Annotated in this window: 41 protein-coding genes and 1 pseudogene; 15 read left to right on the top strand and 27 right to left on the bottom strand. The window is 33.6% G+C overall.

All coding sequences use genetic code 11. The features are described from left to right. On the bottom strand, window positions 1-236 hold a 236-nt coding region (locus tag BMW37_RS10610; RefSeq protein ID WP_143047636.1), incomplete at its 3' end, for a transposase. Window positions 237-973: 737 nt separating this feature from the next. On the opposite strand from BMW37_RS10610, the gene BMW37_RS10615 reads away from it, so the two are divergent. From BMW37_RS10615 to BMW37_RS10650, 8 genes are all read left to right on the top strand, one after another. After that, the gene (locus BMW37_RS10615; RefSeq protein WP_093320784.1) at window positions 974-2,833 is read left to right on the top strand and encodes an ATP-binding protein; all 1,860 of its coding nucleotides are present in this window, start codon (window positions 974-976) and stop codon (window positions 2,831-2,833) included. A 383-nt stretch (window positions 2,834-3,216) separates the two neighbouring features. Further along, window positions 3,217-4,992, top strand: coding sequence for an aspartate--tRNA ligase (gene aspS / locus BMW37_RS10620; RefSeq protein WP_093320786.1), 1,776 nt, complete (start codon window positions 3,217-3,219; stop codon window positions 4,990-4,992). A gap of 164 nt (window positions 4,993-5,156) precedes the next feature. Then, window positions 5,157-5,507 carry a hypothetical protein gene (locus tag BMW37_RS10625; protein ID WP_093320789.1) on the top strand — a complete coding sequence of 117 codons (351 nt, stop codon included), beginning with the start codon at window positions 5,157-5,159 and terminating at the stop codon, window positions 5,505-5,507. Window positions 5,508-5,800: 293 nt separating this feature from the next. Next, window positions 5,801-6,241: a dihydroneopterin triphosphate diphosphatase gene (gene nudB, locus BMW37_RS10630; RefSeq protein ID WP_093320791.1), complete on the top strand. Its 441-nt coding sequence runs from the start codon at window positions 5,801-5,803 to the stop codon at window positions 6,239-6,241. Window positions 6,242-6,397: 156 nt separating this feature from the next. Then, window positions 6,398-7,141, top strand: coding sequence for a YebC/PmpR family DNA-binding transcriptional regulator (locus tag BMW37_RS10635; protein WP_093320795.1), 744 nt, complete (start codon window positions 6,398-6,400; stop codon window positions 7,139-7,141). A 95-nt stretch (window positions 7,142-7,236) separates the two neighbouring features. Continuing rightward, window positions 7,237-7,758 (top strand): crossover junction endodeoxyribonuclease RuvC, encoded by a 522-nt coding sequence (gene ruvC, locus BMW37_RS10640; RefSeq protein WP_093320798.1) that lies wholly within the window; start codon window positions 7,237-7,239, stop codon window positions 7,756-7,758. Window positions 7,759-7,781: 23 nt separating this feature from the next. After that, window positions 7,782-8,159, top strand: a complete 378-nt coding sequence (locus BMW37_RS10645) for a YacL family protein (protein WP_177168648.1) — start codon at window positions 7,782-7,784, stop codon at window positions 8,157-8,159. Between the two features lie 3 nt (window positions 8,160-8,162). Then, window positions 8,163-9,011, top strand: coding sequence for a DUF726 domain-containing protein (locus BMW37_RS10650; protein WP_093320803.1), 849 nt, complete (start codon window positions 8,163-8,165; stop codon window positions 9,009-9,011). A 371-nt stretch (window positions 9,012-9,382) separates the two neighbouring features. On the opposite strand, the pseudogene BMW37_RS15600 reads toward BMW37_RS10650, so the two are convergent. The 18 genes and pseudogenes from BMW37_RS15600 to msrA all read right to left on the bottom strand — a co-directional run. Further along, a pseudogene (locus BMW37_RS15600) lies at window positions 9,383-9,469 on the bottom strand (isocitrate dehydrogenase); the annotation flags it as partial. Between the two features lie 90 nt (window positions 9,470-9,559). Next, the gene (locus BMW37_RS10655) at window positions 9,560-10,744 is read right to left on the bottom strand and encodes an aminotransferase-like domain-containing protein (RefSeq protein ID WP_093320805.1); all 1,185 of its coding nucleotides are present in this window, start codon (window positions 10,742-10,744) and stop codon (window positions 9,560-9,562) included. A gap of 556 nt (window positions 10,745-11,300) precedes the next feature. Continuing rightward, on the bottom strand, window positions 11,301-12,248 hold the full coding sequence (locus tag BMW37_RS10660) for a ribose-phosphate pyrophosphokinase (protein ID WP_093320807.1): 948 nt from the start codon (window positions 12,246-12,248) through the stop codon (window positions 11,301-11,303). Between the two features lie 282 nt (window positions 12,249-12,530). After that, entirely contained in the window at window positions 12,531-14,264 is a 1,734-nt protein-coding gene (gene dld, locus BMW37_RS10665; protein WP_093320810.1) for a D-lactate dehydrogenase, read from the bottom strand. 118 nt (window positions 14,265-14,382) lie between these two features. Next, window positions 14,383-15,009 (bottom strand): pseudouridine synthase, encoded by a 627-nt coding sequence (locus tag BMW37_RS10670; RefSeq protein WP_093320813.1) that lies wholly within the window; start codon window positions 15,007-15,009, stop codon window positions 14,383-14,385. Further along, complete coding sequence (gene mrdB, locus BMW37_RS10675) at window positions 15,002-16,114, bottom strand: peptidoglycan glycosyltransferase MrdB (protein WP_093320816.1); 1,113 nt, start codon at window positions 16,112-16,114, stop codon at window positions 15,002-15,004. The genes BMW37_RS10670 and mrdB overlap by 8 nt, the downstream gene beginning before the upstream one ends. Before the next feature lie 2 nt (window positions 16,115-16,116). Next, complete coding sequence (gene mrdA, locus BMW37_RS10680; protein WP_093320818.1) at window positions 16,117-18,027, bottom strand: penicillin-binding protein 2; 1,911 nt, start codon at window positions 18,025-18,027, stop codon at window positions 16,117-16,119. Between the two features lie 11 nt (window positions 18,028-18,038). Then, window positions 18,039-18,509 carry a 23S rRNA (pseudouridine(1915)-N(3))-methyltransferase RlmH gene (gene rlmH, locus BMW37_RS10685; protein ID WP_093320821.1) on the bottom strand — a complete coding sequence of 157 codons (471 nt, stop codon included), beginning with the start codon at window positions 18,507-18,509 and terminating at the stop codon, window positions 18,039-18,041. A 22-nt stretch (window positions 18,510-18,531) separates the two neighbouring features. Continuing rightward, entirely contained in the window at window positions 18,532-18,924 is a 393-nt protein-coding gene (gene rsfS, locus BMW37_RS10690; protein WP_093320822.1) for a ribosome silencing factor, read from the bottom strand. Window positions 18,925-19,109: 185 nt separating this feature from the next. Then, window positions 19,110-19,448 carry a nitrogen regulatory protein P-II gene (gene glnB / locus BMW37_RS10695; protein WP_093320823.1) on the bottom strand — a complete coding sequence of 113 codons (339 nt, stop codon included), beginning with the start codon at window positions 19,446-19,448 and terminating at the stop codon, window positions 19,110-19,112. A gap of 15 nt (window positions 19,449-19,463) precedes the next feature. Next, entirely contained in the window at window positions 19,464-21,263 is a 1,800-nt protein-coding gene (locus BMW37_RS10700; protein WP_093320826.1) for an NAD+ synthase, read from the bottom strand. Between the two features lie 102 nt (window positions 21,264-21,365). After that, on the bottom strand, window positions 21,366-22,709 hold the full coding sequence (gene glrR / locus BMW37_RS10705) for a two-component system response regulator GlrR (protein ID WP_093320829.1): 1,344 nt from the start codon (window positions 22,707-22,709) through the stop codon (window positions 21,366-21,368). A 52-nt stretch (window positions 22,710-22,761) separates the two neighbouring features. Beyond that, entirely contained in the window at window positions 22,762-23,625 is an 864-nt protein-coding gene (locus BMW37_RS10710; RefSeq protein WP_177168649.1) for a hypothetical protein, read from the bottom strand. A gap of 144 nt (window positions 23,626-23,769) precedes the next feature. After that, window positions 23,770-25,191, bottom strand: coding sequence for a sensor histidine kinase (locus tag BMW37_RS10715; RefSeq protein WP_093320834.1), 1,422 nt, complete (start codon window positions 25,189-25,191; stop codon window positions 23,770-23,772). A 1,148-nt stretch (window positions 25,192-26,339) separates the two neighbouring features. Next, window positions 26,340-27,251: a DMT family transporter gene (locus tag BMW37_RS10720; RefSeq protein WP_093320836.1), complete on the bottom strand. Its 912-nt coding sequence runs from the start codon at window positions 27,249-27,251 to the stop codon at window positions 26,340-26,342. A gap of 67 nt (window positions 27,252-27,318) precedes the next feature. Next, a complete protein-coding gene (gene gapA / locus BMW37_RS10725) occupies window positions 27,319-28,314 on the bottom strand; it encodes a glyceraldehyde-3-phosphate dehydrogenase (RefSeq protein ID WP_093320839.1) in 996 nt (331 codons plus the stop codon). 158 nt (window positions 28,315-28,472) lie between these two features. Continuing rightward, on the bottom strand, window positions 28,473-29,795 hold the full coding sequence (gene paeA, locus BMW37_RS10730) for a polyamine export protein PaeA (RefSeq protein ID WP_093320841.1): 1,323 nt from the start codon (window positions 29,793-29,795) through the stop codon (window positions 28,473-28,475). 88 nt (window positions 29,796-29,883) lie between these two features. Further along, the gene (gene msrA, locus BMW37_RS10735) at window positions 29,884-30,498 is read right to left on the bottom strand and encodes a peptide-methionine (S)-S-oxide reductase MsrA (RefSeq protein ID WP_093320843.1); all 615 of its coding nucleotides are present in this window, start codon (window positions 30,496-30,498) and stop codon (window positions 29,884-29,886) included. Between the two features lie 601 nt (window positions 30,499-31,099). Between msrA and BMW37_RS15770 the strand changes: the two genes are divergently transcribed. Next, window positions 31,100-32,665, top strand: coding sequence for a methyl-accepting chemotaxis protein (locus BMW37_RS15770; RefSeq protein WP_177168650.1), 1,566 nt, complete (start codon window positions 31,100-31,102; stop codon window positions 32,663-32,665). 154 nt (window positions 32,666-32,819) lie between these two features. Continuing rightward, the gene (locus tag BMW37_RS10745; protein ID WP_093320848.1) at window positions 32,820-34,130 is read left to right on the top strand and encodes an NAD(P)/FAD-dependent oxidoreductase; all 1,311 of its coding nucleotides are present in this window, start codon (window positions 32,820-32,822) and stop codon (window positions 34,128-34,130) included. A 42-nt stretch (window positions 34,131-34,172) separates the two neighbouring features. Here the strand turns inward: BMW37_RS10745 and BMW37_RS10750 are convergent, their stop codons facing one another. The 3 genes from BMW37_RS10750 to modF all read right to left on the bottom strand — a co-directional run bounded on the left by BMW37_RS10750 (window position 34,173) and on the right by modF (window position 37,960). Further along, a complete protein-coding gene (locus BMW37_RS10750; RefSeq protein ID WP_093320851.1) occupies window positions 34,173-35,096 on the bottom strand; it encodes an MBL fold metallo-hydrolase in 924 nt (307 codons plus the stop codon). Window positions 35,097-35,302: 206 nt separating this feature from the next. Beyond that, window positions 35,303-36,229, bottom strand: coding sequence for a L,D-transpeptidase family protein (locus BMW37_RS10755; protein ID WP_093320853.1), 927 nt, complete (start codon window positions 36,227-36,229; stop codon window positions 35,303-35,305). 285 nt (window positions 36,230-36,514) lie between these two features. Beyond that, a complete protein-coding gene (modF, locus tag BMW37_RS10760; protein WP_093320855.1) occupies window positions 36,515-37,960 on the bottom strand; it encodes a molybdate ABC transporter ATP-binding protein ModF in 1,446 nt (481 codons plus the stop codon). Between the two features lie 177 nt (window positions 37,961-38,137). Here modF and BMW37_RS10765 point away from each other — a divergent pair, with 177 nt between their 5' ends. After that, on the top strand, window positions 38,138-38,605 hold the full coding sequence (locus BMW37_RS10765) for a Fur family transcriptional regulator (RefSeq protein WP_093320857.1): 468 nt from the start codon (window positions 38,138-38,140) through the stop codon (window positions 38,603-38,605). On the opposite strand, the gene BMW37_RS10770 is transcribed toward BMW37_RS10765, so the two are convergent. The 5 genes from BMW37_RS10770 to BMW37_RS10790 all read right to left on the bottom strand — a co-directional run bounded on the left by BMW37_RS10770 (window position 38,602) and on the right by BMW37_RS10790 (window position 44,361). Beyond that, window positions 38,602-41,403: an intermembrane phospholipid transport protein YdbH family protein gene (locus tag BMW37_RS10770; protein ID WP_093320859.1), complete on the bottom strand. Its 2,802-nt coding sequence runs from the start codon at window positions 41,401-41,403 to the stop codon at window positions 38,602-38,604. The genes BMW37_RS10765 and BMW37_RS10770 overlap by 4 nt on opposite strands. A gap of 145 nt (window positions 41,404-41,548) precedes the next feature. Then, the gene (locus BMW37_RS10775) at window positions 41,549-42,589 is read right to left on the bottom strand and encodes an NADP(H)-dependent aldo-keto reductase (protein WP_093320862.1); all 1,041 of its coding nucleotides are present in this window, start codon (window positions 42,587-42,589) and stop codon (window positions 41,549-41,551) included. A gap of 29 nt (window positions 42,590-42,618) precedes the next feature. Next, window positions 42,619-42,831, bottom strand: coding sequence for a hypothetical protein (locus BMW37_RS10780; protein ID WP_093320864.1), 213 nt, complete (start codon window positions 42,829-42,831; stop codon window positions 42,619-42,621). A 266-nt stretch (window positions 42,832-43,097) separates the two neighbouring features. After that, window positions 43,098-43,964, bottom strand: a complete 867-nt coding sequence (locus BMW37_RS10785) for a DUF817 domain-containing protein (protein WP_093320868.1) — start codon at window positions 43,962-43,964, stop codon at window positions 43,098-43,100. A gap of 43 nt (window positions 43,965-44,007) precedes the next feature. Then, window positions 44,008-44,361, bottom strand: a complete 354-nt coding sequence (locus BMW37_RS10790) for a DUF2200 domain-containing protein (RefSeq protein ID WP_093320870.1) — start codon at window positions 44,359-44,361, stop codon at window positions 44,008-44,010. A 121-nt stretch (window positions 44,362-44,482) separates the two neighbouring features. Between BMW37_RS10790 and BMW37_RS10795 the strand changes: the two genes are divergently transcribed. The 4 genes from BMW37_RS10795 to BMW37_RS10810 form a co-directional block, all read left to right on the top strand. Further along, window positions 44,483-46,621 (top strand): hypothetical protein, encoded by a 2,139-nt coding sequence (locus BMW37_RS10795; protein ID WP_218139526.1) that lies wholly within the window; start codon window positions 44,483-44,485, stop codon window positions 46,619-46,621. An 89-nt stretch (window positions 46,622-46,710) separates the two neighbouring features. Then, on the top strand, window positions 46,711-47,415 hold the full coding sequence (locus BMW37_RS10800) for an RDD family protein (RefSeq protein WP_093320876.1): 705 nt from the start codon (window positions 46,711-46,713) through the stop codon (window positions 47,413-47,415). Between the two features lie 194 nt (window positions 47,416-47,609). Next, the gene (locus BMW37_RS10805) at window positions 47,610-48,368 is read left to right on the top strand and encodes a hypothetical protein (protein WP_093320878.1); all 759 of its coding nucleotides are present in this window, start codon (window positions 47,610-47,612) and stop codon (window positions 48,366-48,368) included. Window positions 48,369-48,525: 157 nt separating this feature from the next. Then, on the top strand, window positions 48,526-48,786 hold a 261-nt coding region (locus tag BMW37_RS10810; RefSeq protein ID WP_143047637.1), incomplete at its 3' end, for a transposase.

Consider the following 48,786-nt stretch of genomic DNA (forward strand, 5'->3'; position numbering starts at 1 on the left):
ATCTTAACATCACTAAGATTATGCCAAGACTGTAATAAAATAACTTTAAACATCATTATCGGCGCATAAGAAGCGGCACCTAATCGGTTAGGCTTTTGCTCTAAGAGCTTATTAAGTATGATTATTATTTGATCCCAGTCAATCAAAGCATTTATTTCATCAAACTCTTCAAATGCTTTGTGTTGCTTAACGTTAGTTTGTTTGAACTGCAGTCTAGGTTGAATATTTTTCCACATATAACGCTCCTAAGAATATGATTTAAAATATTATATCACATGCAGCTCAAAAAATAAACGAAATTTGAATGATTATTAACCAGATTTGCAAAGCTCTCATTATGTGAATTCGGCTTAAAAATATAGTAATCATCATACCTATTCCAACTATACTAAAAATGAATTTAAGTCTTTAATCGTTACTAGTGTGTAATCATTTGCGTATTGGGCTGAACATTGATTGTAGTATTCAATGATAACAGAAAATTTTAATCCTAATTTGCGTGATGCTTTTTTATGTTGAACAATCAAATATTTGAATGCTAATTTGATCTACCCTAGTAAATATGTAACTATATTTTTTTGTTTCTTTTAAAAGATAGTGTTAAATGAAAATATACATAGCCATATATTACGAAGATTTAAACTTTGTGGTAAATTAAGCTAATATTAGCTGTCTAAGTAAATTTAACGTCAAATAAACATAGTCTGTAAACTAAAAGCTTTGAGCTAGAAACGAAAATAATTTAATCTTGAAAGTGACTTTTTTTAACCTGATCCCGCTTGCTAGTTTAAATAGACAAAGCTCTTAACGTCGTGTTCATAAAAGATACTCTACGTTTTAGATGTGACCCCATTTAGTATTATTGAGTATACTTATATGAATGCAGCTTTTAAATCATAGTACAAAACTATTTTAGGACAACAATTTTTCTAGTATAGATTAAAAACATCAAAATAATGAAGGTTTATCTGAAATGCAAATAATTGATAATGAAGAATCCGGTATTGAAATTAATGAAGCGGGTGTTGATTTAGGTGGTTTAATGACCGTACTTAGCAAGCACTTATATTCTACTCCAGTGGTTGCTTTAAGAGAGCTTGTTCAAAATGGTCATGATTCAATTGTTAGGCGCAGAATTGAAGATTCAAATGCTTTTGAATCTTCAATTAAAATTACTGTTGACAGCAAAATGAAAACCTTGACTATTTCAGATTCAGGAGCCGGTTTAACATTAGAAGAAATACATCAATACTTAGCGACTGTTGGGGTAGGTTATACTCGTACCCTAAGAGCTCAAAATGAAGATAGTGATGGATTAATAGGAATGTTTGGATTAGGTTTTTTATCAGCATTTGTTCTTGCTTCAAAGGTACAAGTTCGAACATGCTCATATCAAACACCAAACTTAACTCACTTATATCAATCTAGAAATGCCCAAAACTATACCGCTCTATTATGTGAACATAGAGGTGAAGTAGGCACTGATGTTATATTGACTTTAAATGAAAATTATAAAGAACTCGCTAATGAACAAAGACTCAATCATTTATTATCTCATTACTGTGCATTGCTACATGAACCTATATTTATAGGTCACAATGAACTAGCAATAAACCATGAAGTTCCACCTTGGCGGATTACGGAAGAAATACATCCAATACAATTGCATAAACGACGTCTATCATTTGCAAAACAATTTGAATCTCATTTCGAGCCAATAACAACGATTCCTCTTTTTGAAAGAGCTAAAACTAATTCAAATGAAATATCCGTAGTAGAAAAAGATCTTAAAGGATTATTATGGATCCAAGATGGCGCATTTTATGGTACTTCAGATAATAGAAACTTAGCTGTTTTTGTTAGAGGAATGCTGCTTGATGATGATGCAAAAGATTTACTCCCTACATGGGCCGGCTTTATGGGTGGGGTAATTGAATCTCAAAAGTTAACTCCAACAGCCAGCCGTGAGACACTTCAAAAAGACAATTATTATTATGAAGTTAAGCATGCTATTTCTGAATCTCTAATCGAAGGGTTAGCTGAAATAGCAAAGAAACAACCTGAAGCTTGGCGAAGAATTCTTACTCGACATAATGAAGCACTATTAGCTGCTGCTTTATGCGATGATAGACTGTTTAATCTACTACAAGACAAGGTTAAAATTCCTTCCTCAGAAGGAGATATTCTAGTTAGTCGTTTAATAAACAAAGAACGAAAAATACACGTTATGCTGAGTGAGGAAGCTGGTTTCGAAGACATGATATTTAGGACTCTAAAAATACCTGTTGCCTATGGTCACCGTTACGCAGTGATTCCATTTTTAAGAAAGTGGGCACAGCTAAATAATTTAGTATTAATAGAGCTAGGTACTGAAAAAGGAAATCAGCATTTTTTTACGAAAGAAGAACTTGATGAAGTGACTACTAAAGTGCTTTCTGATGGCCTATGTGATAACGAACAACTTATCGTTGCAAAATTTCTTCCACAAGAGCTTCCATTAGTAGTTGTTCCAGATAGAGAAGCTATTTTGAAAAATAGGTTAGAAAGTGATGAGGCGGACAAACGCATCTCATCTGCAGCTCTAGATTTAGTGAGGCAGTTTACAAAAAAAATAGAAACTCGACCAGAAATCAGGGTTTTTATTAATAGCAGTAACCCTGCAATCGACTTCATTATTCATCAAGTTAAAATGGGTAAAGATGTTTCAAAATCTATTTTATTGCTTAAGTCGATGAAAATCATCATGACAGCTAGCGGCGATTCACAAGTTAATGTTAATTTAAGCCAAGCTCTCAGTGACATTAGTCAATTAGTTATTACAATGAATGATTAACCCTATAATGTACACTAAAATCCCTAATTAATTTATTTATTAAGCCTGCTTTTTCATTTAAGGTATTGAATATTATAAAATAGATTTATTAGGGAGTGAATGCAAAGAGTTTAATGATGAAGTTTTCTATTAAATTTAAGATTCAATAATCGCAGTTACTATTTTGATGGCTGAAAACGTAATTTACCGCGATAGTTGGATTGATTTAAAATTTACCATTCACTATAAGTGAGTTTTCTCTCGAAATATATTATAATAAAACGTTAAGATAGCTATAAAGCTAATCCATATTTTATAGTAATTTTGAGGATAATAATCAATTCTCTTTTTAGCTTCATTTGTTAAACTCATATATCAATTTATTCAGCAATCAGAGGTATTTCATGCGTACACACTATTGTGGTCAACTTAACTTATCAAATGTTGGTCAAACTGTTACTCTTGCAGGTTGGGTCCATCGTCGTAAAGATCTCGGTGGCTTAGTCTTTATTTACATGAGAGATAGAGAAGGGCTCGTTCAAGTTTTTTTTGACCCAGAAGAAAAATCCGCACATGAAGTTGCCTCTGAATTAAGAAACGAATTTTGTATCACTGTTGAAGGTATTGTAAGGGAACGCCCTAAAAATCAAATTAATACAGAGTTTAAAACAGGTGAAATCGAGATTCAAGCGACAAAACTAACCATTATAAATCGCTCTGAACCATTACCTTTAGATAGTAATCAAACTAATACTGAAGAACAAAGACTTAAATATCGGTATATTGACCTTCGTCGCCCTGAAATGGCTAATAAATTAATTACTAGAAGCAAAATTACTCGTTTTGTCAGACAATTTCTAGATAATAATGGTTTTTTAGATATTGAAACGCCTATGTTGACAAAAGCAACACCAGAAGGTGCTAGAGATTATCTGGTACCAAGTAGAGTTAATAAAGGCAAATTTTATGCGTTACCTCAATCACCGCAGCTGTTCAAACAATTATTAATGATGTCTGGGTATGACAAATACTATCAAATCGTTAAGTGTTTTCGAGATGAAGATTTACGTGCCGATAGACAACCTGAATTTACACAAATCGATATCGAAACTTCTTTTTTAGATGCGCAATCAGTTCGTAATATCGTAGAAAAAATGATTCGATCTTTATTCATTGAAATTATTGACGTTGATTTAGGTGATTTTCCAGTAATGACTTTTGCTGAAGCAATGAGATTATATGGTTCTGATAAACCTGACTTAAGGAACCCACTACAGTTTGTCGATGTGGCAGATTTACTTACTTCTGTTGAATTTAAGGTTTTCTCTGAACCTGCAAATGATCCTAAAGGACGTGTCATTGCGCTTAAAGTGCCTACAGGCGCAAGTTTCACCAGGAAACAAATTGACGAATATGGCGCATTTGTCAATATTTATGGTGCGAAAGGCTTAGCTTGGATGAAAATAAATGACCTAAATTCAGGTCTTGAGGGTGTTCAAAGTCCAGTGGCCAAATTTTTAACAGAAGACATTATTTTTGAAATCATTAAAAGAACTGAAGCGCAAACAGGCGATATTATTTTCTTTGGTGCAGATAATTATTCAGTGGCAACAGATGCAATGGGTGCGCTTAGACTTAAAGTCGGTCGTGATTTAGAAAGTGCTACACCAGGCTTTTTAACAAAGCAATGGGCTCCTTTATGGGTAATTGATTTCCCAATGTTTGAATTTAATTCAGAAGGTGGTTTAAGTGCAATGCATCATCCATTCACGTCACCAAAATCCTTAACACCTGAGCAACTAAAAGCTTCTCCAACGGATGCTGTTGCAAATGCTTACGATATGGTCATTAATGGCTATGAAGTTGGCGGAGGTTCTGTCCGTATTTATCAAAATGAGATGCAACAAACTGTTTTTTCAATTTTAGGAATTGATGAACAGGAACAAGCAGAAAAATTTGGTTTTCTACTAGATGCACTTAAATATGGAACACCACCACATGCAGGTCTTGCATTTGGTCTAGATAGATTAACAATGCTTTTAACTGGTACTGATAATATACGTGATGTAATTGCGTTCCCTAAAACGACTACAGCAGCTTGCCCATTAACAGATGCACCAAGCTATGCAAATGATAGTGCTTTAGACGAATTGGCTATTTCAATTAAACCAAATAAATAAGGTTTTTTGTGTTGTTTATGCTCAAATTACATCAAGTTATAAAAGTATGTATCATTAAAATTTGAATTATGTAAGCATGAAATAATGCTAAAATCAGTATCTTGATTTTATTTGAGCATAAATTAAACCTTTAAGCTATAATACGTTATTTAATTAGGACTTATATGTTAAATAAAGCACGCCCTAAGATTGCAATATTGTCTATTACAATCTTATTATCTGGTTGTGGTGAAATAACGCCGAAATGTGATGATGATGGAGTTAAACAAAGCGTCGCTGAATTAGTGCAAAAGAAAAGTGATGAGGGTATATGGTACAAATCAAAGCACTCAGGCCCACTTGAAGTGATTAATATAAGCACCCAATCACATGATGAAAAAATTGATATTTATACTTGTGCCGCTGATATTAAATATTCCATGCTAGGTGCATTTTTTAAATTCCCTGTAACTTACACTGTGCAAAAAACTGAAGATAAAAATGGAACATATCATATAAACTTACTATCTTTTTAATGAAGTGTTTTTAAGGTATTGAATCATTTTTTAAAATAAATCTGTAGGGAAATTTAAGGTAAGTCTTTTGTATAAACGATCTCGGAATATACTTAGTAGTTGGTAACAATCTTATCAAAAATATCAATCGCAGCAAATGTTAGTCGTTGCGTGCAATGACAAAAAAAATATATCTCTCTGATTTAAGATATTTATTTAGCTTTCATCAATTAATTGGATAAGTCTAATAACCTTTTCTAGATCCAAACAATTTATAATATTCAGAAGTAATAACATTGATTGCGGATCCATTTATGACAGACAAATACAAAAAGCCTGAATCAGTGCTAGTAGTGATTTTTATTGCTAAATCTAAAGAGGTGCTCATGCTTCAGCGTAAAGATGATCCAAGTTTTTGGCAGTCTGTTACAGGAAGTTTAGAAGGCAATGAGATTCCCTATCAAACTGCAATTCGAGAAGTGGCTGAAGAAATTGGTCTTGATATTATTAAGGAAAAATTAACTTTGATTGATTGTAAAAAATCGGTCATGTTCGAACTTTTTCCTAATATGCGTAAACGTTATGCACCAGGTATTACACATAATTTGGAACATTGGTTTATCCTACCGCTGATAACTAAGCCTGAGATTAAATTAACAGAACATCTTGCATTACGTTGGGTAAGTATAGAAGATGCAATCAAACTTACCAAGTCGGATAATAACGCACAAGCTATTATTGAGTTTGTACGATAAGCAGATTAAAATACACAAGTATATTGTTATTTATTACATTCAAAATTATTTATACGCCTAGTTGCTTTTGTGACAATGTCACATAAGAACAGGTTTCATTGCACAAACATTCATCTAAGTGTAATGAATGACTCAGAAAAAAAGGAGATATTTCACATGGCTGGACATAGCAAATGGGCAAATACTAAACATCGCAAAGCGGCGCAAGATGCAAAACGCGGAAAAATTTTCACTAAAATAATAAGGGAGCTTGTTACAGCAGCAAAATTAGGTGGAGGGGATGTTGCTTCAAATCCTCGCCTCAGAGCTGCTGTTGATAAAGCGCTTTCAAACAATATGACTCGAGATACTTTGAATCGTGCAATTGCAAGAGGTGTCGGTGGAGATGATGATTCAGATATGGAAACCATCATTTATGAAGGCTATGGTCCTGGTGGTACTGCTGTGATGGTTGAGTGCTTAAGTGATAATCGTAATCGCACAGTATCAGAAGTGCGCCATGCGTTCACTAAAACTGGGGGCAATCTCGGAACAGATGGATCAGTCTCTTATCTATTTACAAAAAAAGGAGTCATTTCATATGAACCTGGTGTAAATGAAGATGAAATTATGGAAGCTGCTATAGAAGCTGGAGCGGATGATGTTGAAGTATTTGATGATGGTGCAATTGATGTCTATACAACACCTGAGAACTTTGGTGAAGTCAAAGATGCACTAGACACAAAAGGGTTTGTTTGCGCAACTGCTGAAGTAGCATTAATTCCTTCAACTAAATCAGAATTAGATGCTGAAACAGCACCTAAACTACTCAAATTGATTGATATGTTGGAAGACTGTGATGACGTACAAGAAGTATATCATAATGGTGATATTTCTGACGAAATTGCTGCATTACTATAAATTACTTTAATATATCTCGGCTATAGAATCATACCTATGGCCATCTTTAAAAGTATCCATATTGAATTATCATTCTTAAATTATTAAAGGTATCCATGTCTATCATTCTCGGTATTGATCCTGGCTCGCGAATAACAGGTTATGGTGTTATTCAAGAAGTAGGTCGATCATTGCACTATATCGCAAGTGGATGCATTAAAACTGAAGTTGATGATATTCCTGGTCGTCTCAAAATCATTTATGCTGGCGTTACTCAAATAATTGAACAATTCAATCCAGATTTTTTTGCAATTGAAAAAATTTTCATGGCAAAAAATGCAGATTCAGCTTTTAAGCTTGGGCAGGCAAGAGGTGTTGCTATTGTTGCCGCTGTAAACTTAAATTTGCCTATTTTTGAATATGCAGCAAGACAAGTTAAACAAACAGTTGTAGGGACAGGTGCTGCCGATAAACACCAAGTACAACAAATGGTGACTCGTCTATTACAATTAGGTAGCACACCTCAAGCAGATGCTGCTGATGCTTTAGCTATAGCGATAACGCACTCACATCTATGGCGTAACATTGAGCGAATCAATAATGGCTTTTTAGATTTACGCAAAGGGCGTCTTCGCTAAAATTGAAATTTTAAGGAATGATGATGGAATATGTTTTTACTACTGCTGATAATCAAAATTATATCGTAGAGCTTCCAATGGAGTTCATGGCATTAAGTAAATGGCTTTCGTGTGAGTTAGGTAATGATAAACAAAAAATTGCAGCTTTAATAGATGAATTAAATCAATTATGTAAAAACCATAACAATAATAAAAAGTGGATAGGGCACGAATATACCCTTGTTTTACAGAATAAAGAGGTTCAGATCTATTCAAATTTGATTTTTAGCTCGTTATCTGAAGATGAAGCAGTTAGGTTAACAGAAGAAAACCTATCTCTTTATGATGAAGAATCTTTTTCAGAAGCTGGGCTTGAAGATATCATCAAACTCTTAACTGATTATTTAGAGTTTATGAGTTAATCAATGAAAAACTTAAAAGATAAATTTAAGGCAAATCCAACTACACAAATCGAGATTTCGAGTTGCAACGAAATTAAAAATGCACCAGTTAACGTTTACATACATGGTTATGCGGCATTTTACTTCAAAGTAGATGAGCAAAAATTTAAAGATCGTTTATCTACGATTGAAGGTAAGAATAATCTTTTTGTCAGATGGCCATCTGAACATTTTAGTAGTGCAGTTATTAATGGTGTTATGAAAGGGGTTAACTTAAATCAATTTAAAAAATTTACAAGTGCAAAGTCTACCCTGGTGAATATTTCAATTCCCTTGTTATTGATTGGTGTAGAAGCTGTTACGCAAATTAAAAAAGTTCAGAGAAAAACACATCTGCTTGATGTCGAATTGATTGAAAAATTAGAACAGTTTTTAACTCAAAATAACCTCCTTAATCAGAAGATTAATTTTATTGCCCACTCTTTTGGCGCAAGATTACTGATTAATGCGTTAGAGAATGAAGTCTGTCAGGCTTTTTTTAAAACTCATAATGTAGATAATATTGTATTGATGGGCGGGGCAATTTGTAGAGAAAAGGTTAATTGGGAAAAGGTATTAACGAATATAGAGGGTGAAATTCATAACTGTCATTCAAAACAAGATTTAGCTCTTTTGTTTAAACCTGATCTTGAAAAAACCATCGGTCGTTATCCTATTATTTTAAATAACCTACAAACCGATCGTATTAAGAACCATCATTTTGAAGGATTTGATCATAAATCATATTGGCGTAACCTTGATAAAGTATTAACAACGGTTAAGTTAGAGCCGGCTAATTTTACTTTTAATAACGATAGTACCCTAATGCCCTAGTGCGATTAGGTATTACTATTGAATACAATGAATATAGCGAATAATCTGAACCTGTCGGCAATACAAGGTTTCATTAGCCATTTTATGACGATGAAGATGAACTTGATGTCAAGTAACATTAAATAACTAGAATAGTTCAGAGTTTATTGATAGAAGTGATAATCAAATCGCGAATCTAAGCAAAAATTTATCATCTATAGGGATCTAAGAAGACTGTAAATTAATCAGTTGTGGCGAGATTTTGGAAAAGAAAATTTAGGCTGTAAAATAGGCGCCAATTGGCGCCTAAATTATGCCATCAAAAAATTAATTCATAAATTTATTAATTACATATTCGCTATCATAGCATCGCCAAATTCATTACAGCTTAATCACTTAGCGCCATCCATAAGACGTTGGAAGTCATAAGTCACCGTTTTAGCTGCAATTGCGCTCTTTACACCTTTTGTTATTAAATCAGTAACTTATAGGTATCTTATATAAAGAAGCCGCACCCTATACTATAATTGAATATCAGGCAATGTAATACATAGAACTAGAATCAGATGTTATTGTAGCTTTTCTATTGCTTTAGCAATTCTTATTGCTGCTTCATCAGCATTTTCATTCGTTAACATAGAATAAGATAAACGTAGGGATTTCTTATCAGGATGTTTAGCAAAAAATACTTCACCTGGCACGAAAATGACCTTTTCTTCTATACAAGCCGCTAATAAGTCAGTTGCATTGATATCAAGGTTAATATGACACCATAAAAACATTCCACCAGAGGGAGTATTATAGCTAAGTTTATCGCCGAGGTGTTTTTTAAGGGCATTGATGAGCAGGTCACGACGATGCTTATAGGTCGTTTGTAAAAGTGATAATCGTTCCATCAATCGACCTGATGCTAAATATTTTGCTGCAATATGCTGGTTAAACGTTGATGTATGCAGATCTAATGCTTGTTTAGCGACTACAATTGCACTTAAAAATTTATCAGGCGCAGCTAACCAACCTAAACGCAAGCCAGGGGCAAAAATTTTTGAGAAACTAGACATATAACAAATGTTATGGTTATTCCCATACATAGATTGTGCTATAGCGTATAACGATGGCACCATTTCGCCTTCAAAACGTAAATATCCATATGGGTCATCTTCGACGACGATAACATGATATTCGTGGACAAGTTTTACGATCTGTTCACGCGTTTGATAGTCTAGGGTATGTCCCGTTGGGTTGGCGAAGTTAGGGATAAGATAGAGCATTTTTACCTGCCCATCAGCAAGAACGGAGCGTAATGCCTCTAAATCAATAGCATTATTTTGATATGAAACTTCCTCAATCTCCGCATCGGTATAACTAAATAATTGCAGAGCAGCTAAATAGGTTGGGCGTTCAACGAGGACTTTATCCCCTTTTTCTAAAAATACACGACTAAGTAGGTCTATTGCTTGTTGTGAGCCATTTGTGATAAGTATATTATTTTCAGGGGTATGCAAATCAAAATGCAAGTTAAACTTTGTGATTTCTGTACGTAGTTCAGCTTCTCCTTCTGTCACGCTATATTGGAACATTTGGCGATGATCTATTGCTAAAATATCTTGGATAATCGTATCTATACCATCAACATCTAACATATCTGTTGCGGGGATGCCGCCAGCAAGAGAGATAAATTCAGGTTTTTTAGTATATTTAAGTAGTTCTCTTACGGGAGAAGATTTAATATTGGCTGATTTTTGAGATAACATATTTTATCCTAAATATTAATATGGTTAACTGGGGCCAAGAAGATTAATGCACTGGCTAGAGTTATTTTATATGGGGTAATGTATCCTTTAATGCATTAACATAAATTAACGGCATACAAGTTTACAAGAATTTAGCTTACATTGAATAATTGATGTTATGCGATACATTAATTAGAGTCAATACAGCCAAGAGAATAATTTAGGGGATTACAAAATGTCATGCACACAAATAAATTGTTTGCTCACGAATAAAACAAGAGCAAAAAATCCTTTTAATAAAGTTTATGTTTTTGAGTATATTTTGGGATTGGTAATTGTTTTAAAGTGCTTGAGCTAGAATAATGCGTAAAGCTAGTAGGGGCTTAGCTAAGCCATTGTTATTGTGATTGTCGATGCAACCAAGTTTGAAATATTCGTCATATTTTAACTTAGGTTAAATGAACCAGCAAAGCTTTATATAGGTTATTCCTGTTTGCTATTATAACGACAAGTTGGAGCCGATAATTTTAACTTCAGCTAACGTAAACAGTTATACGCTAGCTGAAAATAGGGGGACTTAGTACTCAAACATTGCAGAAATTGATTCTTCGTTACTGATACGACGTATTGCTTCAGCAAGCATTGCTGATATACTTAATGTTCTGACCTTACCAAGAGACTTAATTTCATGAGAAAGGGGGATGGTATCACAAACAATAACTTCATCAATAACTGAGTTTTGAAGGTTTTTGTAGGCATTACCAGAAAAAACAGGATGTGTCGCATAAGCAAATACGCGTTTAGCGCCTCTTTCTTTTAAAGCTTCAGCAGCTTTACATAGAGTGCCTGCAGTATCAATCATATCATCAACTAGTATACAATCTCTATCTTTTACATCACCAATTAAATTCATTACTTCAGAGACATTAGCTTGAGGACGGCGTTTATCAATAATAGCCATATCAGTATCATTTAATAGTTTAGCAATTGCACGAGCTCTCACTACACCACCAATATCAGGTGATACTACAACAGGATTGATTAAGGCTTGCTTTTTCATATCCTCTAATAATATAGGACTACCAAACACATTATCTACAGGCACGTCAAAAAAACCTTGAATTTGTTCTGCATGTAGGTCAACTGTTAATACCCTGTCAACACCAACACTTGATAAAAAATCAGCCACTACTTTAGCAGTGATTGGAACACGAGCTGAGCGAACACGTCTGTCTTGTCTAGCATAACCAAAATAAGGCATTACAGCGGTAATTCTACCTGCTGAGGCGCGTCGAAGCGCATCAATCATGACAACTAATTCCATTAGATTATCATTTGTAGGGGCACAGGTAGATTGGATGATAAAGATATCACCACCACGAACATTTTCATTAATCTGAACACTGACCTCGCCATCACTAAAACGCCCAACAGATGCGTTGCCAAGACCAGAATATAATCGTTTTGCAACTCGCTGAGCTAGGTCAGGGACAGCATTACCCGCAAAAATCTTCATATCAGACACATAAACCTCAGAATTAGGGAGATAAAAAAAAGTTCAAAATTTAGCATAAAAATTGCATTGTTTATGCTAAATTCAAAACATTTGCAAAAAGACAAATCAAAAAAACAATGATAAGCATGACATAGTTTAACTGTTTATTTGCATTAAATACAGAGTCAAATATAGATTCATATCGCTATTTGTACAAATTAATTTAATACAAATGAATATTAATGCAAATATAGGCATTTATAATGATACTTAGTCTAAAGATGATACATAATGCCTATAAAACAGCTTAATTTAGTGAGTTTTCTCACAATCACACCAATTTTTTAATTTTGTTGTTTTTCCTATACCAGGGTTAAAACTGTTAGTTGGATCGGATTTTTTATAAAAATTAACTAAATCTTGATTTGCGTAATAGAGATGGCCAACATTATGTTCAGCAGGGTACTGTGCTTTGCGCCCATCTAATAGTTTTAACATTGCTTCTTTAAGAGATGTCATATCTTCACCTTTTTTAACAATATAATCTTGATGAAAAACATAACACATAAAATGACCATAATAGAGCTTTGAAATTAATTTATTATCAATTTCAGGAGGTAGTTGTTCAAACCATGTCTTTTCATTTCTTGCTAATGCAATGTCTAATGCTAATACACCTTCGGAAATTTTGTGGTGTATTGCATGATATCGAATAGCAGCGCCTGCTGCTGCAAATCTATGCAAGAAAGCTTTTTTTCCTACATCTGCAGTACATTCGAAAAAATCACCATTTGACTTATCTGCAAAAAATTCCCCAAGATATGTTCTTGCTTCTATTACACCTTTGCCTGACATGCGTAGCATTAAGTGATGTTCATATTTATCACGATAGGCTTGCATTTTTTCAGGGAGCTGATTTTTAAATAATCGACTTGTGAGTTGAATGACTTTATCAGTTAAAAACTTTGGCACAATTTTACTAATGACCGGCATATTCAACCATGTATCAATTTGGCCTTTGAATGCAAAGAAAAGTGGCATTTTATCTGTACCAAATTTGTTAATCATCATGAAAGTATCTTTGCCGTAGCGCTCTGATATATCATACATATCTCTATGCATGTACTCCCCAGCAACAGGCAGCTCATCAAACTTACTCAGCATATGTCTACGTAGTTCTGTTAGCACGAGTTCATTATTCGTACCAATATAAAAGACTTGTTGCTCTGGCGCTTGTTCAAATGTGTCTAATCGTACTGCAAAAACAGCTAGCTTTCCTGCAGAGCCTGATGCTTCATAAAGTCTTCTTTTATCGGCATTAAACCTAGACGGTGTATCAGCATCAATATCTCTTACTCTCTTATCATACTCGTGATCTGATGCTAATTTATCAGTATGAGGTAAATTATCTTTATCAAATTGCCCTGTTTCTAGGCGAGTTAATATTTCTTCAGGATCACTCCCTAGTTCTATACCAAGATGATTGATAAGTTTAAGATCTCCATGTTCATCTAATTGCGCAAAGAGCGCAAGCTCAGTGTAAGCAGGTCCACGTTTAACTAAAGCACCACCAGAATTATTACAAATTCCCCCGATGACTGATGCACCTATGCAAGAAGATCCTATTACTGAATGAGGTTCACGTTTTAACGGTTTTAAAACATTTTCAAGTTGATATAGCGTTGTTCCAGGTAGGCTAATGACTTGCTTCCCATGATCAAGTAAGTGCAATTGATTAATTTTTAACGTACTAATGATAACAACATCTCTGTCATAGTCATCACCATTTGGAGTTGACCCCTCAGTTAAGCCTGTCTTTGCAGCTTGCATAATTATTATTTTATCATGCTTAACACACACTTTTAGCATACGCCAAAGTTCAACTAATGATTCAGGGATAAGTACTGCAATGGCTGTTCCACCACCGGAACGAAAACCAGTCGAGTAACGTTTTATAGATGAAGGTCGTGTTAAAATACATTTAGAAGGCACAACTAAAGTTAAATCATTAATAAATGTGGATAATTGTATTTGATTACTAGCCATAAATCACCTTTTAAACTGGTTTATATAGTAAGGGGAAGAAGAAAAGAGCAAAATGATATTGTTCAATTAAAAATAAATTATTCAGATTTTAGTTATCTAACAGAATAATTTTATTGGGTTATAATAATCTATATTCACCAGAATTTAAACCTAAAAGGGTGTATTCGCCTATTTGGTAGCGAATTAATCTTAATGTAGGAAGCCCTATGTGTGCAGTCATACGCCTAACTTGACGATTTCTACCTTCACAAATTCCAATTTTTAACCAGCTTGTAGGAATTAGTTTTCTCTCGCGTATAGGGGGGGTACGAGGCCATAACCATTGAGGTTCTGTAACTACCTCGATCAAAGCAGGCAGCGTCATACCATCTTTTAACTCTAATCCTGTTTCGAATTGTTTTAACTGAGCAGCAGTTGGAATTCCCTCAACCTGGACATAATAAAATTTATAAGTTTTATGAATTGGAGAAGTAATTGAGTGTTGTAAGCGTCCATTATTTGTTAAAATCAATAAGCCTTCACTATCTCTATCTAACCTGCCAGCAGGATAAACATCCTTAATTTGGATAAAGTCAGCTAAAGTTTGCCTATTTTCCCCATCTGTAAATTGAGTCAATACATCATAAGGTTTATTAAATAGCACAATTTTAGTTTCAGCCGCACTAATTGATGTCTTCAGGCAAGATTTAGTACGCACGTTATGATTGTATTTACCAACTTTTTTAGAGTGTAAAATCTTAGACATTTCTGGATAAAGTTTTCCTATGGGTATGTATTGACATAACAATACCAAATGCAGCCATTAAAACAACTAATGATGAGCCTCCGTAACTAATGAGCGGAAGTGGTACGCCAACAACGGGTAAAATGCCACTTACCATTCCAATGTTGACAAATAAATAGATAAAAAATATCAATGTCAATCCACCAGAAAGTACTCTTCCAAACATTGTTTGGGCCTGCGCTGCTATCATCAACCCTCTAAAAATTAGCAATAAATACATGAATAAAAGAATGCATACACCTATATATCCAAACTCCTCTGATATAACAGCAAAAATAAAATCCGTATGCCTTTCAGGTACAAATTCAAGTTGGGATTGTGTGCCAGCTCCAAGCCCTTTACCATTAATCCCACCTGAGCCAATTGCAATCTTCGATTGCATAATGTGATATCCCGCGCCTCTTGGATCTTGCTCTGGATTAAATAAGGTTAGAACGCGAGTTTTTTGATAATCGTGCATAAAAAACTCCCACATAACCGGAACGGATACAGCCACAAGAATAATTGCAATAAGGATAAATATCCAACTTAAGCCACCTAAAAAGATCACAAATAAACCAGATATTGCTACTAATATCGCTGTGCCTAAATCTGGTTCTAATGCAATTAACAAAGTAGGGATAAATATTATCAGCATTGCACCAATTGTATAGAGTAAATTCGGAGGGAAGGTATTTCGATTGATAAAACTTGCTACCATCAAAGGAATCGCAATTTTAGCAATCTCTGAAGGTTGAAATCTAACGAATCCTAGATTTAACCATCTTTGCGCTCCTTTACTAGACTCGCCATAAAGATCAACAATAATTAATAAAATAACTGAAATAACGTAGAGATATATGGCCCAATTTTCATATATTCTAGGTGGGATCTGAGCAAAAAATATCATCACTCCCAATGCTATTGCGCACTGAATAAGACGCCTTTCCATCATTTCAATATTTTGGCCACTTGCACTCCAAAGAGTAATGAGTCCATAGCCTAATATTAATAAAATCATGAACAAAAGAGGAATGTCGATATGTATTTTTTGCCAAATACTTCGTTTGTCTTTTTTATAACCCATTATTATTCTGTCGTTCCTGTTGTTGATTCTAAATCAGCTATAGATTTCGGGATTTCAGCTATTCCTAGCATATGAAAATCCATAATACTTCTCATAATATCGCCATTAAGCGTCCCTTTGCCCGCATTTTCTAAGACGATGACAACAGAGATAGTTGGATTTTCAAATGGTGCAAATCCAATCATTAAGCGATGGTCTCTTAACTTTTTACTTTTATTATTACCAAGATCAACTTCGTAAGAGTGGACTTGTGCTGTACCCGTTTTTAGTCCTACTTCATACTCAGCATCTTGGAAAAATTTATTAGCAGTTCCATTTTTTGAATGCGCAACCCCATACATGGAACGTTTTGCAAGTTTCCAATAGTCAGCACTCACATCAAGTAGTTCAGGTTGTTCGGTTTGAACATAATCATGTTTAACACCATTTTGTTGGCTACGCATCAACAAATGGGGCGTTTTTACATAACCTTCATTGATAAACGTATTTAACACTTTTGCCATTTGAATTGGGGTTGCGTTCCAGTAACCTTGGCCAATCCCAACAGGTATTGTATCACCAGGTATCCAATCAGCCTTACGATTAGTTTTTTTCCATTCTCTGCTTGGCAAAATTCCACTGTATTCGTCTATATCAATTCCCGTTTTTCTACCATAACCGAATTTAGACATCCAGCTGTGTAATTTATCAATTCCCATATCGTAACTAATTTGATAGAAAAACGTATCTGATGATTGAACAATTGCTTTATCAATGTTTAAATTGCCATGTCCCCAGCGCTTCCAGTCACGGAATTTTTTTTCTGAATTAGGTAATTGCCACCAGCCAGGATCCGATATAGTTGTAGTAGGTGAAATGACTCCTTCAGCAAGCGCACTAACAGCAATAAAAGGTTTAACTGTAGAAGCAGGTGGGTATAACCCTGTTGTTGCACGGTTATTAAGCGGACCATTTTTAGCTTTTATCTTGTCATAATTTTTATGGGATATTCCATCAACAAATAAGTTTGGATCAAAAGTAGGGCTTGAAAATAATGCAAGAATTTCACCTGTTCTTGGATCACTTACAATAATAGCGCCATGGGTATGTTCGAGCAATTTCTGAATATGCTGTTGTAATTTTAAATCAATAGTTAAGTATATATCTTCACCTGCTTGAGCTGGAGTTTCACTTAACTGACGAATGACCTTACCTCGATTATTCGTCTCAACTTCTTCATAGCCAGTTGTGCCATGTAGAATATCTTCATACACTTTTTCTATGCCAGATTTGCCGATTTGTGCAGTAGCCGCATAATTAGCTAATTTACCGTTCTCTTTTAAGGTATCGACATCTTTAGGTGACAATTTCGCAACATAACCAATAGTATGAGCAAACGTATCTCCGTAAGGATAGAACCTGCGTTGATAATTTTTAACAATTACAGTAGGGCTTCGAGATTCAGTTGAGTAAAATTTATAGCGTTCGTTTGAAAATTTAGCAATTTGTTCTTCTGTTAAGGTTGTTTTAAGTGGGATAAACGCATATTGCCTAGCAGATTTAAGTTCATTACGAAATTTTTCAATTTCTTCATCAGTTAAATCTACAAGCGTACGCAGCATATCAAGCGTCTCATCTAAGTTTTTGATGTTATGAGGCTGAATTTCTAATTGCCAAATTGAACGATGAATAGCAAGCGGAATACCATTACGATCATAAATTAAGCCTCTAACTGGGGCAATTGGCAGTAACTTGATTCGATTTGAATCTGATTCAGTTTGATAATGTTCAAATCTATAAATCTGCAAATAGTATAGGTTGCCAAGTAACACCCCAATCAAAATAAAAACAAATAAAATAGCAACTACTGTACGCCTTAGAAATAAGGAATACTCCGCAGTATGGTTACGAAATTCAGTATTTGACTTATTCATCTGCTTGCTCCTTATTCTCTATGATAAGGGTGGTTATTATTTAAGCTCCAAGCTCTATAAAGGCTTTCAGCAACAATAACTCTTACAAGTGGATGGGGAAGCGTTAATGGGGATAAAGACCAAGATTGTTCTGCTGATTTTTTACATTTTTGTGATAGCCCTTCAGGACCACCAATTAATAAACTGACATTACGTCCATCATTCTGCCAATTTGATAGTTGTAGGGCTAGGGCGTTTGTATCCCATTTTGCCCCGGGTATATCAAGTGAAACAATTCGATTGCCTTTTGCAACTGCCGAAAGCATTTTGTCTCCTTCAATTTCTAAAATTTTTGGAATATCGGCATTTTTGGTACGCTTACCTGCCGGTATTTCAATTAATTCTAAAGATACCTCATTTAAAAAACGTTTCTGATAGGTTTCAAATCCATTTTCAACCCATTCTGGCATTTTTGTACCGACTGCAATTAACTGAATTTTCACTTATGCGTTCCTGAAATACAAATTAAGACCAGAGTTTTTCGAGCGCGTATGTATCACGGCTCTCTTTTTGCATTAAGTGTAAAATAGCATCGCCAAAATCAATAATCATCCAATCAGACGCATCTTTACCTGAACAACTAAAAGTTTCAATTCTATTCTCTTTTGCTTTTTGTAATACTTGATCAGCCATTGAGGCAATATGCCTTGAAGATGTCCCAGTAACAATAATCATAGCATTAGTTATGCTTGATTTACCTTTAACGTCTAATATTGTGATATCTTGTCCTTTTACTTCTTCAACTTGGTCGACTATCCAGGTAGTTAAGGTATCTGTATCGACTAAATTTTGAGCATTTAACAAAAGAGAAGAAGGGTTTGATTGATTTGAATTTTCAAATGTTGATAAAGTTGTCATGATAATTTATTGTTTACTCTCTAAAATAATGAGTTAAAAAACGCTCTCATAGTTAATCTAGCATAGATTTGAGCGTTTTATAAGTAGCTTTTGTTGCATAAATAAATATGCTTGTTCATGATAGCATAAAATAGCCTTTAGTTACTTTCATTAAAGCATTATATTATAAATAATCGCATCTAGTATTAGATAGCATCAGCATCTTCTTCACCTGTTCTTATGCGAATAACTCTCTCTACCTCATAGATAAATATTTTCCCATCCCCAATTTTACCAGTTTGCGCAGTGTTCATGATTGCCTCAATAGCTCTATCGACAATATCTTCTGTTAAAATGACTTCAATTTTAACTTTAGGCAAAAAATCTATCATGTATTCTGCACCGCGATACAATTCCGTATGGCCTTTCTGACGGCCAAAGCCTTTAACCTCAGTAACAGTCATCCCATTTATACCGATTTCAGTAAGCGCTTCACGCACATCATCTAATTTAAAAGGCTTAATAATAGCTTCAATTTTTTTCATAACTGACTCCTTGAATTATATGTTAGATTTGAAGAATGGATTGAAACCATTAGTGACAGGGTAACGTCTTTCTCTTGAAAAACTTCTATCTGTAACTTTAGGGCCAATTGGTGATTGAGATCTTTTATACTGATTAAAATTAACCAATCTAACAACGCGATTAATATCATCGAGGCTAAATCCCATTGCTAGTAATTCTGTAATTGTCGCGTCTTCTTCTACATATGCTTTTAGAAGTGGATCTAAAATATCATAAGGAGGTAGATTATCCTGATCGGTTTGATCTGGCGCTAACTCTGCCGACGGCGCTCTTGTAATGACTCTTTCAGGGATAACATATTCAATCTGGTTGCGGTAGGCACTTAGTGCATAAACCCAAGTTTTAGGCACATCCTTTAACACATTAAATCCACCAGCCATATCACCGTAAAGAGTCGAATACCCAACAGATACTTCACTTTTATTGCTTGTTGTTAAAACGAGCCTCTTTTGTTTATTTGAAATTGCCATCAGAATGACCCCTCTGCAACGAGCTTGAAGATTTTCCTCTGTCGTGTCTTTTGGTAAATGATCAAAAAGAGGAGATAATCCATTCATGAATGCTTCAAACATGGGTTCAATTGAGATCACATCAAATTGAACCCCTAACAATTCTGCTTCCTCCTTTGCATCTAAAATACTTATTTCAGAAGTATATCTAAAAGGAAGCATTACGGCTTGACAATTTTGAGCTCCTAACGCATCGACCGCAATAGCGAGCGTTAAAGCTGAGTCAATTCCACCTGACAACCCAAGGGTAATCCCCTTAAACCCATTTTTAAGGACATAATCTCTTGTTGCAAGGACTAAAGCTTGATATAAATCATCCAGTTCAGTCATAGATAAATGAGTTCCTGTGACATAGTTAGGCCATTGCTCTTCAGGTATGAACTTGTTATTTGTCTCATTTAATAAATCAGATATCGGAATAACAAGGTTATCTTCAGCAAAAGCAGCTAAAATTGTCACTAACTCACCCTTAGAATTTAATGCAAAGGATTGCCCATCAAATATCAAATCATCTTGGCCACCAATCTGATTAACATAGATTAGAGGAGTATTTAGTCGTTTTACGTGTTGCTGCATAAGCTGCTGTCTTTTAGCAGGTTTATTTAAAGCAAATGGTGAGCCATGTAAGGATAAAATAATTTCGGCTCCATGAGCTACAGTTTCATCTATTAATTCCGTTAGCCATAAGTCTTCACAGATTAATATTCCAAGTTTAATCCCTCTAAAATCAATTACGCAAGTCTCATGACCGGCATTAAAATAGCGTTTCTCATCGAATACAGCATAATTAGGTAATGCACGCTTAAAGTAGGTAGCGATTATTTTGCCCTGATCAATCAAAGATGCACAGTTGCGCATTAGAGGTTGCATCTTGCTATGAATAGCTAATTCATGATTAGTATCTTCAATTAGCATAGGATAACCAATAAGAATGGCTATATTCAATTCAAGAGAAATATTTTGAATCTCTTTTAAAGCATATTGAATTTGATCATGTAAATCTCGTCTAAATAAAACATCTTCAGGAGAGTATCCTGTAATTGTAAGTTCAGAAAATACAACTAAATCGCTTCCCAGATTCTTATGTATCCTAATTGTTTTTAATATCAAGTCTAAATTTTTTTCAATATGACCAACATGAAGATTTAACTGTGCAAGCCCTAAATTGATCTTAGTGTCTGAGTGGTGAGATGGCTTAAGTTGAACATTATCTTTGTGAGAAGTTACATGTGACAATTCAGATACGGGTGCTTGATTTGAATTCATTTAATCGTCCTTTTAATATTAGTTCAGCGTCCAAAAGATCTAGTTTATATGATATAAGGTAGAGTAGATTTAGATTATCATTTTTATCAAATGAGTTCGAGCTTACTCTTTAAAATCATTAGCTTCAAGATCGTGGCGTGCTAATAACTTATAAAACTCTGTTCTATTACGTCCTGCAAGTCTAGCGGCATGAGTAACATTCCCTTTAGTTATATGCAGAACCTTCCTTAAATAATTTAATTCAAATTGATTTCGTGCCTCAGTAAAAGTTGTTAAAACACTACTATCTTCTTGTAAGGCTTGTTCAACCAATGTTTCACTAATGACGGGAGCAGATGTGAGTGCTACACATTGTTCAATTACATTCACGAGTTGCCTGACATTACCAGGCCAACTTGCACCTGCAAGCCTTCTAAGTGCATCATTTGAAAGAGATTTGACAAATGGCTTATGTTTTTGTGCACTAATCTGCAAAAGATGATTAGCAAGCAAAGGAATATCTTCAGAACGTTCATTCAAACTTGGGATCTTTAGATTAACAACATTCAGCCTGTAATAAAGATCCTCTCTAAACTCATTTTTTGACATTGCTTTTTGTAGATCACGATGAGTTGCTGAAATGATTCTGACATCAATTGGAATATCATTATTACTGCCTAGCGGCCTTACTTTGCGTTCTTGTAAAACCCTTAATAATTTCACTTGCAAAGCAAAGGGCATGTCACCGATTTCATCTAAAAAAAGCGTCCCACCATTAGCTGTTTGAAATAATCCATCGCGCTGAGAAACTGCGCCTGTAAAGGCTCCCTTAGCATGTCCAAATAATTCTGACTCAAGTAATTGTTCTGGTAATGCACCACAATTAATAGCGACAAAAGGTTTTTCAGATCTCAAACTTGCTTTATGCAAAGCTTTAGCTAAGACTTCTTTACCTGTGCCACTTGCACCATTAATCAGCACAGTAACATCTGAGGAGGCAACCATTTTAGCTTGTTCCAATAATCGCAGCATAACAGGGCTTCTTGTCACAATATCAGAAGCCCAATTGGCATCAAAGGAAGTTGCACTGCTCAGCGAAAGCGCATCTTGTATTGCTTTGTAAAGTGCATCTTTATCTACAGGCTTGGTTAAAAATCCAAAAACACCTTGTTGAGTCGCACTTACTGCTTCTGGAATAGAACCATGAGCAGTTAAAATGATAACTGGAAGACCAGTATGTTGTTTTTGAATTTCATTAAAGAGTGCTAAGCCATCCATTTCATCCATTTTTAAATCACTAATAACAAGATCAATGGCTTCTTTTTGCAGTAATTTTAGTGCTTCAGGACCACTTTTAGCTGTTGTGACTAAAAACCCTTCACTGGTAAGACGTATTCCTAATAGTTTCAATAAACTTGGATCATCATCAACAAGCAGTAGATGGGCTTTAAAAGGTGTTCGACTCATATATTATACTCATAAATAATTAATACAGATAAAATTACATCCACGCACAAGATTAGGATTTACTTTGTAGAAACTTAACCAATTCAAAAAAATCACTTTGATTTTGAACATAAGCAGAATTTTTGGCTAAAGGCAAATACCAATTTAATTGGTCATTACTAGGAGATAATTTTAGCGGATTATAAGGGCCTAATGGCAATGATTCAGTTTGCGTTAATTTCATTGGAGTTATGAAATCAATCTTCAAAGACTTATTATTTGTATCTAAGTAAAGCATCTCATTTGTAGCACTATCAATCTGTGCTTGTAATCCGTTAAGTTCGTCTTCTCCTAAATTCTCTGTAGGAGGCTCTATTTGATTTTGAAGCTGTCTTCTGAGTGAAAGTTGCATTTCAACATCCGCCAAGTGTTCAAGTTTTAGATTTGTAGCAGCTAGTTGTTTTGCTAGTAAAGCGTTGTCAAGTTCCAATTTAGTAACTTTATCAGTTAAAGCAATAAAATCAGCATCTTGACTTTCAGCAAGCTCAAGCAGTGATAATTCTTTTGTTTGTAGCTGGTGTATGATATCAGTTAGTGGACGAATATTATTAGGGATATTTACATCATGAGTTTGAAGTAAACTAATCATTTTTTTTCGTTCATTAATCGAGGGATTAGCATTTGATATAGATATAATCCAGGAAAAAGCATCAGGCCACACCCCTAAATCATAGGAGTTAGCTCGCCCCCTATTTGCAGTGCTTGAATATTCTGAAGCACATCCTAGCATTTTTATCCAATAACTTGCATTTGTTATACGCAGTCTATCTTGCTCTTGAAAAATAGCATCACATGTATCTGATTGGTAGTCTTTTATTTTAAAGTTGTAGATACTCGAGTCAGGTGTAGGCTCAGCAATCGCAACAGATATACCCATGCAAAAAAAAGTGCTTACATTGACTATAATTTTTAACAACAGTTTGTTCGTTAGATTCAACATGTAATTTTTATACCTAAATTTCAATTCATTAGATTATGAGTTATAGAGGAGTTAACTTAACCAAATATTTACTATGTTTTGCTATGCATGAGAAGGTAAAGAAATAACAAAACATACATCTGCGTATTCAACGTCGACTAATGACAGCTCTCCTTGCATTCGTCTAAGTGCATTTTGGGCAATGCTCAAACCTAATCCGCTTCCCTTAATTGGTCCACTTCGTTGCTTAGTACCTTGATAAAAGGGTTCAAAAATCATTTCACGTTCACGTTCAGGAATAGGGGTACCTAAATTTGCAACTTCTAGTATAACATTTTGTTCTTTCAAATAGCTTTTAAAATAAATCACACCATTATCCCTTCCATAATGTACCGCATTTGAGAATAGATTATCTAAAACACGGCCTAATAAGATAGGATCAGCATGACAGTTTGAAATTTCTAGTGATGTCGAGATAGTCACATTTTTCTGGTTAAGTAATAATCCATGCGATGAAACAGCTTTATCAATTAAAGGAGCAAACGCAACTTCCTGTAAGTTAATTTCATCAATCAACGCTTGACGATTATACTCAAGTAGTTGTTCAATTAGCAGTTGTAGTTCTCGGCCACTCTCATCTAAAATTGCCACGACTTCTTTTTGTTCTGTTGTTAAATTACCAGCCACTTGATCAGCTAACAACTCAGTGCCTTCTCGTATGCTTGCTAAAGGTGTTTTAAGTTCATGTGACACATGTCTTAGAAACTCATGGCGTTGAGATTCTAACCAGTTAAGTCGTTCACTTAACCAAACAATCCTATGGGCCAATACCTGCATTTCTTTTGGCCCATTAAATTGCTTAGCAGGTAATTTTCGACCTTCTGCAATGACATTAATCATCATTCTAATCTTAGCAACTGGTCTTATTATCATTTGGGTAAATAATAATACTAAAATAAAACTAACAAAACATAATATCAATGCTTGTCTACCAACACTGCTACCTCTTTGTGCGATTGCTATTTGAAGATCTTGCCCTCTTGCAAAAATAGCTTCTCTAGTCGCTTGTGACAGTTCTATATTAGTATTTGATAAATCTTCAAGCAAATGGCGGTAATCTTCGGTCGGCAACCCATTAGCACACGTCAAGTTATTTAAACGCTTCAATATTTGGCTAAGTATAGTATAAAAACGCAGATCATTGACAACTGGCTTATGGGCTTCAAGCATTTGCGAAAATTGTTTTTTTTGTTCTAAATGTAAGTTGGCAAAAGTACTATCATTAAGAATACAGTACTGCCTTGCACTACGTTCTAACTCAAGTGCCACATTTGCCATAACTTCACTACGTCTAGCGTAGATGGCTGTATTACGGTTTATTTCAGCTGATTTTTGGCTCAGTTCATTAAAACCGTCATAAGCTTGGTAAGATAACCATAACAAAGGCAAAAGTACAAGCATAAAAGCAAACATAACAATTTGGCGTAACGAATAAAAAACAACTGTTTTTGTAGGCTGATTCATGTTGTATTACTCAATAAAATGCGAGGAGGGTAGCATTAGCAGATGCTATATATTTATTAACATTATAACCGATTTTTAGGAAGAATGACTGATTATTTAACTGAATTGTATTGGGACTATTAAGGGGATAAAAAAAGGTAACGAGTTTTACGTCGTTACCTAAAAGGAGAAAAAACAAATGAGCGTACTACCTAAAAGTGAAAATAAAACAGCTTGTCAATTTTCACAAAAGCAAAAGAAATATCCATATTCCTTAAGTAAAAATTAGATAAAATGGATTAATTATCCATTTTATAAAACAATGCACACTAAGTTGTCAAAAGGTGATGAGTTAAAATTCATCTTAATATGACAAGTGCATTTAAAACATGTTCAAAATAAAAGTTAAAACTTTTCAGTAGAACATTTGGAGGTGCCTCACTCAACGTTACGTCTTTAAGTGGATAAGCCTATTAAGGTTGATATCCGATGTTTGACGATAGGCACCATATTGTGGGCTTCATTCTAAGTGTAAATTCTGATAATCAGAATGATACGAGTGTGAATGAGCTACTAATAGATAAGCAATTTGCGTGCCAACTTTTTATGGGTGTTTTGGTTTATTTAGTGGGTTAAATTCAATTAAAAATAAAATCATTAAATAACATAACCTTGGAGTTAAAATTAATAGAGTAAAATGGTAATGCATTTGAAATTGATTTTTAGTTTATGAAAAATTGTTTAAACTAATCGTGTTTTTACAGCTAAATAAACTTTAAGTGCAGTTTTAAGTACGATATTGTCGCAAATTAAAGACGCCTATAGATAGCATGAGCAATTTCCTTTAAAAACATACTCATAAATGTCTCTTTTTAGAGACACTGAGTGATTGGATTGTTGCAAAAAAACAACACGCTATGTTTTTACATTCAATAACAATAAGTTAATTGATTGGCTTAACTTGGGTGTATTTAATCGCTGAATCACCTAAAAATAGCAGTTGAACATATCCTAGCTATTCTAAGTATCAAAAGAAAATCGTTTAATACAAGCTCATTCTTCTAAACAAGAGCCAGCAATAAGAACACACCGAAGCGACTAACAGCAGTATGGCCTCCCTTCATTTAGAGAAGGAGGAGGTAAGTGAATACATGCTATGATAACTAACATTAGTTCTTTGATAGCGGTTTATCACTAAATGTGATATAGATAGAGGCGAGTAATATAAGTGATGCACCTATGAAAAATAACCAACTGATTCCCCATCCGAAAATTAAAAAACCAAGTAATAAATTGATGGGTAGTTTAACATAATCAAAAGGTTGAATATAGGACGCATCAGCGAAGCTATAGGCTTTAGCAAGACTCCATTGACCAACAGCAGTCAACAGCCCCAAAACACCGAGCCAAAATAAAGCATTCAGATTCGGTATCATAAAATGTAAATCGTTAAATGTAGTCAGGTTATCCGTTATTGCAAGCATTAGATTAAAAGGCAAGATTAATACATACAGATAAAGGACAATCGTAAAAGCACCATCTGTATCCGTGATGTCTTTTAGCATAATTGTATGGCATGCGAAAAAAAATGCTGCTAATAATGGGAAAAGCATAACATAGCTAAACTCTTCAGCCCATGGATTTAGAATAATAAGAGCACCCAAAAAACCAGTTAATAGTGCGAGAAACCTTTTAGAAGAAATTCGTTCTTTAAGAAAAATAACCGCACCTAAAATCACAAAAAAAGGTGATAACATCAACAATGATAGGCCTTGGCCAATTGGAATCGGAACAGTAAGTGCTCTTACCCAAAAATGAACACCAACTACGGCAAGCATCACTCTCCAAAAATGACGCCAAAAAAAATGTGTATGGAAGTGTTTTAATATATTGGATTTTACAACCCAAGGAAGCATAGCAATTAGCGCAAAAAAGTATTGGTAGAATGCAATCCAGCCTGAATTCAAGCTAAAAGTCATAGAAATATATGGTGTAATTGCATTTACAGCTGCAAAAACACAGCCTGCTAAAATTATAAATAATACGCCTTGGTATCGTACAGAAATTAGGTTAGTTTTCATAAAAGATATTTTATATAAAATAAAGGCGACCGAAGTCGCCTTGTTAAATCTTATCAGCTTAAGATTATTATTTAGAGATATGAGAAATTAAATCAAGAACTTTATTAGAGTAACCAACTTCATTATCATACCAAGAAACTAGCTTAACGAAATTGTCGTTAAGTGAAATACCAGCTTTAGCATCGAATACAGAAGTTAAGATTTCGCCATTAAAGTCAGTTGATACAACTTCATCTTCTGTGTAACCTAAAACACCTTTCATTTCACCTTCAGCAGCTTTTTTCATTACATCACAAATTTGTTTGTAAGTAGCTGCTTTTTCGATGCGAACTGTTAAATCAACTACAGAAACATTAGGAGTAGGGACTCGGAATGCCATTCCTGTAAGTTTGCCATTTAACTCAGGAATAACTTTACCTACCGCTTTAGCAGCACCTGTAGAAGAAGGAATGATGTTTTGAGCCGCACCACGACCACCGCGCCAATCTTTCGAAGATGGACCATCAACTGTTTTTTGTGTAGCAGTTGTAGCATGGACGGTTGTCATTAAACCTTCAACAATGCCAAAGTTATCATTAATCACTTTAGCTAATGGCGCAAGGCAGTTTGTTGTACATGATGCATTTGAAACAATATCTTGTCCAGCATATTGCTTATGATTCACACCCATAACAAACATAGGTGTATCATCTTTAGAAGGACCTGTCATCACAACTTTTTTAGCACCAGCAGCAATATGTTTACGAGCAGTATCATCAGTTAAGAAAAGACCTGTTGCTTCAGCAACGACATCTACACCTACTTCATTCCATTTTAAATTTGCAGGATCTCTTTCAGCTGTGACGCGAATTTTTTTACCATTAACGATCAATTGACCATCAACAACTTCAACAGTACCATCAAAACGACCATGAGTAGAATCATATTTTAACATGTAAGCCATATAATCAGCATCTAAAAGGTCATTTATTGCTACAATTTCAATATCTTTTCTTTCTTGTGCAGCACGAAATACGATACGTCCAATACGACCAAAACCATTTATACCAATCTTAATTGTCATAAAACACCTCTATTGTTAATGTAAAGTTAAAATATAAACATCAAATTAAAAAAAACTTGCAATAAATTACCAAAAGTGTGACGTACGTCAAGCAAAAAAAATATCTTAATTGAGAATTATCACGCTTTTAAGTCTATACGCTCATTCCATAACCAATTTTAAAGGTTTGTTGACACTTCGGAAGAGGGATTGTCAGTTTCTATTAATTTTTTAGTTACGAGCAACTGGTCAATTTTATGATTATCAATATCGACTACTTCAAATTTAAACTCATCAAATATCACAGTATCTGTTCTTTTAGGAATCTTGCGCAATTTATACATCATAAATCCGCCAATTGTTTCATAATTATCAGTATCAGGAAATTCATCTATACCCAATACTCTCTGCACTTCCTCTATAGGAGTCACTCCATCAATCAACCAAGAATTATCGCCACGTTCAATAATTTGCTCTTCATCTCCTTGAGAAACTAATCCACCCATTAATGTTGTCAATACATCATTTAAAGTGATAATTCCCATGACAATAGCATATTCATTCAAAACAACAGCAAAGTCTTCCTTTGAAGCTTTAAAGCTCTCTAAAGCTTCTGATAAAGTGATAGTATCTGGAAACATTAATACATTTGTAATGGTCATACCACTGTCAAGCGAGATACTTTGATTGCTCAAAACACGATTAAGTAGATCTTTAGAATCCACATATCCAATAATATGATCAATATCATTATCACAGACTAAAAATTTTGAATGCGGGTGAGCTGCTATTTTACTCTTAACCATATCATCCGATTCAGATTTTTCAAAATAAACAACATTTTCACGTGGTGTCATTGCTGACGGTACTGTCCTTTGGTCTAGGTCAAAAACATTCTCTATGAATTGATGCTCTTCTTTTTTTAACACTCCGGCCATAACACCAGCCTCAACAAGAGCGTAAATGTCTTCAGAAGTCACATCATCATTCCTCTCTGTAGGGACTTTAAAGATATGGAATATAAGAGTAGCAAGTGAGTCAAAAAACCAAACGATTGGAGAAAAAATCATAATACAAAAACGCATTGGTTTAATAATTCTAATCGATATAAGCTCAGGGGCTGTCATACCCAGCCTTTTAGGCGTTAAATCAGCAAAAAGAACAAAAAAGCTCGTAACAAGAATAAAAGAAGTTAAAAAACCTAATGTTTCTGAAATTGATTCAGATAAGAAAAATTTAAACAAATCGGCGAAGTAAATAGAGAAAGCTGATTCACCTACAATACCACCTAAAATAGCAACGGCATTTAATCCTATTTGAACAACAGTGAAAAATTTACCAGGGCGTTCTTGGAACTGAATAACAAGTTCTGCTCGTTTATCCCCACTATCAATAAGCATTTTAAGCTTTGTCTTTCTTGATGCTGCAAGTGATATTTCGGAAACTGAAAAAAATGCACTAATCAGAATAAGTAAAAAAATAATAAAAATTGATTCTAACATAAAATTTCCATCTAACCTTTTGGTAATATTTTGTATTTTATTAGTTTATAATAGACTGGTAACTATTTATCATTAAAGATGATAAAATTTACAGCAAACAGATTCCTGTTCCACCTAGTCCGCAGTACCCATTTGGATTTTTAAAAAGATATTGCTGATGATAAGGTTCTGCAAAATAGAAGGGCTGTTGAGGTAGTATTTCAGTCGTAATTGTTTTACCATAATTTGCCATCGCTAAGGCCTCACTGTATGCTTTGTATGAAGTTTCAGCTTGCTGCATTTGCTCTTCATCTTTGCAAATAATCAAAGAACGATACTGAGAGCCGATATCATTACCTTGTTGCATGCCTTGTGTAGGATCATGATTTTCCCAAAAGTTTTTGAGCAATGACGCAAATGTAATTTTTGAGTCATCAAAATAAATCCTGACAACTTCAGCATGACCAGTTTGACCAGTACATACTTCTTCATAAGTAGGATAATCAAATGTCCCAGCGCTATAGCCAACCATGGTTACATAGACACCAGGTAGTTTCCAAAATAATCGTTCTACCCCCCAAAAACAGCCCATTCCAAAGGTCGTAAAATTGAATCTTCTATCAATTTCATGAAAATTAACACGTGAAATAGCATTGAAAATAGGTAGCTCATACGGGTAGTTAGTACGTGCATTGGAGTTGATATACTTATCAATAGTCGCCATTTTAAAATAATTCTCTCATTAGATTTCAATTTATCTAAATTATTTAAACATATGTATTAAAAGTATTCTCAGAAGTGTGTTTTAAACTAAATCAAGAAAAGCATAAAACTTGACAACAAACACTTTAGTAAACTTTGGTTACCTATTATACACATTTTTCATGTGTTAAATTCGTTTTTGCAGATAAAAATAAAACATTTTCAGAAGCAATACTTACAAATGCAATATTTTATTAAAATATGTTACAGTATACATCTAACCCAATAAGATGCATACCAAACTAAAATGATAAATTAATTAATTATTATCAATGCTTTAAATCACACTAAAGCATTAATATCTCAATACATGCTAATTTTTTTTTGCATTTAATTACTAGAATGAATTAACTAACTAGATATTTTTTGCTATATTAAAGATAGAATACTATTATTTTTTACAAAATAACATAATAAATCATGTTCATATAGCTACTGTATGAACCCTACATATGAAAAGTAGCATAAGAAAAATTTTTAATATTTATTGCTGTACCAGGGAAATTGGTAAAACTAAACAGGATTTTATATGAATCCTCAATCATAAAGGAATGGAGCAACCCATGTTTAAAAAAATCAACATCACGACGAGTATGTCATTACTGATTGTCATTTTTGTTGTTGTACATCTTATATCTTCATTTGTCGCCGTTATTCGTTCTGAAAAAAGCGATGACAATTTTAGCACTACAGTGGTATTAAATAATCAAATTGATGAACTTGCTTTGGCTAGGCGTAATGTCATTCAGTCACGTGTTGAGGCATATCGCGCTGCTTCATCCGCAATAGAAGAAAATACTGAACGTTTTAATCAGGATTTAGAAAAAGCAGTCAAATTACTCAATATAGCTGAACAAGATATAAGCCGCTTCGTTGAAATCAAAAATCCAATACCTGCAAATCAAGTAGCAATAGATAAAGTTAAGTCCACATTTGATGTTTTATATGCTGATCTTAGAAACCAACAAGAAGCATTAAACAAAGATGGTTTTAAAGCCTATAGAGCTATAGATGCCTCATTATCGCAAGAAAAATTTGCAGCAGCGTCAGATGAGTTTCTAACAATAATTGCAGGACAATTAAATGATTTTGATGAAACATCTGTAGTAGATCATAACCGCGCAGTGACACAATTTGTTATAGAATTAATATTACTTGCTGCATTATTGATATTCTCATTATGGTGGACTAGAACCATTGTAAAAAAACCAATGGAAGATCTGTTAGAACAATTCAATCATATTGCAAATGGCGATTTAACCCAACGCCCTTACTTTTCAGGTAATAACGAAATTAGCAAACTTTATGAATATTTTACTAAAATGCAACAATATCTGATCAATACTGTTATTGTAGTCAGAGACTCGTCTCATGTTATGGTTAAAGGTGTTGAAAACATGGCCATGAGAAACGACGAGCTTTCTGCTAGAACTGAAGAGCAAGCATCATCACTGCAAGAAACCGCTGCAAGTATGGAGGAGTTAACCGCAACTGTAAAACTCAATGCAGATAATGCACGTTCTGCATCTGAACTTGCTCAAGCTTCCACTAAAACAGCCATAAAAGGTGGTGAAATTACAGAAACAGTTGTAATTACCATGAAGGATATAACTGAAAGCTCACAAAAAATTGGTGCAATTACATCAGTTATCGACGGTATCGCTTTTCAAACAAATATTCTTGCATTAAATGCAGCCGTTGAAGCGGCAAGGGCTGGAGAGCAAGGACGCGGATTTGCTGTTGTAGCAGGAGAGGTAAGAAACCTTGCACAGCGTAGTGCTCAAGCAGCAAGAGAAATAAAACAATTAATTGATGAATCGATTACTCGTGTTAATTTAGGCTCAGAGCTAGTCGAAAACGCAGGAAATACAATTCAAGAAATCGTACAATCAGTTGCAAAAGTTAATGATATTATGGGTGAAATATCTTCAGCATCGGATGAACAAAGCAGGGGAATACAATTAGTTTCTCAAGCTGTTAACCAAATGGATCAAGTAACCCAAGAAAATGGATCTCTAGTTCATGAATTAGCAAGTTCTGCAAAAGAACTAGAATATCAGGCAGCCCATTTGTCTGATGCGGTATCACTTTTTAAAATTAATCAAGACGCAGTTCATACGCCTATTTAATTTTTAAATTACCTTTCTTGTTGAGTTTATTGCTCAATAAGAAAGGGTTGCTCTTCATGTTTTTCCTTTAAGATATCATTTTCTTTTGATTCCCTAGTAACTTATAATAATGATAAAATATAGCAATCTAAAGAGAAAAATACATGGAGTTTAAATGGCAAACTTAGTCAAAAAAGATAAACAACTAAATAAATATTCCTACTATGAAGCTAATTTAGTACGTAATGCCATACACACACCTTTAACTGAAAATATTCAATCTGATATATGTATCATTGGAGCTGGTTTTGCAGGTTTAAGCGCTGCAATTGAACTTAAGCAAATGGGGTATGATGTTGTTGTTCTTGAAAGCATACAATGTGGGTTTGGCGCTTCAGGAAGAAATGGAGGTCAAGTTATTGTTGGTTATGCTGCAGATGATCAGCTCATTAAAAAATTTGGTATTGAACAAGCTAAACAATTCTGGGATATAAGTGTCGAAGGAGTGGCATTACTCAAACAAAGAATACAAAAATATAATATTGAATGCGATTTTGAACCTGGATTTTTAGCTGTCTCAACTAATAAGAAAAAAGCAAAAGAACTGTTTGAGTCAGCCGAACTTAAACTATCAAAATTTAATTACCCACACCAAAAAATAATCCCAAAACAAGCGATATCAAATTATATTAATAGTGATATCTATCATAATGCTGTTTATGACGATTTTTCTGGGCATCTAAACCCTCTCAAATACGCACTTGGCCTTGCTGATATTGCTAAATCATTAGGTGTTAGAATTTATGAAAACACGCCAGCTGTTTCAATTCAAGGGGATAGCACTCTTATTATCAAGACTCCTTTAGCTAACTGCCAAAGTAAATATTGTTTAATTGCTGGGAATGTTTATACCAATGAATATGGAAAATTACTTCCTAAAAAAATTGAAAAACAGATCATGCCTGTTGGTACCTATATAACAGTCACTGAGCCATTAGATAAAGCTTTTGCCGATTCGTTGATACCTAGTAAAGCAGCAGTTTGTGATACAGACATACAATTAGATTATTTCAGATTCACCCCTGATAATAGACTACTATTCGGTGGGGATGTAGCCCTTGGTTCCAATGTACCAGAGAACTATATTGAACGAGTAAAAAGTCGTATGACAAGAGTGTTTCCATCAGTTAAAGATATTAAAATTGATTATACTTGGGGAGGACACGTTGATGTAACCATGAATCAATTACCTGATTTTGGTAAAATTCAAAATAATATCTTTTACTTACAAGGTTTTTCGGGGCATGGGGTAGCCTTAACAGGTATCGCTGGAAAGCTAGTTGCTCACGCAATTGATGGAGAAGCTAAAGGTTTTGACTTATACGGAAAAATTAAGCATAATCGCTTTATCGGCCCTGAGTTTCTAAGAACACCTACCTTATTAATTGGATTATGGTACCATACATTACTTGATAAAATTTTATAGCTAGTCATATATCCCCCGCATATTAAAGCGGGGGAATAATTATTAATTTAATACATTCCATTTAAAGCTATTATCAGCTTCTTTAGTAATTTTACCAACGCCTGGATAAGGAAGATGCGAACCTGCAACACTCCATTTATTCAAAGCCGCGTCCTCCATAATTTTTAAACGTGTCTGTTTTGCTAAATCAGCATTAGAGTCAAATTTTAGTGTAATATTTGGGTAAGCAAATTGCATAGCATTATTATGCATGACATCACCCCAAAATAGCCATTCATTCCCTGCGCTTGGCGTCCATAAATAAGCAATATGACCTACAGTATGACCATATGCAGCGATTGTTTTAAACTGTTCCAGGATGGTATCTCCAGCTTTAAAACGAGCAATTAAGTTTGGATTTGTTTTGTTATATGCATCTAAAATAGATTTTGCACTTTCACCGTTATCTTTCTGAGTCCAGTATTGATACTCTTCTTCACTAATATGAATCACAGCATTAGGATAGGTTGGTATTGTAAAATTATTCTCTGCATCAACCTTCATTAGACCACATATATGATCAGGATGTGCATGAGTAAGTAATACATCAGTAACACTTTCTGGGGTGATTCCTAAGTCAGATAAAGTTTTCACTGTTTTTCCTGCATTATCCGCCATGCAACTACCTGCACCAGCATCAATTAATATCACTTTATCAGACGCTTGAATTAAAAATGTGTTAATTGAAGTAGACAAAAGAGGATCATTTTTATTCGTAACTGCTTTTATTTCAGTCACAACGTTCTCAGGGGTATTTTCAAAAAAAGAGAGTTTAAGATCAGTTTTACCATCTTCAATCGATATCATTTTATTTGTATTATCTACAAACTGGTATGTAGACACGTTTTCTTCTGCATTAGCAGTAAAGGAAGATATAATTATTGATGATGCTAAAAGGGTACCAAGTAATTTACGTTGTTTAATCATTTTTGATTCCTCTTGAAAAAATGTTGTTTGAATTTTTGCATAATATTAATGACGACGCAAGGGCTTTGATCTTTATGTATACTTAAAATAAAGACATTAGAAAAAGTATTGAGTACAGAATGGTAAGATTTTTTTAAACGGGTATAATTTAAGAAAGGGAAAAATACCCACTAGATGAAGTTAATCAAATAGTGGGGTAAACTATGTTACTGTCTACCAACAAAAGTAGGCAATCCAGAGCGTCTAACAACTTGTTGATCAAACATAGCTGCATCCGTATTTGGGTGAGTTGCAAAACTTCTTACTGCTGGAGAAAACGGTATTGGCATAGTTTTAGAATCTTGACCTTCATGTTGAGTTAATGGTTCATGCACTTCAACATAGCGACGACCATCCGGTTCAACCGTCACTTTTATAGCATCATCTAAAATTTGAACCCTTGTCCCTTTATCTACACTTTGGAAAAGTGTTTTAATATCATTAGGACGAAGACGTATACAACCTGAGCTTACCCTCAAACCAATTCCAAAATCAGCATTAGTGCCATGGATTAGGTATGTACCTGAGCCATAAGCTAATCGTAGAGCAAATTCTCCCATTGGGTTATCGGGTCCAGCAGGCCATACAGCAGGAAGAGTAATCCCTTGTGCAGCGTATCTTTTCCTGATATTAGGTGTAGGAGTCCAAGTCGGATTAGGTATTTTCTGGCTAATAGTTGTAGTCATTAAGGGTGTATTAATGCCTTGTTGACCAACACCAATTGGGTACACAATAACTGTATTTTTACCTTTTGGATAATGGTAAAGTCTCATTTCTGCTAAATTAACAACGATTCCTTCACGCTTTGTATCTGGCAAAATGATTTGATGTGGAATGATGATTTGTGATCCAGGACGAGGAAGGTAGGCATCAATGTCTGGATTTGCCTGTAGCATAGCATAAAAACCAACTTTAAATTTATCGGCAATGGTTTCTAAATCCATTTTACTGTCTGCTGGTACTGTATAGATAATATTTTCACCAATTAAACGACTTCCTGCGGGTGGCAAAGGATATTCTGTTGCATGTGCACTAGTTGCAAAGCCTAATGCACTGATAATAAAAAGTAAAAAAACACTTAAAATACGATTCATACTTTATAGGTCCTAATTCCTGATTAATTGAATTATAAAAATTATATTGAAGACATAATGGCTATTAAATGCTGCAAATTTAGGTTAATAAGGCGGCGCATATTATCATTAACACCAATAAACGCAATAAAAAAATATGCACCTTTCTTAATTTCAAGAAAACATTACCATTATCATTTATTTAAATATTAACTACTAGTTAATATTTACTATTATTATATAAACTTACAAAAATGCTACTTTTATATTTTAAACTTGTTATACAAATTCATGCAACAAGTACTTTTATTCAAAAGTGACGTTTTTTCCTTTTTTCATAATCATACGGTTTGTAATTACTGTGGGGGCATCTATTGCGTGATGAGATACAAAAATTAACTGGGAGTGGCTTGATGAAATTAATTTGCTTATCCATACTTTCACCCATTCACGATTCAAAGCATCTAAGCCTTGAAATGGTTCATCTAAAATAAGTAAAGAAGGGTGCTTAACAAATGCTCTTACAATTAAAATAAGTCTTTGCTCTCCCCACGAAAGACTATGAAAAGGGGAGTTAATTTTATCTGTTGACCAATTTAACAATTGAATCCATTGTGAGCAGAGTGACAGAACCTCTTCACTTGGCTGCGTGTAGAGACCAATAGAATCATAAAAACCAGACAGAATAACATTCCTAGCACTAATTCGAACACGATAAGCTTGATGTAAACTACTGCTAACATAGCCAATATGTTTTTTGATATCCCAGATCGTTTCTCCACTTCCTATTTTAATGCCAAATAAAGTCAAATCGTTTGAATAACCTTGTGGATGATCACCTGATATCATACTCAATAAAGTTGATTTTCCAGCTCCATTTTCACCAATGATATGCCAATGTTGATTTGGGTGAACTACCCAGTCTAAATCTTGAAAAATAATCGTGTCATCAAAAATAACTTTACCTGATTTTAGTATTATTTTAGGCTGATTTAATACAAATTTAGGTGATTCTACAGGGGGCTTTGGGATTTCCTTATTCATTAAAGTTTCAAGAGAAGCAAGCTGGTTAATTTCAATCTTATTAGCCAATTCATCTAATTCCCCCCATGAAATAAGCTCTAATTGTGCAACTATTCCTAACTTTCCTGCAGCTTTAGGTAAATCGGAAAAACGATTTAGAACAAGTATAATCGTCATACCCGTTTGATTTAATGACTCAAGTGTTTGCATCAAAAATTCTCTAGATTGAATATCTAGTCCATCAAATGGCTCATCTAATATTAATAAATCAGGTCTATTAAGTAATTTTTGACATAAAAATACTTTTCTCATTTCTCCTGTAGACAGAAGGCTAAATGATCGGTTTAAAAGGTAATCAATTTGAAATATAGACACTAATCGATTAAAATGTTCCATATCAGTATTTTTATGCTCATCTAAAATGATATTTTTCGCAGTTTTTCCTATTTCATTGTCTAATACAAAATCAGTGTTATTACGATCCCATTCCTTATTGATAATTTTTTGAATTTGCTCAAAAGAAATCATTTCAATACGATGAAAATCATTATTAATTGAACCTGTTAAAATATCAAGAGCACCCGCTAATGCAGCGGCGATAGCTGATTTCCCACTACCATTTTGACCAACAATGACACAATAATCGCCTGAGCAAACAGTCAAAGCATCAATTTTAAAATGCTTACTCGTATTTAATCTATATGTTGCATCTGAGATAGTTAATTTCATTGATAGAATCCTTATTATTGTGTAGCATAGGAATATTTAGGCAATAATTTTACCACGAGATTATTATGGTGAAATTTTCATGATGTTATGCTTTCAGACTCTATCTGAAAGTGAAATTTAATGATATTGAATGCGAAAGCTCAGTATATCAACCATAATAAGGTATCCTTGATTTAAATGGATAAATTAGAATATATTCTAAAACATGCCAAGCAACATTGTGCTAAAAATGGTGTGAAACTGACATTAAAACGTGAAAATATTTTACGTGTTCTATTGGTTGCCGGTACACCTCTATCCGCTTACGAAATTATAGAATTTTGTCGAACAAATCACGATATGCGTATTTCCCCCATCTCAATTTACAGAATGCTGAATGTACTAGAATCACAAAATTTAATCCATAGGCTTAAGAGTGCAAATAAATACATTGCATGTATTCATATTGCATGCCAACATTCACACAATGCACCTCAGTTTTTAATTTGTAACCAATGTGGAAAAGTAAAAGAATTAGATGTGCCTATCGATATTGTGAATGCATTAAAAACTAGTGTGTTAAGCGCAGGTTTCATAACCGATACTGTTCAGCTTGAGTTAGATTGCTTATGCATTGAATGTAAATCCAACTTAGCTCTTGGCTAATCTTTCAGTTTTAGATCGTCTTGAAATTTTGTCACAACTGATTCTATCCAATCGTGTAAGTCATCTTTAAAGCTTAAGCTACGCCATAAAGCAAGTACATTTTCTTTATGTGAATAATTTAAATTAATTAATTTATCTTCACTTAGTGCACTATTTTTTGCTTTTACTCTACTTGTTAGCATTAATTCACCTAAATTAGTGAGTGTTAATTGCATCTTTATTTCTGCAATTTGTAGCGCACTTAACCAATCAACTGCCGCACCTGCAGCAATATTAGTTTTCTTAATATCATTAATTAGATTTGTATCTAAATTAACATCAATGTCTTCTTCATTGTATACATAACCATTTTTAATTAACCAATCTGGATCATTAAATAACAGTTCAAATTCACCACCAAATCTGCCTTTCATTGTAAATTGAGTAGGATTAATAAGCTTCCAAAATTGTTCACTATTAATATGCTTAGCCTTTAAATAAGCGGGTTCAGTTTGTGGGAATTTAATCGCATCTATAGATAAATTCCCACCTAATAAATCAGTGTTGATATTGCTTACTGTCAAAGGGTAAGCAGTATCAAATGGATAGTAACCTTGAAGATCTACTTGCATATTTTGATAGAGGATAACATTTTCCAACGTAGGTATGCGAAGAGTAACAGGGGCATTTTTACCAAATTGCCACCTATGATCAGCAAAGTGATAAGGCATTATGAAATCAAGGCCTGAAATATGACTATTTTCATACCTCATATCAACATCATTAAAAACAAGATGCCCGCCCATGACAAATCCTTGGTTTTCAGCGGCAGAGAAACTTGCTTGGGCATAAAATGTTCCAGTTTTAATATCTAAATCTGTCTTATCAGAAAAAAGATTACGAAAAGAACGTACATCTTGTAGAGGCCACCACCCCTGGCCACGTAAGCGTTGACCATCCCATCGTCCATTGATAGTAATATGCTTAAATCTTTCAGACTGGAGATTTCCTTTAAATTGAAACTCATTAACACTATTACCTGATAGGCTTACATCGAAAATTGGATTATCAATCTTACCACCATTATCAAATTTGATTGAATTAGCATCTAGCGCAAGCTTTCCTTTTAAATACCCTTTTTTATCAAGTGAATGATGATTAGGAATTAGTATGATTGGTTCATTTAAAGTGATACGAGGTTCATCAACTTTAACTCTTCCATACTGTATTTGATTTAATCCAGTTGAAAGATTTTCCACATAAAGCGTACCATTGAGAATTTTCCCTTTCGATTCCATATCCCATTTTGCATTTAATAACGGCATGTTGCCGTTTCCCCAACTCAACCAAAACCATTTTCCAGTATCTGGTAATAAATTAATAGCTTTACCATCCATGTGCAATTCAACTTGTCCCCATAAAGCTTCTCTAGTTTTTAGAATTGCTTGCAACCTACCATTAATTCCATTAGGTGTAATAGAAATACCAGCAAGAGGAAATCTTGCTTCTTCTATATATACATCATTGATTAATTGACCCCATGCTCTGACTAATGCACTAGGTTTCAATTTAACTTCTGGCTCTTGGTTATTTATATGAAAATATCCAGGAACTGACATGTTTAAGGCAAGGTTATCAATGTTCATTCCACCCGTTAATTGAAAAGGCATATAGTTCAACACTTGATTTAATTCAGTTGGAGGGATAGTTAAAACTAGATTACTTTTCCCTCTTTTTGCTTCAGTTTGCATGTTAATTCTTGCATTAAAAGAAGTCTCCTTTAGAGACTCATTTGCTTGGTCAATTGATAAAAATAAGTTACCGTGTAACTTTTGTGCAAGATAAGGCCATGCCCACTTCCCCTGGGCAATTGATATTTTTGTATCAGAAAATGTAAGAGGTAAGGAAAGCAACACCCCTTCATTGGGTTGCTGTAATGTCGCTAATAATTTATTTTGTTTAAGTGAGATTCTAGCTATATTATTTTTTTCAGGTAATAAATCACTATTAATAATAGCTTCAAACAAGGCAAATTCTGGCATGCTAACAATAATATCATTGAAAATAATATTACCTTTACTTGTGATATTTACTTGATTTTCTGAATCATTAGTTATGTTTGCCTTGAATGTATCAATCGTCAGAGCATAGCGTTTAGCCGATATTCGCTTAGATTGATTAACTGGGTAGAGGCCTAATCGAGGTAAAAAATGATGCTTAGATGTGATTCCTAATAAAGAATTTGATATTTCCGCAAAGTGTCCTTCTAACTGCATATTAGGATTAGTTAATCTAATAAAATGTTGATTTTTTTTAAATATCCAGTTTAAATTTAACTGATGCGTAGCAGTAACTGCGATAGGTAAACCATCATTCACGATCCTAACATTATGTGCATGAATATTAAATGGGGGTAAGTAACTATTTAATGATGACCAAGTAAAAAAAGAAGGTTCTGTTTCCTCAATCAAATTAATACATGAAATATCAAAGATGAACTCATCAACATTAGTTGGTAAATTTTCTCTAGTAAACGTCAAGTTAACGCCTTTAAAAGAGAGTAAAGGGCAATAGCTACCGTCTTTTCGCTTAATGTGAAAATAAAACTTATCCGATTTTAGCTGATAATTCTTAAATGAAAAACCTTGTATTGAACTTTCGTCTTTAGTAGTTTTAGCCTCATTTGAAAAAGAAAATACCCATTGTTCAGGTAAACTCATATTGATGACAATAGGTAACCAAATTGCTAAACTTTTGACTATTAATATCGTGCTTGAAATAAAAAAAAGGCTTAATACAATCCAATGTCTTTTTGTCATCTATTTTTCTGTTCTATATTTTCTTAAACTACTTATTTTACTTAGCATATAATTTTCCTACTTAATTTAAACATCCTTAAATTAAGTAGAAATTGCTGTATTACTTTGAAAATCAGCCCGATATTAGGTAACTATTTATATGTTTTTAAGGCGCTGGGTAAGGGTAGAGTGTATGAATATCCTCGATATCAGCTAGCACTTCAGGTGACAATGTCACATTTATGCTATCAATATTTGATTTTAACTGACTAAGTGTTGTTGCTCCAATGATTGTATTTGACACAAATGGCTGCTGGTTTACAAAAGCTAGAGCCATTTGCGCCGGATCTATTCCATGCTTGTTAGCTAAATTTACATAGGCTTCTGTCGCTTTTACACTTTGGGCATTACTATATCTAACAAAACGAGTAAATAAAGTATTTCTCGCATCCTTTGGTTGCGCATTGTTAAGATATTTACCAGTTAATACTCCAAACCCTAAGCAAGAATAAGCTAAAAGATTGACCCCCTCGTGCTGACTGATCTCAGCAAGCGAATGTTCGAAGGTTCTATTAAGTAAACTATAAGGATTCTGAATGCTAACAATTCTGGGTAAATTGTGCTTATTAGCAAGCTCTAAATATTTCATTACACCCCAAGCAGTCTCGTTAGAAACGCCAATGTAACGAATTTTACCAGCTTTAACTTGTTCAGAAAGCGCCTCAAGTGTTTCAAGTAATGAAACTGTTGGGATCACACTCGTGTACTGATAATTCAGTTTGCCAAAAAAATTCGCTTCTCTCTGTGGCCAGTGTAGTTGGTAAAGATCAATATAATCTGTTTTTAATCTTTGTAGACTTTCATCTAATGCGACACGAATATTTTTTCTATCTAACGCTTGATCTTGTCTTATCGCTTGATCTGCAGATCGAGTTGGCCCTAAAACTTTCGTGGCAAGTATTATTTTTTCACGATTTTTTCGTTTTTCAATCCATGAACCAATATAAGATTCTGTCACACCATGCTTTTCTTTTGAAGGAGGAACTGGGTACATTTCAGCTGTATCAATGAAATTGATCCCGGAATCTATGGCAAAATCTAATTGTTCATGGGCATCGATTTCGCTATTTTGAACGCCAAAAGTCATCGTTCCAAGACCTAATTGACTAATTTCTAATGCAGTATGTGGCAGTGTATAGTATTTCATTAAGTCACCTTTTTAGATTGATAAATCTACTATTGAGATTCAAGTTTTTTTTGCTTTTCAAATGCTTCAAGTTTCTCAATTTGTGTAGGGGGAAGTATTGCTTTTATGCTTTCAACAGTTGTAGGGTTGGTAACAGCGCCATCATATATAATTAATCCAACCAATATTGTTGCGCAAATCGCACTGATTGCACCAAGAAAGATGAAAGGAAAAAGTATTTTTTTTAATTTTGAAGGTTCCAATTTGACCTCATTTACGTTTATCAATAAAAGTCAATGAAAATAGTACTGTATATTAAGATCACTGAATCAGCAATTAGCTAAAGTAAAGTATCTCAAGACGTTTTATACTATTATTCAATATATACATATCAATGATAGCATAATTCATCATCATACGGATATGCATGTAATAGGCTTACAATGAAAAAATAATGTATAATTATGTCTAAATTATAAAGTTAATTCTTTGATGTGAAATATATTCACAAAGAAATCCTCTAAACTACTTAGCGTCGTTGAATTTCAAAAATTTTAATATCTTTAACGATGAGGGTTAAGCAATAACTTAAAATAATTAATAAATACCATGATCCTAATTTACCAAGAGAAACCCATTTCCACCCATCAATTTGATTAGGGTAAGCCCAAGCTTGACTATATGTGCCAATATTTTCAGCAATATAGATGAAAAATGCAGTTAAGAAACCAGCTAATAGCATAGGCATGCGTCTATATTTGATCCATATTTTGTAATAAATCCAAGACCTCCCAATTAGTAATACGCTTGCAGCAAATAGTAGGTATCGGACATCATAAAAATAGTGATTTGTAAAAAAATTCACATAGATTGCTAATGATAATAGTGCGTAAGCCCATTTAGGTGGATGATAAGAAAATTGAAAATCCATGACCTTCCAAGCTCTAAATATGTAACTACCGACAGCTGCATACATAAAACCAGTGAATAAAGGAACGCCTCCTATTTTTAAAAAAGCTGGATGGGGGTATATCCAAGAACCATGATAAGTTTTATATATTTCCATCACAGTACCAACGATATGAAAGATAAATATTATTTTAGCTTCATCCCAAGTTTCTAATTTGGACCAAATAAGCATTATCTGAATAATAAGTGCGCAAACAGTTAAGAAGTCATATCGATGAAGACTACTCTCTACAGGATAAAAATAGTGCGTAGCTATCAAAAGTGCACACATAATGCCACCAAATAAGCAAATCCATGCTTGTAAAATACCAAACCTCAAGAACTCATATCCAGCTCGTATAATTCGGGGTTTATTCAGTATTCGTTGTGTATGGGTGTTTTCGAATCGAATTAGTCTAGTTTGGAAGTTTTTTAAAATAGTATACATATCAGATGATTAAATTATTCAGTGTGAAAAGTTACAATATAGATCATAATCTTGTTTTAATCCTTTCAAGTGTTTTACCCTTAGCAAGATCATCTACAATTTTGTCTAAATAACGAATTTCTTTCATTAAAGGGTCGCTTATTGATTCAATTTTAATCCCACAAATACTCCCTTTAATTTTGTGGCGCTCAGGGTTTAAAGCAGGCGCTATATGGAAAAAATCTCTAAATGATACCTGTTTCTTGAGTATTTCATCCAAACTTGCACCATCAAACCCAGTTAACCAATAAATTAGATCATGAAGTTCATCTATCGTACGACCTTTTTTTGTAATCTTTTTGATGTATAATGAATAGATATTTGCAAAATTCATTGTAAAAATTTTATGCTCAATCATCACCATATCCTTTAGTCATGAATAATATTTATCATGGATGTGTGTGTTATTAGGCCTTATATCATACAAAGGATACAATAATAAAGTGGAGAAAGCTATTTATATCAAATTGAAACACTGTTTGAGCCAATTAGCTTTTTTCATAATTATATTTTTTACTTTGAGTGCTAAGGGCGAGCAATTAGTTTACGAATCAAATTATGATTTTAATATTTTTAGGGAGAGTTTACCTTTTGTAGACTTAGAAAATGACACTAGAATAAATTTGCTTTTATTAATTAGCATAGATAAAAATCTTGATGTTATAAATTCAACCCAGAATATTCATTTAACAAAACGTTTAGATAATAATTTCATTCTAAAACCGAAGCTGTTAACTGAAAATAAAGCCCACGCTTTATTTAATGATTATGACTTGCACTTAAGTGCTTATCATCAAATTTCTGAACGTATTGAATTTTATGATGAGCTAGTACGCCAAATTTTTCAAGATTCTGATATTACTCCTAGTGAAAAAATCTTAATTTCCTATCTCGTTCCAATATTTTATTTAAATAAATGCACTAATTTTCAAAATACTTTAGCGCAAACTAGTCATTCTAAAGTAATGACTGAATATAGCAATTTATTAATAGCAATCAATTACTTTAGATGCTCTAATTACACACCAGCATATGAAAAATTTAAATTTATTGAAACCGGCAACCAGCTTGTAGATGAATATTCCAGTTATATGAGTGCTAGATCGGCTAATAAATCATTAGAAATGAGCTTGTTTAACCAAAAAAACATAAGATCAAAACTATCTTATTATCCATTAGCAGATAAATTACTGGGCATACAAAGTCATTTTTTAAATCTGATCAGATCACAATTTATTTTATTAGATTCAATTGAGCATTATTCAAATACCTATCCAGAAGGTCAATTTCAAATGCACATTTTGAACTATAAATTATCTTATAATAGATTGTTACGCAATAATTTTCTTTCCTCTTTATCAAATTTAAATGTCCAATATCAAAAAGTTGAAACCTATGAAAATGCTTTAGATTGGGTTGGAAGAGTAAACGCTGATTACTTAGCATTTAATCAATATCACATTTTAGAAACACTTCCTGAATTAAATGCTGCAAATACACTTAGGATGATCAGAGATTATAAAAAACATGTGAAGAATAGTACTTTTGAGCGTGAATTAATCGTAACAAGAGTTATGCAAACTGTTGATATATTAAAACAACAAGATAAAACTGATCTTGCCAATTTAGTTGATATCACTGCTTTTTGGGCTCTTGAAGGGAATGCTTACAAGGTAATTGATGCAATTGATAAACTTGACTTATCAATTGATGAAAAATCAGATTTTATTAACTTTTCACTTTGGGTATTAAAAGCAGATGCATATGAAAAAATTAATCTTTTTCAAGAGAGTCAATTGCTATGGGAACGTCTTTTAAAAAATGAATTAACACCAGCTCAATCGTTTTATGCCCAAGTACGATTAGTCGATAGCGTATTGGCTCAGAAAAAAAATAGAATAGAAGACCTAAATTTTATCTTAAAAACTGCAAGTGTAACTATTCCAGAAATAAGGCAAACTTTGTTACGTGCTTTAGATAATCAAACCTTGATGACGTACGCTTTTTTGACAGGTATCGTAAATCAAGATAAAGCTGAGCTTGAACGAATATATATAGCATTAATCGATAATAACCTTGCACAAAGAAACTGGGAGTTTTTACGCGCAAATCAAGCACTATTAAGTCAATCTGCCCATTGGTCAACACCTTTAGAAGAAAGGTTACACCTATTAAATAGGTGGCTTATTCTTCAAATTGAAGATAATACCAATCCCAATCCACTATACTTTTATACAGGCTGTGGAACATTAGGAGGCATGATTGACAAACTCATTTTAAGTCAAGGTCAAAATCCAAAAGCTTTATTTTGTTCATTAGGATATTTAATGACATCTGACTCATTGCAGTCTAAGGTATTGGTTAAGAAAAAATCATTTCGTTACGTTAATAATCTTTCATTCACCCCTATCAATTCACTGCTTTTAGAGATATTTAATAATGTAAATAGCAGTGAAAGTGAAAAAAAACTCGCTTTATCAACATTAATATACTGTAATTCAGATGGATATAAGCGATATGAATATAAAGGCCGATGTGAAAGTCATGCAATCGATAAAAAAACTCGGCAAAGTTGGATTGATTTTTATGAACAATATTTTGGTGAGCGTATTTACTAAAAGCAATATTATCATTAATTAACCCTCTATATTTAAATGCTTATAACCGAATTTAAGGATTTATATACAAAGTGAAGAGTACAAACATAATGCAAACTACATCATCAAACCTAATAAAAAAAATTAACACATGGGATATTTTAACAATTGAAAAACAAAAGCATGCTGGATTTTGGCTAAGATTTTTAGCATTTATAATTGATTTTTCAATTGTTGTTTTACCGTTATATCCCTTGTTTAAATTAATAACAGGATATGTAATTGAGCCTATTGAAAATCATATTGCTGTAAAAATACTTGTTCTTACAATTATATTCTCATTTATAATAATTATTATTAGCTTCTTCTATCAATTGATATGCGAACTAAGTAAATTATCTTCAACGATTGGTTATCGTATTGTTCGTATTCAAACTATTGATAAATTTGGTAGAAAACCTACACCAGGCCAATTTTTTCTAAGAACATCAGCTAAATTTTTAACATTTTTTGGTTTCATACCATTTTTACTTATAATTTGTGCTTTCACCAAAAATAAACAAAATATCCAAGACCTTGCTTTAGGTTCTTTTGTGGTAAAACGTAAATTCATTCACGAAATTTATAAGAATAATATAGAACTATTAATACTGCATGATGTTAAAGCATGCTCCTTGATTATGAATAAAGAACAAAGAGCTGATTTTGTTCTAAAACTTGAAGCCGCTAAAATTGCTAATGTTAATAATACTAGTAATAATGATGGGCAATCACATACCGCCGTTTTGTCAACGACTCCTCATATTGTGATTTAAATTCAAAGGGTAAATTGTTTTGTAGGTGTTACGGTTTATTAATTGAATATTCAGTTTTTTTAGTTTTGATGCTGAAATGTAAGTCCCCATTAAAATTGCAAAAATTTTAGATACATGCAGCTTTGATGAAGATAAAGTAATAATATTTTATTAATAACAACAATTTAGTTTATTAAACCTAATTAGGTGTGAATATGAAAAAATTGACAATGATAAGTCTATGTTTAATGACCAGTTTATTACTTCAAGGATGTCGATTTTTTGATATAAAAGAGAATGTCATTAATGATGCACTCATAAAAAAAACTGGTGCATTTGAATCTACAGAGCTAATCACGACGCAAGATAAAATAGTCGGATTTGCTTTTGATCCTACAGATGAAAACTTACTTATTATAACTGAGAAGTATCTGTTGGTTTCACCAATGTCAGATGAGCTTAAGTTTATCTTAAAAACTGATTATATTCGCGATAATATACTACCAAATGAGTCTAGTTATACCCCAAAAACCTACGCTTCAGTTTTGTATGAACATGCTTCAATCAAGGGAGTCGCAATGAATCCACCTCAGCTCGCAGAAATGGAGATGATCATGTGTTTTCAAAATATACTCGCAACAGACGAACAAGTAAAAATTGAAAATGAAATTGAACAATTTCAGAGCTTTAAGGTCAGCTATGTAGGTACCAGAACCAAACCCTGCTTTCTTTTATTCTTGACAAAAAAAGGTGGACATGCACTGCCTATTAACGAAGCGCCTAATGTACCCAATTATACAGAGCTTAAAAAACCGATCTATTATACTTTTACAATCCGCATGCTTAAAGATCCAGATGAACTTGCTAGACAAAATGCAATAGCAAGGGGACTATCACCAATTACAACTGTCTTAGATAGAACTTATGAGTTTGCTCAATTTATCGCATTGCCAATTACTAACTTGGCGAAATAATACAATTTAATTGAGAAACAATATGTATTTAAAACAATTTATCTATAATTGATTATCTAGCTCTTATTCAAAACTAAGCAGAAACCTAATTTTGTACTGGTATAGTTTTCTTGTAGGCAATTATAGCCTACAATGACAATCAAACTGGAGACATTACATGACAGATAAAAACAGAAAAGTGCGCCAATCTTTTACCCCAAAACAAAAGAATGAATTCGCTAAACTCATCGTTGAAGATAATCATTCAATTAAACACGTTATGGAAATTTCTGGTGCATCTCACTCAGCTGTTACGCGCTGGAAAAGTCAGTATTTAAATGAGACAGCCGGTAATTTAGCTGAGGGTAAAGTTCCCCTGAATGAAGACAAAAGAGAAATTTATGAGCTCAAACGCCAGTTAGCTGAAGCCCGCGAGGAT

Origin of the sequence: Thorsellia anophelis DSM 18579, from assembly GCF_900111395.1 — a bacterium.
Taxonomy (GTDB): Bacteria; Pseudomonadota; Gammaproteobacteria; order Enterobacterales; family Thorselliaceae; genus Thorsellia; species Thorsellia anophelis.

Coding starts and splice junctions, on each gene's coding strand:
- paeA (WP_093320841.1), bottom strand. CDS start 29,795: ATGTTAGAATCAATTTTTATTATTTTTTTACTTATTCTGATTAGTGCA.
- msrA (WP_093320843.1), bottom strand. CDS start 30,498: ATGGCGACTATTGATAAGTATATCAACTCCAATGCACGTACTAACTAC.
- BMW37_RS10670 (WP_093320813.1), bottom strand. CDS start 15,009: ATGTCTAAGATTTTACACTCTAAAAAAGTTGGTAAATACAATCATAAC.
- dld (WP_093320810.1), bottom strand. CDS start 14,264: ATGGCTAGTAATCAAATACAATTATCCACATTTATTAATGATTTAACT.
- BMW37_RS10745 (WP_093320848.1), top strand. CDS start 32,820: ATGGCAAACTTAGTCAAAAAAGATAAACAACTAAATAAATATTCCTAC.
- BMW37_RS10645 (WP_177168648.1), top strand. CDS start 7,782: ATGGAATATGTTTTTACTACTGCTGATAATCAAAATTATATCGTAGAG.
- BMW37_RS10710 (WP_177168649.1), bottom strand. CDS start 23,625: ATGGGTATATCTGTTGCGATTGCTGAGCCTACACCTGACTCGAGTATC.
- mrdA (WP_093320818.1), bottom strand. CDS start 18,027: ATGAATAAGTCAAATACTGAATTTCGTAACCATACTGCGGAGTATTCC.
- BMW37_RS10720 (WP_093320836.1), bottom strand. CDS start 27,251: ATGAAAACTAACCTAATTTCTGTACGATACCAAGGCGTATTATTTATA.
- ruvC (WP_093320798.1), top strand. CDS start 7,237: ATGTCTATCATTCTCGGTATTGATCCTGGCTCGCGAATAACAGGTTAT.
- BMW37_RS10785 (WP_093320868.1), bottom strand. CDS start 43,964: ATGTATACTATTTTAAAAAACTTCCAAACTAGACTAATTCGATTCGAA.
- rsfS (WP_093320822.1), bottom strand. CDS start 18,924: ATGACAACTTTATCAACATTTGAAAATTCAAATCAATCAAACCCTTCT.
- gapA (WP_093320839.1), bottom strand. CDS start 28,314: ATGACAATTAAGATTGGTATAAATGGTTTTGGTCGTATTGGACGTATC.
- BMW37_RS10790 (WP_093320870.1), bottom strand. CDS start 44,361: ATGATTGAGCATAAAATTTTTACAATGAATTTTGCAAATATCTATTCA.
- nudB (WP_093320791.1), top strand. CDS start 5,801: ATGACAGACAAATACAAAAAGCCTGAATCAGTGCTAGTAGTGATTTTT.
- BMW37_RS10635 (WP_093320795.1), top strand. CDS start 6,398: ATGGCTGGACATAGCAAATGGGCAAATACTAAACATCGCAAAGCGGCG.
- BMW37_RS10700 (WP_093320826.1), bottom strand. CDS start 21,263: ATGAATTCAAATCAAGCACCCGTATCTGAATTGTCACATGTAACTTCT.
- mrdB (WP_093320816.1), bottom strand. CDS start 16,114: ATGGGTTATAAAAAAGACAAACGAAGTATTTGGCAAAAAATACATATC.
- BMW37_RS10625 (WP_093320789.1), top strand. CDS start 5,157: ATGTTAAATAAAGCACGCCCTAAGATTGCAATATTGTCTATTACAATC.
- BMW37_RS10655 (WP_093320805.1), bottom strand. CDS start 10,744: ATGTTATCTCAAAAATCAGCCAATATTAAATCTTCTCCCGTAAGAGAA.
- BMW37_RS10800 (WP_093320876.1), top strand. CDS start 46,711: ATGCAAACTACATCATCAAACCTAATAAAAAAAATTAACACATGGGAT.
- BMW37_RS10805 (WP_093320878.1), top strand. CDS start 47,610: ATGAAAAAATTGACAATGATAAGTCTATGTTTAATGACCAGTTTATTA.
- BMW37_RS10615 (WP_093320784.1), top strand. CDS start 974: ATGCAAATAATTGATAATGAAGAATCCGGTATTGAAATTAATGAAGCG.
- BMW37_RS15770 (WP_177168650.1), top strand. CDS start 31,100: ATGTTTAAAAAAATCAACATCACGACGAGTATGTCATTACTGATTGTC.
- BMW37_RS10775 (WP_093320862.1), bottom strand. CDS start 42,589: ATGAAATACTATACACTGCCACATACTGCATTAGAAATTAGTCAATTA.
- BMW37_RS10755 (WP_093320853.1), bottom strand. CDS start 36,229: ATGAATCGTATTTTAAGTGTTTTTTTACTTTTTATTATCAGTGCATTA.
- glrR (WP_093320829.1), bottom strand. CDS start 22,709: ATGAGTCGAACACCTTTTAAAGCCCATCTACTGCTTGTTGATGATGAT.
- BMW37_RS10715 (WP_093320834.1), bottom strand. CDS start 25,191: ATGAATCAGCCTACAAAAACAGTTGTTTTTTATTCGTTACGCCAAATT.
- aspS (WP_093320786.1), top strand. CDS start 3,217: ATGCGTACACACTATTGTGGTCAACTTAACTTATCAAATGTTGGTCAA.
- BMW37_RS10750 (WP_093320851.1), bottom strand. CDS start 35,096: ATGATTAAACAACGTAAATTACTTGGTACCCTTTTAGCATCATCAATA.
- glnB (WP_093320823.1), bottom strand. CDS start 19,448: ATGAAAAAAATTGAAGCTATTATTAAGCCTTTTAAATTAGATGATGTG.
- modF (WP_093320855.1), bottom strand. CDS start 37,960: ATGAAATTAACTATCTCAGATGCAACATATAGATTAAATACGAGTAAG.
- BMW37_RS10650 (WP_093320803.1), top strand. CDS start 8,163: ATGAAAAACTTAAAAGATAAATTTAAGGCAAATCCAACTACACAAATC.
- BMW37_RS10770 (WP_093320859.1), bottom strand. CDS start 41,403: ATGACAAAAAGACATTGGATTGTATTAAGCCTTTTTTTTATTTCAAGC.
- BMW37_RS10765 (WP_093320857.1), top strand. CDS start 38,138: ATGGATAAATTAGAATATATTCTAAAACATGCCAAGCAACATTGTGCT.